Consider the following 51,250-nt stretch of genomic DNA (forward strand, 5'->3'; position numbering starts at 1 on the left):
GCAGGATTCGAGTAGAACTTGCTGCACTTAGTGAACCACGAGAATAGAACTCATTCCTCAGGGTCCACTTTGTGCCAAGAACGGACGTTTTAAACATTTGTAATCACTAATCCGCGTAGAAAAGATCTCACCGCATAATCATGCAAACATGCAGGAACATCTGAGGAGTTTTTTCGAGATACGGACAAGGAAAAGGGGCTATAAATAGGCAGGAGGCAGCAGAAGCGCGTTAAGAGCCTCTCAAGTGGTGCCGGAAAGAGATGTTATGGTAAATATCGCAGACATAGAGCATTTGAAGTGATATTAGCATGCTTATGCTCTTATTGTAGATTGGCTTTTACCAAATAAGCTTTTTACTACAATGTATGAACATAAGCCGATTGAGCTTTTTAGGCAGCAGTCGCTTGCTCACTTCTGCTATCACCAAACATAGTCTGTGCTGCCATGTCAACATCTCCAGATACTGAGTTCTCGTATCTTCTAATAGCTTCATCTGGTGTTTCGGTAAAGGTTTTTTCAGCAAAAATAATATCTTGTAGTTCGCATATCTTTATTTTCAACTTTCTTAGGGTGTCACTATCGTTTTTTCCTGTGATCCTCACACATGCATTAATACGATTAATTATTATTTCTTGAAATATATTTTTCTTTTCCTCAATTATTCTTCTAAAAAGAACTATTGTTTTTTCTTTTCCTATAATATCCTCTTCAAGAGGCGCCTTTGCTTTCTCTATATCTTTCTTTGACGCAAACTCATTAAATGCAAAAGTGGTTATATAACCTATTATTATAGGAAGGGATGAATAGGAAGTTGGTACTTTTGTTGTTAGGTAGGTTGATATGGCTCCTATGACTATTAATACTGTTCTTTTATACCAAGGTACAGAGATTATGAATTCGAAAAAACGTGTTATCGTCACATGCATCTTTTGCAAAAGGCAAAGGATTAAAACTACTATAACAACGATAATAAGTATCGCAGCAAAACTTGAAGCGACCTCAGTTACTGATGAATTACTATTTTTTTCAGCAGTATAGCTACTTACAGTAGATGGCGTATTGATTTCTAATTGTTTGTTTTCAATCTCGGTGCCCACACTAATCCCTTAATCTTTGGCCATTCCTAATTTTTCAAATAATGTCGGTGCTCCAGCTAAAATTGCGGCTAGCATTCTTAACGAATCACCAGATAAGTTGAGCATCTTTTCATCAACAGCAATCTCTTCTACTGTGAAAACAATCAATGGTGTTTGTTCTTCTTCAATTATTGTCGATTTTATTCCTATTGATTTTCTATTAAAATTATTAGCAATGGACAGTAGAGATTGTTTATCTTTGCCTATTTTCATGGCGTTGGTGTTAAAAGAGTTCATCAGTCTCATTACTATTATTCTAGATGCTACTCTCTTCTCAAGTATTAAATTGACTTCATTGAATTTAAATGCAACCAATTCAAATCCTTCTTCTCTCTCTAATTCTTTTATATTATTAAACTCACTTATGCTAGATATAATATCTATAAGGCTTTGATTATTTCTTTTTTGTGTTTCGGTTTTTTTTCTTCTTCCAGAAGACATCTTTTTTCCTTAATGAATTTATGTGTGGTGATAGTATCCAGCTCTAGATAAGAAAAAACACCGCTACCAATGGTGTTTTTTCAAGGTTCTTAGAGCTACCAACTTTTTGAACCGTGGTAACTGGCTTTAACGGAGCGCAGTAACCAAAACTGTCTTTTCAGTGTATCTGTAGTTAGGCCGACACTTCAAGAATTCTTTGTACTCTCGTTCGTTTATTCGCTCCATAAAACCAGTTACCAATGGTTACCACCATTGGCGATTTATCGTGCCTGTCAAGATTGGGATCAAGAGAACAGTTACCTAAATTGCTGTGGTAGTCGGGTGGATCGGGGAGTTCGTGCATACAGCCTAGCTTGGATCGAACCACCTTTAAGGAAACCAGTTGTACGGGAAGGAGTGGGAAAACGCGACCTTACGGCGGTCTGCGACGGGTAAACCTCATGGTGGGAACAGGGCACCGCTTTGCTGAGATGCAGGATAGGGCAGACCCCCGCAAAATGTCGTCATTTGCGGTGCCTGCCCCGAAAACAGAATGTTTTCTCCTGAGCCTGTAGCTGGCTCTAAAAACCGCTATCGCCTCACATAGCTCGTTGCTTAACGCCTCACGCTCACCCACTAAACAGCGCACCTGTTAACCGTTAATCACGTACAGATTTATCAATATACTTCGCACGTTTACTGCCGGAAATCTTCCCTTAATTCCCGCATTTGCCCGAAACCGCCCGCCATTCACCCGCGTGCACAGACATTCAGATGCGCAGAAATTAGCATGGGTGTTTTTTCACAATACGGACGGGGAATAGTGCCGGAAACGGGCCGGACGCGCCAAGATCGCGCTGAGTGGGTGCGGCCAGGTTTTGTTGAGTTTAATGTAATAGTAAATCCAGTCTTTATGAGTGAAACGTCCGCTTCTCGCCCACCACGGACATTCGCTCAGTTAGCTTATCCGATCAGTGCCAATAGCGGACATTGCTGGCTCATGGTATGTTAGTTTAAGGAGGCATGTCATGCCCTGTATTTCGCTGTGGTATGATAGTTGCGCAATTGATACAAGGGAGCGTTACATCGTGAAAATTGTTTTCGAGGTTAATGGAAAGAAAGTCCCACTAAAATCTTTAAAATACATAAGCAAAAAAGATCAACTCGAAGTAATGAAAAACTGGTTCTTTGAAAACTTTGAAGATCCGGCAAATGCTTGTCCGTATGAAAGTAGAGAAGGTGGCTATGCTTACATATATGGCGGGCCGTATGATGCGAGCGAAGAACTACAATCCATCTTCGATCAATATGTTAAATCTGAGTATATCGAGGAATTAGTAGATGACTTACAAACACAATGTTTTGATTGGTCTGGAAACTCAAATAATATAGATGATTGGTACGATGATGATATCTACGACGCTGTAACGTCTTCCGGCAATCCGTATTTAAAATTCATTGACAATATCGATAAAATAAAAAAACTTGCAAAAGATAAAACTGAACAACAGCAAAAAGACCACTTACTTAGTTTGCTCTACACGAATGTTATTACAGCTTTGGAAACGCTTTATGTTGAACTATTCATTAACTCTATAGAGAAAGATGATGTTTACATAGCCAATTGTATAGAAAAAGGTAAGACTGAATTTAAAGTAAGCAAAGATATTGCTGCGTTGCCTTTCAAGGGTGAACCCATCGAGAAAATTAGGGGAGAGCTAATCAGGTCAATCAAGGAACACTTGATCAGTGCAAGCTGGCATAGCACTAAAAAGGTAATCGACCGCTATGAAGCTACATTCGATATAAAAGTACAAAAAGACTGTCCGATAGAAGCTATTGAATTGGCAACCCTCAATCGAAATCACTTAGTACATCGTGGTGGAAAGGATAAAGAAGGGAACCTCGTAGTGATTACAGACCAGGCTCTTGAAACGCTGATTGAAAATGCATCGAACCTGGCAATTATGCTCTACAACAGTTTAAATGTAGCAACGAATAAAACTACCATTTTACAACCAGATGACAAACCGTTCATTCATGAATTTTAATAGCGCAGGTCATACATGGATATTCGCACGCGAAAGACAAAATTTTTAGAGTCGTTAGATTCAACTGAAGTGATACGCAAAGCAGTAAGTCTCGCTATAGATTGCATTATTGATAATAATAATAGTAATGAAGATACCCCCTTAGTTATTACCAGCTATGATGATTTCTGTAGAGTCCAGGTGCTAAATTATGTACAGGAATTTTGCGAAGCTGCATTCCCCGATATGGATGAATATTACTTCAATCCTAACATACTTCGCATCAACGGCAAGACTAGTGAAAAAGCTTGTATTGACTTAATTAAACTCTTAAGAAGTACAAAAGGCATACTATTCTGGTCAGATGCCTCATCGTGGTTCGCTAGCCTCCCCGACGGATTATTCCATGTTGTTAACATTGATCAAAAAATCGTTACTCGCGGCCTTAATAAGAAAAACTCTAAGCCGACAATAATCAATAAAGATTACAGCGTAGATACACTACTATCAGAGCTATTTTTGAATGGCGCACACATGGAGCAAACCAACGTACGCAACGTTTCTGAGGGAGACATGAAGTTCTATGATGAATGCCATGCTGGATTAATCAGACCAATACCCGCTCCAATAGCCGCGTCATACGATGAAGAGATCACAATTAATTCTCCAGATTGGCAAAAGCTCGCGTGTGTAGCTTTACGCCGCTATCAGTCGAAGGAATGTCATGACGGAATGCAATGGGATACAACCGATCATGGTTGGACTGATGTAATCGCGTATCCATTCGTCGAAGAAATACAATCAATGGATAATAGTGGTTATCGACAATGTTTAGTTGGGCTAGTCACAATAAATAATTCAAATGCAAATTCCCCGTACCTATCTACCGTTTGGATACATCCATTTTATCGCAGGGGAAGGTTATTAAGTAAGTTATGGCCAAAATTACAAGAGTTATATGGAAATAACTTCGAAATTGAGCAACCTAATGAAAATATGAAAGCATTTTTGAAAAGTGTGAAACACGCAGATTACTAATTTATGAATCAGCCTGTGGAGTTAGGGTTGGTGTGAACAAGCAGGGTAACAGCCTCAACGTGATGCTATGCTGACCTGCTCCCTGAGAATTCACACAGAAGGCTGTTAGCAATGTCCGCAGATCGCTCAAAGCGGACGTGGATCACTTGCTGGATATGCACATCGTGCTCCAATGCGCATATCCCATTATGATTGACAACATAATACGCCCTTATCAGAGATCGCAGATAGTTAAATTCAAGAAAGCAAGCTAGTCCTTCACCTTCATCGTGAAACCCCGCCAGTCCGGCAATGAAAGCGCGCCCGTTGCCACTACCCCATCGTGATCGAGCATGCAGACACGACCAGGGTTCAGACTGACTACCTCACGGATATATGCCTGCTCCACACCACAGATCATAAACGCCAACAGTACCTTATTCCGCGCATATTGCTGATAGTGAGTCTTTTCACGCTGATACTCCTCACTATTCAGATCCAGTATCAATCCGACTTCATTGGCGTACCGGTGATAGTTACGCGGTGATGAACAACTCTTGCGGTGCGCGCCATGCACACGTTCCAGCAATGACTCAAGCGCGCATCTCAACGGACTGACATACTGGTTCCACCAACGCAGAATCTTCAGCGCCTTTTTCCTCCTGTTACCGCACCACTGATACACTTTTGCCCCAAGGCCATCATTAACACCAATAGTCACACGCCCAATTCTGTAGGTGGTGGTATGGACCATCTGTTTGCACTGTTTACGGGTCAGCCCGGTATGTTCCATCATGGTTTTATATATCGATGACTTCACACGGTAATCGACCTCATACTCCCTGAACAGATGGTTCAGACAGGCCAGATTGCAGGCTTCGATGTCATAGTTGAGCAACCCGGTCCGAAATTTAGCTTTGAACTCATTGGGCAGATTCTGGAACGCCTGATCGTAATACCGCCCTCCAAACGTCAGACGATAATAATGGTCGTAAGTAACATATTGTCCCTCAATCCTGCCATTGTAGAGATGGTTTAGGCTGCGTATACCTGCGCGGTAATAGGCATCAGGCTCCCGGCTACGTAATGCCTTAACAAACTGTATACTCATGCGCCCCCGCGCAACCTTCCCCAGGAACGCCTTTTCCCGTACCTTCAACGCAGTCTGGCGTTTCTCAACATCTATCGCATGCCCGGGAGCTTTCCCGTTCCCCTTAAGCAGGGCTTTGAGACAGACAGACTCACCAGTATCCACGTCAACCAGATTTAACTTACCCAAAGCAGACACTGACCTCCTGGGATTGAACTGCCATGCACTGGCTTTACGCTTTTTAGCATCCACGCACGCTTTCCCTTTACGAAACTCAATATCCGGCAGTGTCTGCAGGAAATCGACCAGAGTGGACATATAACACTGTCCCTGGTAACTAATTTCACACAGTCCCAAGAGGCTGGCGTAACAGCTACGGATATCCCGGACAGTGCATATAGTCCACCCATCATCGTCAGTCTCCAGCCATATGTGGGCCAGGAAATGGCGCAATGTCTGCCGCCGGGTGACCGCCCATTGCGTATCCCCTACTACACAGCCTGTTATTTCAGTAATACGGTCATAAACCCACTTCGGGATCTTCACTGGATAATCCTTTTCTGTATTCACTGTCCCGTCTCAGCATGGTGTTGTTGCATCAGCTATTACATTGAACATTATGCGGACTCTTACGCAGACCATTTCACCAGTTTTTAGGTCGGGCAATTTGAAAGTCAAAACCCCAGTCGCGAGGACGGGCTCCGCCCATGATTTGCTCCACTCCGGTCGCAAATCTTTCCCCTTAGTCAGGCTGACGCCTTCCCTCACTCGCTGCGCTCGTTCGCCGTGTCGTTTTATAACAGTGGAAGGGGATGAGGCCTCCGTAGTGCTTCATGTCCCCGGGCTCTCCGTTGCGCTCAATGGCAATGGTGCTCGCTGACCGCTCCCCCCATTGTGTGTAGAATATTCACTGGCAGAAACGCAAAAACCCCTCGTAGATGCGCTAACTCGTCAGTTGATGGCAAGGATCGGGTGCGCAGAGGCATCCGTAAGACCCTAAAGAAAACATACGGTTAAGTTAAAATCGGAACAGTTGGAATTTTAAAGTGCATCAACACCATCAAAATCACTGGCCAGCGCTGCAGTTTTACAACAACAATATTGCAGTGGTCGCCGGTGTTATTCGTCGTTCCACTGCAATTTAATCAACAGCAGAAGTGCATTGCAGTTGCTGCATTACCGGTAAATCAGTGCACTTTCCCTGGGGGTTGTCCAAACGAAAAAGAAACGACACCTGTTCCGAGTGAGTCCAGGGTAAGCAGGCTTTTTAACAGTGTCCGGCCTTTCAGTGGCTCCATTCTTGACTTAACAAGAGCGCCTTTATCAGTCAGTGTGTAATCTGCTTTGTGCCAGACTGGATTCAGGGCGCATGAAAGCAGCCTTGCGGGGTCTTTATACCTGAGCCCGATCACCGGCGTGTTGACAGTCGACGAATCGATGAATGCCCCACCACTTCGCGACATATGCGCTTTTAGCCCCTTAATCAACGTACTGTCATTGGGCAGGAACAAACACAACTGTGGAACCCAGAAAATACGCGCTTCTAGGCCATCAGGCATATGGCGCATCATACTAAAGGTGCCTGTGGCCGGACCGGCGTACCCCAAGCGGTTAAGTACCCGGCTTATCCTCTGCTTGTAACGACCGATTTGCGCCCTGAGCGCATCGGTGTTCTTCCATGGCGGCGGAGTTTGCGTATCCTTGTTGAAAAACAGGACCACTCCCACGTATTCTGCTGAATTCCCCGGCGGGACAGACAACATCGCCAATTGCGCCAGAATGCGTTCCCGCTGGCAGTGCGGGCATATAAGACTGTTGCATGGAGATCCGTTTCTGCACTGCCTGAGTTTTTGGGCAATGACGTCATAGCAGCGATTGCTGCCTTTCAGTTTTAGTAAATGAATAAGACGCTGCAATTCATGCTCACTTTCCTGCTGCGTAATAATAGTGGGGAATGCTTTACTTAAAATCTCAAGCCTTGACGGTGCGTGGCGAATGTAATCCGGGTCTGATGTTCTGAAGTAATAAGATTCGTTCATTTAATATTCCTGGTTGTATTCATTACCCTGCCACCTGAGTAAAGCAACAGGGTAATGTGTCCGGTTTTTATTCAGGCAAAATTGCTATATCCTGTTGAGTATTAAAAACCATCCTGATGCCGTTCAACTAAGTCATTTGCAGTCCAGCCAGATGAATATTCATCATCAGTCGGCCTTAAATAATCTAAATTTAACGTCGTATGACCCGGTAAACTATTCCCCACCGAAACGCCCTGGTAATGTAATTGTTTAGCAGCGTAACATTGCGCACAGGCTCCACTTCCACATGGGATGTATTTACACCTGTCAAGAATACACGCTATTTTACCGTATATGTTGCACTCATCCTTCCACCAGTGCTCCCCTCTTTTGATGGCATCAGACAAAATCCGTGCAGATACCCGGTTAAGCTTACGTATCCGCAACTGTTGTTCCCTTAATATGGCAGCGGTAGCACGTTTCGATAACCCAACCTGTTTCCCCATGGTTTCAAACCAGGGGACTGCTATTTCTTTCGCAGAACTTGTTTTAGCTATTATCTCTTTCATTTTATTCTCCCGCCTGCATACGACTGTTAACCCAGTTATTGATATCACTCTCCAGCCAACCCACCGCCCGGCCACTGTCGCCCGTTAGCTTCTTTGACAAAGGAAAGACTCCTTTCGAGATGAGTCGGTACAACGTCGCTGACGAGATCCCCGTCAGATGAAGAACCTCTTTTTTACGCAAAATACGGTTGGTGTTCATGCTTGTGCTCCTTTGAGCTGTTTCAGGAGCGGGGTTATTTACAACCACTAAAAAACGCAAGGATTCACTCAACGATGCCTTCGTTGAGCACTTTAAGGGCATCTTTAATGTGGATGTCATTCGAGAACACTTATTTCTGGCACCAAAACGATCACATCAAGGGCTATTGGCCACTGAGGCTCAATGATGATATTTTGAACACAACACTCTCATGGAGGTGAGCTGTGATTGGTAACCAAAGCAAAAAGGCTGACGCTAAATGCCACCGGGAACGGAAAAGCAGTAACGAGGTCTTTGAATTTCTGGAGAAGAAGCTTTATCTGGGACGGGATACCCGGCAAAAACTGGCACTGATTGCCCGGAAACTAACGGGAGCGGGTTTTAGCCCGGATAAATTCGACGCAGAGAAAGCGGCGGATGTGCTGAGTGCCTGCGTGAATCACATGTTTAATGACCTGCTCAATGAGGGAGAGCTAAACGGGATTTCTGGGCTGGAGGAGTACCCCATGATAGTTCCAGCCAGGTCCCCTAAGGCATTGGAAATCTATACTGTTTACCAGCTTGTAAAAGGTCGTTTTGACAAGCTTCATACGGGGGAGTCAGATCGTGAGAAATATGCTTCGGTAGCAAAAAAACTTAATGAGTATGGAATATGGAAACCCCGGTTAAAACGTCTCTCTGACGGTAAAGAATGGGCGCGTGAGGATGTTGCGTGGATGCTTCAGCCTGAAAATATCAATGCACTGATTAAAGTCCAGAATCAAAAGTATGCGCGGTTAAGTGCTGAAGATAAAACTGAAGCCGAGTCTGGAAACGGCTCAACAGCTAAAAACACCTGATGCATTTACTGGCGCTGATTTTCATCTCCTCACCACGACAGTCATAGCGCGTCGTCGTGGATATGTCGCTGTGGCCTGCCAGCTGGCGGACGGTGTTGATATCCACGCCCTGCTCCAGTAAGCGGGTAATGAAGGTCCGCCGCATGTCATGCGGGGTAAACTGCGCAATACCTGCCGTTTGCTGTAACACTGCCAGGATGCCCGTTAACCTGGTGGTTGTCAGCGGCTGGCTGGCGACCTTGCCATTGCGCTGAATTCGGCTGAACAGTGCACTATCAGCTTCGTTTGCGCTGACTTTCAGCCATGCACGAATAGCCTTATCCACTGCATCCGCCACGTGAATTTCGCGGTATTTACGCCCCTTCCCCTGTCTGACCGTCAGGATGCCGTTGTCATAGTCCCGGCGCTCAAGTTTAACCAGTTCCCCGGCCCGCAGGCCCGTTCCACAAAGCGTCAGCACTATGGCGGCATCACGACAACGACGTACCGGTTGCGGATGCTGTTTAGCGGCCTGAATCAGCGCCCGGATTTCCTGCTTGTCTAACGCCCTTCCCTTACGCTGTATATCACCGCTCACGCGCTTCACTGACCGGATACGTGCCAGCGTTTCGGCATCCATGTAATTGAGGTTAAAGGCCGTCTGCGCCATACTCCGTAGTGCTGACAGCGCCATGTTAACCGATGACACGGCGTAACCGTCATCCAGCAATGCCGCACGCACTTTAGCGACGGCGGCGTAGTTAAGTTGCTCCCACGGGTAGTCTGCTGCATCCGTACCGCGTTTAAGTATGCTGGCGCTGCGGTTTAGCAGGCTGGTGATGCCCCGCCGCCCCGAGGGTGCAAGACCGCCAATATACGCATCGAACACGGTGGTTTGCACCACCGGCGCGACCTGACACAACGCAGTCCTGCTCATGCGCCTAACCCGCAATAACGTACATTAAACCAGGTAACTTTCAGCATCACACCAGCCCCCGCTCAGCCATCGACACCGTTTCAGTCCCCGCCACGATAAAGTGGTCAAGTAACCGCACATCCAGCATTTCCAGCAGTTCATGAAGCTTTTTGGTCAACTTAATATCGCAACGGCTGGGTTCAGGCACGCCGCTGGGGTGGTTGTGGACAAGGATGACTGCGGCGGCGTTATGTTTCAGTACGCGTTTGATAACTTCGCGGGGGTGAACGCTGACCGAGTTTAACGTCCCCCTGAACAGGATTTCGCGGTGCAGCAGCTGATTCTGATTATCGAGCAGGATGATGCCAAACTCTTCATGTTCCAGCGGTGCCAGCTCAACCATCACACACCGCCGGACATCATCAGGAGAGCAGAGCTGAACGCCACGCTGGTAGTACCGGCTGATAATGTCACGCGCCTGGTTAAGGATACGGTTTTCACGTTGGGTAAACATGGTCATTTCAGAACTCTCGTTCAATGAAGTAAATGGCGTCGGGAAACAGCTGGCGGCGGGTTACGCCAGTACGCAGGGAGAAAGCTTTACGGGGCATGGTGGTTCGCCCGTTGCTGTCGAAGAAACAGAGCGTTTCTTCATCCATTATGACCAGAAGGGACCAGTGAAACTGGTCGCTGAGCATAATCAGGCGGGAATGGTCAGTGACGTCTAGAAACCGCTGCATTTCCCTGAAAAGCCTCCCGTCTGTTAATGCCCGCTTCCCGGCAAAGGGTCTGGTGATTTGAACCGGGAACTGGCGGCTGTAATACCCTTTCTGCAACACCTGCGCTATCAGCCAGTCCAGGCGGTCTTCTTCAATTCCTTCAGTCAGCCATTCATGCAAGGGCCAGCGCTGCTGATAAGTCTGAATCAGCCGGTTCATTAACGGGCGTCGTTTCACCCTGCCGTCAAACAGCCAACTAAGCATGTTAACCACACAGTAAGCACCGCAAAGACAGTCTAGTTCGCCCTGTTGAGACGCACGTATCCTTCTGTCAGTCGTCACAGATAATTCCTCATAAATTAGTGATGATTAGTGTGGTGGGATTAGCTTTCCCAGAGAACAGTAATGGTGTAAGCGTTCATGGCGTGATACTGAATAAAGTTGGATTGCCAGAGTTCAAACAACTCCCTTCCGGCGTTAACAGGCAGATCACCAACATGAGCAAGAAAGACATATTGCTGGCTCCAGCTAAAATCAATTTCCTTTTCCAGTTCGGGGTAAACCACTCCCATATAACTGAAGTCGGTAATGTAATCAAAATACCATTCATCATCGCGTGAAATAAGCCGTATTTCGACAGGATGGTAACCGCCCTTTTCAGCGCTGTAACTCAGGTCTTTAAATAACAGACTGACGGCTGTAATTTTGGCTTTATGCGGCGGTGGATTTCCCGCTTCATCTAATATGACATTTATTAATTCCTGATCGACGGGCATAGCTAGCCCTTCCTGATGGATAACACTCATCGTTTTTATTCCGGTAAATATGCATTTGAATTGATGATACAAACCAATAATTGACCATTGCCCATGCTGACTGTTTAGACGATAGACGTTCTCCCATCAGGATGGGATAATAAAATGAAATGCTAAGTTGGCAATTAGTTTGTATCAGCCACTGGACAATATGACACTATCCAGCAATGTTATTTTACCAGGGTCATGCTTTAAATGCAAATAGTTTCACTCAAGAACTAATTTGGCCGTTATTTTATAAACTCATCTAAAAACATAATTAAGCTTTTCCTCTTAGTGTTATCTAGCTTATTCCAGACTTGCTCGAGACGTTGTTTTAATTCAACGTCAAGCCCAGTGGCATAGTTAATCGGGATATCAGAAACATTTAAATCCTCCATACAATCAATAAAGAACCAGCTTATTGGAGTTTTTAAAGCAACAGCAATTTTGACTAAATGAGCAATATTGATCTTATTCGTTCCGCGTTCATAGCGGGAAAGTTGTTGTTGAGAGATATCGATAGTCTCTGCAAGTTCGGCAGCAGTTAGCCCTGCTTCTTTACGTCTGGCCTGAATACGCTGTCCAACCAGCTTATCAGTTGAATCTGCCATCAGTTTAACCATCATTTTATCTCCAAAACGTCCATAAGAGGAATTCTGGGGCTTTTTTACTCTTGCATGAACATCACTAATGGACATAAAATCAACCATTACGTCATTTATAGACAAAAACAGCTGCAACAGATCAACTAAGCTGGATTGGAAGCCCACTCAGTTGAGCAGCAGAGCAAAGGTGGGCAAAAAGGAGAACATTGTGACAACCACCATTACTGAGATAACGGATTGCTTTGAGTACTTTTTCAGCTCTCTTTACCGGCGAGAATTTGTCAAAACACTGCGTCTGAACGAATGTAGCGAGCGGGAATTACTACCTCTGGTACGTTGCTATTTGCTGGGTTGGTTTGCAGATAATGTCTCACCGGAAGTAAAAAGCAAGCTGCCAGGAACTGTATCCGGGCACGGTTACATTGATTTTGTCATTGATGATATAGCCGTTGAGTTTGCAGTACGTAAACCAACTGCGGCACGTTCCAATGTCTCCGCGACCGTCAACAGTACTGAAGTTAAGAAATTGATGAAGCACGACGGCAAAGCCTTGCTTGTGCTGTTTGACTTCTCTGACACACCCTATTCAGAAGAACAGATCGAATCTTTCCGCAACTGGCCCTCTCTTGGTCGAGGGAATCACCGTAAATCAGCTTTCAATGTGGTCTATTTCTTTGTGGAAAAACGTAGACCGCTGGCACTGGGGAAAATCACCAAAAACATCCGTATCACTTAACAGGGAATTAATTAATGAACAGAAAACTGTTGGCCTTATTGATGGTAGCCGTAACGCTACCTGTCGCAGCAGCACAGTACGTAAAACCCGGAGCGGTTCTAACCCTGAATCCGGGAAAGGGCAATGCTGAATTCAACATTAATGCCTCAACGGGGGATGGTTCGGGCGTATGCAATATGGAGGGTACAGCACAGCAAATAGCTGCCGGAGAAAGCCAGAAGCGTCGCTGGGTCTGGAATGACAATACCAGCCAGTGTGTTGCAGTAATTAGTGAGCTCAATAACGGCAAGGCCAGCGTTATGACTCGTGATTGCGAAGATTACTGTGGGACTTCCGCGACAGGCACAATGGATGGTCTGTTTAATAAGAAATAAAAGTATCGTTAATTAATGAAGGAACTGTAGATGAAAAGAACAATGCTTCTGGTATTAATAGCTGCTGGTTTGTTGGCTGGCTGTGGTGAGAAAACGCCAAAATGTAGTAGTGATGATGCAAAAAATCTGGTTGTTAATATTGCTCGCAAACAAATAGAGAAACAATTTGAGCAACTCAGAAATTCGCAGATATCAGACATGGTGCCTGGCAATACTGACAGCCTCCTGCTAAAGGTTATTAACGTCAGAACATTAAGCCATAACTCATCAATAGATACTTATCAGTGCGCAGCCAATCTTCAAATGACCCTGACGGATGAGCAATCTAAACTTTCCAATACAACCGAATTACCGATAACCTATAACATTCAAAAGACAGATGATAATAACGGTCAGTTCTATATAAACGTATCTGGCCTATAATCATCTTAGCCAACATCAAGGTTCCTTTTGGGTAAAGTAATTAATATTTAATCCCAAAAGGACACCTCATGAAAAAGGTCATCACATTCATCATTGTGGCTACTGTCGCATTTAGTTGGTTCGTTACACACAATACAACTAGACCAGAAAAAGATCTTCCTGCTAACGCTCCCTTCATTATTAAATCCAACCTGCCGGGAACATGCAGAGTCAGTATAATGGCGTCTACAGCAGATACCAGACAGATTGTACCCATTGTAGTATGTAAGGTGCTTGCTCGTTCTCAGTGAATGCAGTACTTAACAAAATAGCGAAAGCGTTTTTTTATTTGTTTGCTGCCTGGAATTCGTTCACTTGCAAGATGCGGCGATTTAGCATCCAAACTGATTTAAGTTAAGTCACTTTTTGGATATTATGCCTTCAATATCAGTATAATTCATGAGGGATTATGACCAGAGCACTGGCAAGGCTTGGAGACAAGACCACGAGCAGCGGGGAGGTAATTTCAGCTTCCTCGACGATTATTGAAGGCCGGAATATTGCCCTGAATGGCGATATGGCATGATGTCCAAAGGAAACGTGTAATGGGCCATTTCAGATAAATGGTACTGCATACCACTTTGCGGAAAACAAACCCTGTGTTGCCACTGGCGATCAGGTGCTTTGTAACTGCGAAAATAATCAGGTGCTAGGCAGCACGACACTTTGGGTGGAAGATAGTCCCGGCGATCCTTTTGAGGAGCACCGCAAGCGGGCAGCGGAATGGCCTATTACCAAAATGGCTGCCACCTCCGCTATAGCCGCTATCCCTATGTTCGCAAAGTCTGTCCTTCGTGATACTGGCAATACCGATGCCGGGGAGTCAGAAGAGCCACAAAGTAAGATCGGCGAAATGAGCTTCTATCAGTCACAACCAGCTCAGCCACCCCCGGAGCCTGAACAGCACGCTCAGGCTGCGAAGAAGAAAACTTCACCGCCACCAGAACCGCCGAAGAAAAAATCCCTATTTGATAATAGTAACTGGCTTCTTCTTTGGTGAAGCGGAAGCAATGCCCATTCCCCCACCGCCAGTAGTTATGGGCGGTACAGCAGAGGCCGGAATGGCAGCAGCAGCGGGAGGTGCAACGGCTAAATCGAATCAGGATGCAGCAAGAGCTCTTACTCATACGATGAAACACCTTTCTGGCCCAGAAGTCTGGAGCGGGCGGCTGACGATGAATCTGCCGTTTGTAGTGGTCAAGTAATACTGGCCACAATTTTACAGTAAGAATGGTATCTGTTCTCTGATTCTTCCGGCGTTAGTCCCCCGTTGTAATGATGAGGTCTGACGCTATTGTAGTAATTCAGGATATAACAGCCGATTTGTCACTGGGCCTCATCCTTACCTGCGTAACCATTCGTCGGCACCCATTCTGTTCTCAGACTACTGTAGAAGCGTTCCATGAGGCTATTATCCCAGCAGTTTCCCCGCCGGCTGACGCTTTGCTTTATCCTGCAACTCCAGATAACATATTGATATTTAAGGACTATATACTGGATCCCCTGGTCGTTATGGAACATGACATCTCGCGTTTGTCCACGCATCTCATAGGCCATCCGCAGAGCACTGCTTATCAGTGCGGTATCGGCATGCGCTGACAGACTCCAGCCGATAATCCTGCGGGCAAAAAGATCCATAACAACCGCCAGATAGCACCAGCGATTCCCTGCCCAGATATACGTAATATCTCCACACCATACCCGGTCTGGCTCCGGTACAGCGAACTGACGCTCGAGCAGATTCGGCAGGCAGGTATGCTCCTGATAGGCATTTCTGTACTGATGTTTTCCGGGCTGGCAACTGCTCAGATGCAGATATTTCATCAGACGTCCGGCACGGTAACGGGTCATCGGAACGCTATTCTGCGTCAGCATTCAGCATTCAGCCTCCGTACGTTTTTCCACTCACACAGCTTTCTTAAGATGCGCCCTGTCGCCAGGAGTTTCTCTCCGTAGAACGCTTGTCTTCGGTATTTTGGCGCAAAAACCATGTGATATTTACAGTTCCATCGGTGTACGCCAAGCTCTTTTCGTCCCCCATTGGGACCCCTTTTGATTTCTTGTTGAACTTTTGCAGTTGCCAGACAGCAAGATGTTTTATCAAATCAAAAGGGGTTTTTATAACTGGCTTAAAGCTGAAAGCTTTCCGGAACCCCCAGCCTGGCTGGGGGGTGTCTATGTACAATTAAGCCACTCCATAACTGGAGTGGCTTATAACGTCAGAGCGACGTTAGCGGAACTTTTGCTACAATTTTTCTGACGTTATTTTTGTCTGTTTTATGGCATAAAGGTGAGTGGATGTCCCAGGGAAAGAACACCACGAAATCACCGTCCCGCAGACGCATTTCGTTTAGTGATAACGAAGGTCGATGATAGAAATAGTTATCATCGTCGGGCTTTTCAACCTCAGGTTGTGCAGCACCGAGATGACTGAATTCAACCTCTTCATCACCTGAAATCACAAACTGAACGTCAATAAAATTTTTATGCGTTTCTGGCGTACGGTTCTCCGGCAGATCGGTGCAGGCAGTAAAGGTTTTAAACAGCATCCCATTAAATTCCTTTTGCCCGTCTGGATGCGTTGTAAAATCCAGGCCTTCGATCACGCTGAGGACATGAAAAATCACCGGGGGAAGTTCAACCCGTGATTTATCTAACTGACTGATATTTCCTGTAATCATAATAGTCACCGTTTCGCCAGTTCCTGTACTTCAGCCCAGACCCCGTCATCAACAGGAATGCCACTGGCACTGAAATTAGCGCGGTTACGCAGTTCCATTTCACCAGGATAGAAAACATAACGCTGGCCTTCTGCCGGCGTTGAGGTTTTAACGTACTCAGCCACGCTTGACGCCATTGCTTCACTGAATTCTTTTCCACCAAAGTGTTTCGGGTCAAAGACCATGAATACCTGGCTGGCACCGGTACAACTGCCTTCCAGAATCTTATCGATTTCATTGGTCGGTGCACCTGCGGTAAGAAAAGCAGCCATTGCATCAAGAAGAACGGCCATACCGGAACCTTTCCAGTAACCGGTAGGTAAGATACGCATCGATTCTTCAATCGGGCCTGGCTCATCGGTCAGATTACCATCTTTGTCAAAACCACCAGGGAAAGGCAGTTTTTCGCCTTTCAGGCGTGTGACCTGCAGCTTGCCGTAAGCGTATTGTGACATCGCCATATCCAGGACCAGCGCGCCGTCTTGCATCGGTACGGCCATCACGTAAGGATTGTTGCCCAGGCGAGTATTTTTGGCACCCCATGCCGGCATGCAGGACTCAGTATTCGTCCAGCAAATAGCCGCATAACCTTTTTCAGCGGCTTTCCATCCGTAGGTACCGCCACGCATCCAGTGGGTGGTATTGCGCAGTCCCACAATGCCGACGCCATGTTCAGTCGCAAGCGCCATTGCTCTTTCAATGGCGAAAAGAGAATTGGTGATACCAATGCCACGCTGGCCATCATAAACTTCAATACTGCCGATAGACTTCACTTTCTTAGGCTCTGCATGAATATCCACCCAGCCTTTATTCACATAATCAACAAAACGCGCTACACGGTTAAGTCCATGAGAGAAAATCCCATCGCAGCTAGATTCTGTGTGGATCTGGGCGCAAACATCAGCCTGTGATTCAGATAAGCCTGCGTTTAAAAATGCCTGTTTAACAGTTTGCTTCATTTCTTCAAATTGTACCAGAGACATAATATATCCTCAGTGTTAATTAACATTCTGATGTTCAGCAAATACCTCATCTTCACGAGATACATTGTTATTTCCCCACAACTGCTCGTATTTCCAGCCCGTCAGTAATTCAGTTGCATGTCTTGCTTCAGGTGTGACGTGAAGTTTGTTGCCATTATTTTTCAATCGGTTAATTTCGCTGACCAGTACTGCATGGTTTTGTCTGGTAAGCTTAAATTTCATTGAACAAATAATGCCGAAGGCCAGCAGTGTCACCGAACCGATACCAAATACCAGCACGATTCCGGAAATGGTTTCAGGGCTCTGGGTTGCACTCTTCGCGACGAATCCATAGTGTTGGAGAATCATCCCCACCAGGAACAGTGCCAGTGCCTGAACAGCTTTACGCACAAAGGTCATAACACCTGCAAATATCCCTTCACGACGTTTACCGGTAAGCATTTCATCCACATCAGGAATAAAACTGTAGATATTCCAGCAAACATAATAAGTCCCTGAACGACCAATACCCATCAGCATTGCCGCGACCAAAACCAGCCATGATGTATACGGCAGAGAAAAAAGATGAATGCTCAGAAAAAGCCCAACACTCAACAACATAAATATCTGGGCAATTTTATATGATATACCGTTGCCAAGTTTCAAACAAAGGCTGATAAATAAAGCCACACAGAAAAACTGGACTATTGTCATAAACGTTAATGCGTTCGAGGCATTAACTGCGCTCTCTCCAAGAACAAAGACAATATAGTAAACAAGAATGGCACCTAATACATCCAGAGCTACGTATGCCCCCAGATACATCCCGACGTGCTGTCTGAATGTTTTCACCCTGAATGTTGAGGTCAGTGAGAAAAAGAGATTTTTCATGTCCTGAGTAAAATTCTTTTTCGGTGCATTGGGGTCGAAAGCAATCGGTCGTTCCCAGGTAAAAATATAAAGTAAGACAATTACGATCGCAAAGAGCACGCCAAAGACCATCCCCATATAGAGAAATGAAGAAGGATTATTTTCACCCAATACATTGATTATCCGACCTGGCAACCAGGCGGCAAGAATACCAGCACCTGTGGAGAAAAATATTCTGACGCCGGTGAGTTTTGATCGTTCTTTAAAGTCATTAGTCATTTCTGCGGCTAACGTCTCATAAGGTACGATAACCAGTGTATAGGTCAGATAAAATAGAATATAGGTTGACAGATAGTAATAGAATCCCATTCCATCAATCCACATGCTAATGTAGGTTACCATTACCAAGGGGCCGCCAAACAGGAAGAAAAATCCCCGGCGGCCAAATCGTCGCCCAAGTCTGGTACGGTAAAAATTATCAGTCACATAGCCCATAAGTGGATCTGAAATAGCATCGAGCAAACGGGCAAGAGCAATAATCCCCCCCGCCTGAGCAGGACTGAGTCCCGCATAGGTGGTATAGAAGAACATCAACCAGAGACCAAGAACGGCGAAACTTCCTCCGCCAAAGAAATCACCACCACCATAAGCCAGCATATTTTTTAATTTTATGGGCTTATCTTTTTCAAGATTTATCATTTTACATCCTCATGAATGTATAATTGTAGGGACAGCGTTTTTTCTTTTATTCTTTCATTCAGCATTGCTCGTCAAAATTAAGTAAAACCTTACAACAATGCTTTTGATCTTTTTCAAACAATTCAATCCCATCGGCTACGTGTTGATAATTAAATCGATGAGTAATTAACTTCTCAGGGTCAATATATCCTTTGCTAAGCCAGTCAATAACCACCGGGAATTTATTGGCATTGAGGCGACTAGAAAATATTGATATTTCTTTTCCGGTAATCTCCTGCTGAATAATGTGGCAGGGCGCTGATGAGAATCCCATAATAACAATGCGAGCAGCAGGAGAAGCCAGTTCAATAGCTTCCTGTAAAATTGAGGGATGACAGGCAGCGTCCACAATTAGAGTCGGTTTTACCCCTTTGACAGCCAGACTATCTTTGATGCTACGCCCGGTATTGTTAAAAACCTCATCGGCTCCGCTTTTCAGTGCCATCGCCAATCGTTCATCAATCCGGTCGACAACAATCACCTGACTGACCTTATAAACCCCCTTGAGCGCTTGCAAGGTAGTAAGTCCCATCGGACCGGCACCATAGATCAGCGCTACATCATCCGCACGGGGATTTAACTGGCCTGTGGCATTCGCCGCAATAGTGAAGGGTTCAACCATAACCGCATGCTCATCGCTGATTGTATCCGGGATAGCCCATGCATTCTGCGCCGGCACGGTGACGTACTCGCTGAAACCTCCATCACGATGTACACCAAGAACCACCAGAGAAGCGCAGACATTCGGTTTACCAATAAGGCAAGGGTAGCAGTGACCACAACTGATCACCGGATCGACAGAGACCCTCTCTCCTAAACGCGAAGAGTCCACGCCTTCACCAATGGCATCTATCGAGCCAAAAAACTCATGCCCAATAACACGTGGATAACGTGCGAAGGGATTATGTCCACGGTAAATATGACTGTCCGATCCGCAAATTCCTGCGAGTTTAATTTTAACCCGGACTTCTCCTGCCTGAGGGTGAGGAACAGGACGTTCCTGAATCACTAATGTTTCTGGCTGTTCAATAACGACGCTTTTCATGTTCTTTTCCTTTTACCAGTTCCAGAGTGTGCCATCTTCCAGTCGGGCAACGGGTAAGTAAGCCGGATCATACGGATATTTGGCTGCCAGCTTTTCGTTGAACTCGATACCCAAGCCTGGTTTTTCGCCCGGATGCATGTAACCGTTATCAAACGTCCAGTTATGAGGAAAGACGTCCAGCATTTGCTCTGAGTAGCCCATATATTCCTGTACGCCAAAGTTAGGCACCCACAGATCGAAGTGTAAGGCTGCTGCATGGCAAACCGGGGACAGATCTGATGGGCCATGTGAGCCGGTGCGCACCTGATAGAGCGATGCAAAATCCGCAATACGCCGCATACCCGTAATGCCGCCAGCATGGGTGATAGTGGTTCGGATGTAATCGATGAGCTGTTCTTCAATCAGTAGTTTGCAATCCCAGATACTGTTAAAGACTTCACCCACAGCAACTGGGGTGACAGTATGCTGACGGATCAGACGGAAGCACTCCTGGTTTTCAGCGGGAGTAGGATCCTCCATCCAGAACATTCGATAGTCTTCAATACTTTTACCAAAGCGCGCAGCTTCAATCGGGGTCAGACGATGGTGCATATCGTGAAGTAAATTTTCATCAAATCCAAACTTACTGCGCACTGCGTCAAAAAGAGTCGGCATAAAATCAAGGTATTTCTCGGTGGACCACAGTTGCTCCTCCGGCCAAAGTCCTTTAGTTGCCGGTTCATAAGCCAGACCCTTGCCTTTGGTCATGCCATACGTGGTTTTCATACCCGGTACGCCGCACTGGACACGAATAGCTTTAAAACCCATTTCTTTATGACGCGCATAGTCCTCCAGCACATCATCGATGGTATGGCCAGTTGTATGGCAGTAGACCATAACGCCTTCCCGGGACGCCCCACCCAGTAACTGGTAAAGCGGCATGTTGGCCGCTTTGGCTTTAATGTCCCACAGCGCCATGTCCACGGCGGAAATCGCAGACATAGTCACCGGGCCACGACGCCAGTACGCGCCCTTGTAGAAGAACTGCCAGATATCTTCGATACGGTGTGCGTCACGTCCAATCAACTGGGGGCACAAGTGGTCTTTCAGATAAGAAGCGACAGATAATTCGCGCCCGTTAAGAGTGGCATCACCCAGACCAACAACTCCTTCACTGGTAGTGATTTTTAGTGTGACAAAATTGCGACCGGGGCAACTCACAAATACTTCTGCACTGACGATTTTCATTTTTTGATCCTTTATCCAGCCTGATGGACACAAACATATTTCATTACCAGACTACCATACAAGTATTAATCATAAAAAAAGAGTGTCATCTCACAGAAATAATCAGCTCATGGGTATTAAAGCTCATTGTATGGCGCAATGGTGGAGCGGCTCCTGCCCGGGAAGACCTGACAGAAAACGGACGCTATCTCTGCCCGTATGTGCACCCGGAGCCGCAGGAAGCTCGGCGGGTACGCATGCTACGCCGTTACGTCCCGGATGTACTGCCTATATTACACAGGGCGGGCTGGCATTGCTCTGGATGCGACAACGAGTATCACGGTGAACGGTACTGCCGAAGTTGCCAGACCGGTGACCACAGTACAGAAATTATCAGCAGTGAGGGTGAATGATAATGAACGGTTTTTATACCTACAAGATACGGGACACCGCTCCAGCGCGTCAGCTTCACAGGACAGGAGTGCGGCCATGATACAGTTCAGCCCGGTTGAACATGCCATTACCGAAGATGGTGAGTGGGTGACCGTACAGGATGTTCCGCACCACTACCACGGACGGCTGCTGTGTGATTTCTGCCATACAGAAGTGTTTATCTAGAAAGATGCTTTAGGGAACGAGATATTTGTTCATGCCCGTCGTCGCCGGAGTGAGCAGATAAAAAACCAGAACTGCGGGTATGCCTTACGCTCATCCAGACAATCCCCGACAGCTATAATACGTCGCGGTCGCAATAATGCTCCGTCAGGCTACGCGGGTTTCAGGGGGCCACTGAACACCCAAACCGGAAACTGGCGCTGTACCCGGTGTGAACGCTCCTACTACGGCGGCAAGAAATGCCCCCATTGTTGCGATTGGGTATATACAATAGCGCAGTAGCAATATGCCAGAGGCCCGGCGAGTTGGTAGAGTCTGACCACGTCTACATATAGGAAATGGAGCAAGGCGAGTAACATCGCCCGCTCCAGCTTTCATCTAATGGATTCGTTTTCTTAAAAATACCGGTGACTAATACGTCGTCGGCTCAACCGGATGACTGTCTCCCGGAATATGCGGAGATTTAACAAAGACGCCTTTCCACGGCACCTCGCCTCTGTTCACCAGAAAATGTGCTTCACCGGGATCGCAGTGCAAAACATCCCCCGAGCCTAACGTGTAGGGCTCACCGTTCAGATATAACGTCACTTCGCCTGCCAGGGTATAAAAAATCTCGCAGGCTTCGATATGACGATGGTTGGGAAAAGACTGACCGGGCTGAAGCATGACGACGCCCATGTCACATTCCGGACCGCGAATGAGGTATTTCGGGCCACTATCACCAAAACGGTATTCATGATGCGCTTCATTCGATTTAATCATTACGATCTCCTGTTATAAACCCGGCGCTTTCCACAAAGAGGTCGTCAACCCGTGATCGACCAGACCTAACTGCTCCTGATATACCGCCTGCCATTTCTCACGTGATTCCCGATAAAGCTCATGCTTTTCTTTATCCGGCACATGCTCCCGTTCCCAGCGCACCAGTCGTTCACCGGTCTCGGCCATGGATGACCAGATCCCTGCCCCGACGCCGGCCGCGATGGCGCAGCCCAGCGCCGTTGCCTCTTTGACGACCGGCACGTTGACCGTCAGCCCTGAAACATCCGCCAGAATCTGACTCCAGAGTTTTCCCTTCGAGCCGCCACCAGCAAAAACAAGTGAAGTAGGATGGATCCCGGTAAAATCGGCGATTTGATGCAAATTACAGGTCGACACAATGGCCGCATTCTCTTCCAGAGCACGAAACAGCGTGGCTTTATTGCATTTTTCCGGATCGATGGACAGGTTGATGAACGAAGGAGCTGCGTGATACCAGCTCTTGAAGCGCATCCGATCGGAGAAAATCGGCATTATGCCCCATGCGCCAGCCGGTACTCGGGATGCCATATCTTCCAGAAGTGTGTAGGTGTCTACGCCCAGACGCTCAGCGATCAGCTTTTCTTCTGCACAGAAAGCGTCGCGGAACCAGCGCATCGTCAGACCGGTAAAAAAGCTGATGGATTCGGTCTGTACCATCCCCGGAATGACGTGCGGATTCACACGCACGTTCATTTCAGGATCAACAATCGGCGCGGGTAAATTCACCACCTGCTGCCAGAATGTTCCTCCAAGTACAGCAGTTTGCGCCGGGCGTACAACTCCAAGACCGAGACACCCCAACTGAACATCTCCACCGCCCACTACCACTGGCGTGCCTACTTTCAACCCGCACATTGCAGCTGCCTGGGCGGTCACCCTCCCCAGCATCGTCCCGGTCTCTTTAACCGGTGAGAGAATATCCGATCGCAATCCAGCCATCTGCAGCAATGACGGCTTCCAGTCTCGTGTTTTGAGGTCCAACAGTCCCGTTGTTCCGGCATTGGAAGGATCTACCGCCAGCTCACCGCTGAGCATGTAGGCCATCCAGTCACTGATCATCGTCACCGTCGAGGCACGACGATAAATATCCGCACGATGGTGCGCAAGCCAGAGCAGACGTGGGATGGCACTCAGCGCCAGCGTCTGACCAGTGCTACGATAGACCTCACTTTCGAAGGTGTAGTCGTGGATCTCCTTAAGTTCGCTGACTTCCCGTGCCGCTCTGGCATCCACGTTTGCACAAGCCCAGACAGGCGTCCCCTCTGCGTCATAGACTACAATGCCTTCGCGCATCGAACAGGCTGAGACGGCTATAATCGCTTCCGGTGCAATCCCGGCGATATGCAATGCCTGACGGATGCATTCACAGGCCAGTTGCCAGTTTTTTCCCAGATCAAACTCCATCGAACCGGGAACATCCGGTACGGCAAGGTGCCGCCATTCCGCTTGTCCCACCGCGATTTGTTTGCCTTCCAGGTCGAAAATCACGGCGCGAACGCTTCCGGTACCGGCGTCCAGAGCCATCAGGTAATGTGTTGATTCAGAGGGGGTACAGAGTCGAGCCATCGTTTTTGTCCTCGGCTTATTTTATTTGTCAGGTCGTCAATGCTTTCTCCACGGTACAAACGGAAATTCTGTTACTCCTCTGCCACGCGGCTGCACGGCAGATACGCATTACTGCCCGCTGACAATGGCGGCGGCGGTTTCCTGGTCAGTGACCAATGCGTTGATATAACCCCCTTTCATCGCCGCAGCGATCGCTTCCGCTTTATTCACGCCCCCGGCAACGCCGATAACAGTCGGGATCGTCTTCAGGGTATTGAGGGTTAACCCGATAAGTTCATCGTGGATTTTCATATCCGGAATCACCTGCCCTTCGGCATCGAAGAAGTAGCCCAGAATGTCACCCACGGCTCCTTTGCGGCCAATCATCAGTTGCTCACCCTTAGTGATATAGCCTGATCGAATAATGGTGGCCTCATCTTTCTGATTGATTGCGCCAATACCGACGATTGCCGCATCGGCAGCCTGGGCGGCCAGCAGAACATCCTGGACGCTGTTTTCATTTTTTAACGTCCGAGCAATCTCTGCTGAGGAGGCGCGCAGCGGCGCCGGAATAATACTGACCGGACAGGCTGCGTTGAGTTGCCCAATCCCGGTCATGTATGGCCCCACGCCCCCCGAGAGCGTTACCAGGCGAATTTGTTGAGCAGAGATAAATCCGCTCAGCCGTTTTAAGGTATTCATGGTCGCTTCGCCGAAGCCCGCCGCCAAAATCTGCTGCGGCTGGAGTGACTCCATCAGCATATGCGCGGCGCCAATCCCCAGGCGAACGCAGGCATCCGCTCCGGGAAGTCCTGGGATGACCCGTACATTGTTCAGGTCAAAGCGACGACGTAATTCAGTTTCATATTCCAGACAGCCTTCAAAGCGAGAATTAATCTGTACGCGAATAATCCCGGACTGATGCCCCTTCTCCAGCAGCCGCGACACCTTAAGCCGCGTCAGCCCCAGCCTGTTGCTGATGTCGCTTTGCGTCATACCATCGTGGTAGTAGAACCACGCAATACGCGCCACCAGCTCTTCTTCACACATCCCTTGTTCGGAAATCATCGGGTCATTAATAGTCATCATTCTGTCTTCACTTTGAACATATCGAATTTCTGAACACAATTGTTCATTCATTGGTTGCTAATAACTGTGATTAAACACACATTTCAATGGCTTTTATTTGAACAAATTTAATTTTACAGATCATTTTAGCATAAAACGTGATCTATTCGTCGGTTTTATGAGCAGTTAGGTCATAAGGTTATGAACAATTCGAATCGCACAATACATTTGTTCAACCTGATTCTACCCAGGCCGAACGGAGGTGGCACGCAAATGAGTCACGAAAAAATCGCTCCGCTACTCAGCGCACAGTCTGTCTGTAAGCAGTACTCCGGCGTCAAGGTACTGAAAGGTATTAACTTTATTTTGCAAAAAGGCGAAGTCCATGCGCTCCTGGGAGGAAATGGCGCTGGGAAATCTACGCTGATGAAAATCATCGCCGGTATTACCCCGCCGGATAGCGGAAGCATTGAGATTGAAGGTTCCCGATGTACGAAACTGACGCCGATCCTGGCGCATCAGTTGGGAATCTACCTTGTGCCACAGGAGCCGCTACTCTTCCCCAGCCTGACGGTAAAAGAGAATGTCCTGTTTGGCCTGCCCAAACACCAAAGCTCGGCGCAAAAAATGAGCGCGATGCTCGCCGCGCTGGGCTGCCAGTTTGATATCAACAGCCAGGCCGGTTCACTGGATGTCGCCGACCGGCAAATGGTCGAAATCCTGCGCGGGCTGATGCGCGATTCGCGAATTTTGATCCTTGATGAACCCACAGCCTCACTCACTCCTGCAGAAACAGATCGGTTGTTCAGTCGTCTGCGTGAGTTGCTGAGTTCCGGCGTGGGGATCGTTTTCATCTCCCACAAGCTGCCTGAGATACGCCAGATTGCGGATTACATTAGCGTGATGCGGGACGGAACCATTGCGCTCTCTGGTAAAACGGCGGACCTGAGCACAGACGAAATTATCCAGGCCATTACGCCAGCATCACGCACTAACACGCTGAGCGCGACCCAGAAACTGTGGCTGGAATTGCCTGGCAACTGTCCGCAGCACGATACAGGCACACCGGTATTGAGCCTCGAAAATGTAACCGGAGAAGGATTCATGAACGTCAGTTTCGAGGTTCGTGCCGGGGAAATTTTAGGTCTGGCTGGCCTGGTCGGCGCCGGGCGCACCGAACTTGCAGAAACGCTTTACGGGCTACGACCTCTGAGGGCCGGACGCGTCGTACTCGGCGGCAAGGATATATCCACGCTTTCCACACGCGAGCGTCTGCAGCATGGTCTGGTATATCTACCGGAGGATCGGCAATCATCAGGACTGAATCTGGATGCCTCGTTGGCGTGGAATGTTTGTGCATTAACCCATAACCACAGCGGTTTCTGGGCAAATCCGGCAAAAGACAGCGCCACGCTCGAACGTTATCGCCGCGCGCTCAATATCAAGCTGAACGATCCCGAACAACCTGCCCGTACGCTCTCCGGTGGTAATCAGCAAAAAATTTTGATCGCCAAATGCCTCGAAGCCTCGCCGCAAGTGCTGATTGTGGATGAGCCGACGCGCGGAGTGGACGTCTCTGCCCGTAACGACATCTACCAGTTGCTCCGCAGTATTGCGGCTCAGAATGTCGCGGTGCTGTTCATCTCGTCCGATCTGGAGGAGATCGAACAGATGGCCGATCGCGTTTACGTCATGCACCAAGGGGAAACAGGCAACGATGCCCTGCAGGGCGACGAGATTAACGTCGACACCATCATGCACGTTGCGTTTGGCGACCGCCCGTCAGGGACGACGCCATATACCGGGGAGGCGCCATGCTGAAATTTATCCAGAATAATCGTGAGGCAACCGCACTGTTGGCAGTGCTGTTGCTGTTCGTTCTGCCGGGGATGCTTGACAGCCAGTACCTCAGTGTTCAGACGCTGACGATGATCTTCAGCAGCGCCCAAATTCTCATGCTGCTGGCGATGGGGGCGACGCTGGTGATGCTGACCCGCAACATCGACGTATCGGTAGGCTCGATAACTGGGATGTGCGCCGTGCTACTGGGACTGCTGCTGAACGCGGGATATCCCTTGCCTGTGGCCTGCGTAGCGACGCTGCTACTGGGACTGCTGGCGGGGGTTATTAATGGCGTACTGGTCGCCTGGCTGAAAATCCCGGCAATTGTTGCCACGTTAGGAACGCTGGGTCTGTATCGCGGCGTCATGCTGCTCTGGACGGGCGGTAAATGGATTGAAGGACTGCCTGCACAGCTGAAGCAACTCTCCGCCCCGGTTTTCCTCGGGATCTCCGCCATCGGCTGGCTGACCCTACTCCTGATGCTGCTGATGGCCTGGCTACTGGCAAAAACCGCCTTTGGTCGCTGTTTTTATGCCACCGGGGATAATTTGCAGGGCGCACGGCAACTAGGTGTGCGTACCGAAGCCATCCGTATTCTGGCCTTCTCGCTCAACGGCTGCATGGCGGCGCTGGCTGGGATCGTTTTTGCTTCTCAGATTGGCTTCATCCCTAATCAGACTGGAACCGGGCTGGAAATGAAAGCCATTGCTGCCTGCGTACTGGGTGGAATCAGCCTGCTGGGCGGTTCCGGGACGATCATTGGCGCCGTGCTTGGTGCCTATTTCTTGACGCAAATCGACAGCGTACTGGTCCTGCTGCGCATTCCGGCGTGGTGGAATGACTTTATTGCCGGTCTGGTTCTGTTGGCGGTGCTGGTATTTGATGGCCGACTGCGCTGCGCGCTGGAACGTAATATCCGCCGACAAAAATATGCCCGCTTCACTCCGCAGCCTCAGCCGTGTCCGTCGGCAAAAAGCGCAGCGGATACTGTGCGCACTGCCAAAAAACGTGAGGTTGCCTGATGACTCGTTTACATCGCTACGGCTGGGAGCTGGCGCTCGCCGCGCTACTGGTGATTGAAATTCTGGGATTCGGCGCGCTGAACCCGCGCCTGCTGGATCTGAACGTACTGCTGTTCAGCACCAGCGACTTTATCTGCATTGGCATTGTCGCTCTCCCCTTAACCATGGTGATCGTCAGCGGCGGGATCGATATCTCCTTCGGTTCCACGATGGGGCTGTGCGCTATCGCGCTGGGTGTGATGTTCCAGGGGGGCGTACCGTTGCCGCTGGCCATTATCCTGACGCTCGCGCTGGGCGCGCTGTGCGGACTGATCAACGCCGGGCTGATTATCTACACGGGCGTGAATCCTCTGGTCATCACCCTGGGAACGTTGTACCTGTTTGGCGGCAGCGCATTGCTGCTTTCGGGGATGGCAGGAGCGACCGGTTATGAAGGTATCGGCGGCTTCCCGCAGGGCTTTACCGATTTTGCCAATCTCGATGTGCTGGGCCTGCCCGTACCACTGATCTTCTTTCTCGTCAGCGTGCTCTTTTTCTGGCTGCTGATGCACCGAACCCACGCCGGACGAAATGTCTTCCTGATTGGGCAAAGCCCTCGCGTGGCGCTGTATAGCGCTATCCCTGTGAATCGGACGCTGTACGCGCTGTACGCGATGACCGGCTTTGCCTCGGCGGTCGCGGCGATACTGCTGGTTTCTTACTTTGGCTCTGCGCGCTCCGATTTGGGGGCTTCCTTCCTGATGCCAGCCATTACGGCGGTCGTCTTGGGTGGCGCCAACATCTATGGCGGCTCCGGGTCAATTCTCGGCACAGCCATCGCCGCGCTGCTAGTGGGCTATCTGCAGCAGGGGTTGCAGATGGCTGGCGTGCCTAACCAGATATCCAGTGCCCTCTCTGGCGCATTACTTATTGTCGTTGTCGTAGGTCGTTCCGTCAGCCTGCATCGTCAGCAAATAAAAGACTGGATGGCACGTCGTCGCGCCATTCGGCAGGCCTGAAATCCATTGCCCTAAAGGAAAAGTACATGACTATTCAGAGCATTAAAAAAATTGCCGTAATCAGTACCCTTAGCCTGGCGGCGTTCACCCTCAACGCTTATGCCGCAGAGCGAATCGCATTTATCCCGAAACTGGTTGGGGTGGGATTCTTTACCAGTGGTGGTAACGGTGCCCTGGAGGCCGGCAAAGAGCTTGGCGTCGATGTTACCTATGACGGTCCGACGGAGCCCAGCGTGTCTGGTCAGGTTCAGCTCATCAATAACTTTGTTAACCAGGGGTATAACGCCATTGTGGTTTCCGCCGTTTCACCTGATGGGTTATGTCCGGCGTTAAAGCGCGCCATGCAACGCGGTGTGAAAGTCCTGACCTGGGATTCTGACACCAAACCGGAATGTCGCTCGTACTACATCAACCAGGGCACACCAGCCCAGTTAGGCGGCATGCTGGTTGATATGGCCGCAAACCAGGTCAAAAAAGAGAAAGCCAAAGTGGCCTTCTTCTACTCCAGTCCGACCGTGACCGATCAGAACCAATGGGTGAAAGAGGCTAAAGACAAGATCACCAAAGATCATCCGGGCTGGGAAGTAGTCACCACCCAGTTTGGCTATAACGACGCTACCAAATCACTGCAAACCGCAGAAGGCATTATTAAAGCTTATGCCGATCTCGACGCCATCATTGCGCCGGACGCCAACGCCTTTCCTGCTGCCGCTCAGGCCGCTGAAAACCTGAAGAATACCAGCGTGGCGATTGTCGGTTTCAGTACACCAAACGTGATGCGTCCTTATGTTGAACGCGGCACGGTGAAAGAATTTGGCCTCTGGGATGTGGTCCAGCAGGGCAAGATTTCCGTTTACGTGGCTGATGCGTTGCTGAAAAAAGGCGACATGAATATTGGTGACAAACTGGACATTCCAGGTGTAGGGCAAGTTGAAGTTTCGCCGAACAGCGTACAGGGCTACAGCTACGAGGCGAAGGGAAATGGCATTGTGCTTCTGCCTGAACGCGTGGTGTTCACTAAAGACAACATCGACAAATACGATTTCTGAATTTCATTCCGTAACCGTGGAGTAAAAAATGGCTGATTTAGATGACATCAAAGATGGTAAGGATTTCCATACCGACACGCCGCAACGCAATACCCCGTTCACACTAAAGGGATGCGGCGCACTTGACTGGGGGATGCAGTCCCGACTGTCGCGCATTTTTAATCCTGAGACCGGAAGAACGGTCATGCTCGCGTTTGACCATGGCTATTTTCAGGGGCCAACAACAGGACTGGAGCGTATCGATATCAATATCGCTCCCCTGTTCTCGCTCGCTGATGTACTGATGTGCACACGCGGCATCCTGCGCAGTGTGGTACCACCCGCCACCAACAAACCGGTAGTCCTGCGCGCCTCGGGCGCTAACTCTATTCTCACCGAGTTAAGCAATGAAGCGGTCGCGCTCTCCATGGATGATGCCGTTCGTCTCAACAGTTGCGCCGTGGCGGCACAGGTGTATATCGGCAGTGAGAACGAGCACCAGTCGATCAAAAATATCATTCAGTTGATCGATGCCGGTATCAAAGTCGGCATGCCAACAATGGCGGTGACCGGCGTGGGAAAAGACATGGTTCGCGATCAGCGCTACTTCTCACTCGCCACCCGTATCGCCGCCGAGATGGGGGCGCAGATCATCAAGACCTACTATGTCGATAAAGGTTTTGAGCGCATTGCCGCGGGTTGTCCGGTCCCGATTGTTATCGCGGGTGGTAAAAAATTACCTGAACGTGAAGCGCTTGAGATGTGCTGGCAGGCCATCGATCAGGGCGCATCCGGTGTCGATATGGGGCGTAACATCTTCCAGTCCGATCATCCTGTCGCCATGATGAAGGCCGTCCACGCGGTGGTGCATCGTAATGAAACCGCTGAACGCGCGTACGAACTCTATCTGAGCGAAAAAAACTAAAAAGGGTATGGGCCTGCCCTGGTGGGCCCATGCGTTTTAAGGAGAAAAGTATGCATGTCACTCTGGTGGAAATTAACGTCCACGAAGATAAAGTCGACGAGTTTATCGAGGTATTTCGCCTTAATCATTTTGGGTCGGTGCGTGAAGAGGGGAATCTCCGCTTCGATGTGTTGCAGGATCCGGAAGTTGAGAGCCGCTTTTATATTTATGAAGCCTATAAGGATGAAGCCGCCGTTGCGTTCCATAAAACTACGCCCCACTACCTTGCCTGTGTGGAAAAACTGGAATCACTGATGAGCTGCCCACGAAAAAAACGCGTCTTCAATGGATTGATGCCATAAGGATCTAAAAATGAACCGTCCCTTTTCCGGTTTGAATCGCACAGAGTGCGTATCGTTAATGAAGCACTACCCGTTAAGCATCGGCATTCTTGCCGGTCAGTGGCTCAGACTCGGGGAGTATCAGCAAAATCTTCGCGCGCTTGAACAACCCGTTATTCACCTGGATCTGATGGACGGACATTTTTGCCCTCAGTTCACCGTTGGCCCCTGGGCTATCGCACAGTTGCCACAGCAGATGATTAAGGATGTCCACCTAATGGTGGATAATCCCTGGCCCGTTGTGCAGGCAAGCGTAAAGGCAGGAGCACACTGTGTCACGTTGCAGGTGGAAAACACGCCGCATCTACACCATATGCTTCATTGGCTTGGTGAGCAAAATGCTGAAGTTTCCGGTGGCACTATGCCGCTTTTGCGAGGGATTAGCCTGTGCCCTGCCACACCACTGGAATATATTCTACCGGTCATTGAAGACGTTGAAATAATACAAATTCTGGCGGTAAATCCTGGCTACGGTAGCAAACTCAGCAAGTCAGCTTTACTGAGACGCATCGCGCAGGTTGTCGCATTACTCAATGCAGCCGGCAAGCGAGACGCCATTCTGCTGGCAGTTGATGGTTCGCTAAACCTGGAAGAACTTCCAGAGATCATCGCCAGCGGTGTGGATCGTGTAGTATCCGGCAGCGCACTCTTCAGGAACGATGCTCTGGCGGATAACATCTCTCGCTGGCTCACTACAATTCATTCAGCGCAATAAGTACTGCTATGTTTTCTTTTATCACCAGGATACTAACGATTTACCACATGCCATTAGGTTCTACGCTCCCTTGGTAGAAAACCTGGATATAGACAGGCATAAAGAGGGAGCATCCTACAACAAAGTGGTGCGATAACAGTTACCGCGTTTTATTCATCCCCATTATTTCAACCATAAATACTGGTCTCTCCAGCCCGTAACTTTCACAAACGTTGAGCGTTTTTATTCCACCCGGCTCACATTATTTTTTATTTGTGCAGATTTGCGCGCTTTCACGTGAGCGCTCTCACAATTATTCGACCAGTGAGCGCCTATAAAACGCTCAACGAGTGATTGTTTTACGTTCTACGGAGATAGCTATGTCATTTTCTGTGCAGGAAACCCTGTTCTCGCTTTTGCAGCATAATGCGATTTCAGGACACGAAAACGCAGTCGCTGACGTCATGCTGCGCGAATTCAGGCGTCATGCAAAAGAGGTCTGGCAAGACAGGCTTGGGAATATCGTCGCACGCTACGGTAGTGATAAACCCGATGCGCTGCGACTGATGATTTTTGCGCATATGGATGAGGTCGGTTTTATGGTGCGCAAAATAGAGCCGTCTGGATTTTTACGCTTTGAACGCGTAGGCGGTCCTGCGCAAGTCACTATGGCTGGCTCCGTCGTCACCCTCGCCGGGGACAAAGGCCCGGTGATGGGATGTATCGGTATTAAGTCATACCACTTTGCCAAAGGCGACGAGCGTACGCAGTCACCTTCCGTAGACAAACTGTGGATTGATATTGGTGCCAAAGACAAAGATGACGCCATACGGATGGGCATTCAGGTCGGTACGCCTGTCACTCTGTATAACCCGCCCCAACTCCTGGCAAACGATCTGGTGTGCAGTAAAGCACTAGACGATCGTCTGGGCTGTACTGCCCTGCTCGGTGTAGCGGATGCTATCAGTGCTGCAGAACTTGATATCGCCGTTTATCTGGTGGCTTCCGTACAGGAAGAATTTAATATCCGCGGCATTGTTCCCGTATTACGCCGTGTAAAACCTGACCTGGCGATTGGTATTGATATCACGCCATCGTGTGACACCCCTGATTTACACGATTATTCCGAGGTCAGGATTAATCAGGGCGTTGGGATCACCTGCCTGAACTACCATGGCCGGGGAACGCTGGCAGGATTAATCACGCCTCCACGCCTGATACGGATGTTGGAACAGACGGCTCTTGAACACAACATTCCGGTGCAGCGAGAAGTGGCTCCCGGCGTGATAACAGAAACCGGTTATATCCAGGTTGAGCAGGATGGTATTCCCTGCGCCAGTCTCTCTATTCCTTGTCGCTATACCCATTCTCCGGCGGAAGTTGCCAGCCTGCGTGATTTGGCTGACTGCATCCGCCTATTGACCGCTCTGGCAGGCATGCCAGCAGCACATTTCCCCGTTGAGCCTGATTCAGGCGCTACACAAGAGGCACATCCATTATGAAAAAGATCCTTGTGGCATGCGGTACCGGCATGTCGACTTCAACCATGATTGCACACAAGCTGCAAGAGTACCTGACTGAACAGGGTATTGCAGCCACCACCGCCCAGTGCTGTCTGAATGAGATCCCACTTAACTGTAACGGCATGGACCTTATTGTAACCTCCATGCGAACCAACAGTGACTACGGCATCCCTACGCTTAATGGTGCCGCCCTGCTCACAGGGATCAACGACGACGCATTAAAACAACAAATCAAGGCTCTGTTAACCCAATAAAAGGAGGCATTATGTTTGATTACATCCTGTCTCTCGGCGGTACCGTTTTCGTCCCTATCATCATGATCGTGATTGGCCTTATCTTCCGCATCCCCTGGCTGCAGGCGATTAAGGCAGGGGTAACGGTCGGGATCGGTTTTGTCGGTATGGGATTGGTGATCGTCATGGCGATCGACAGCCTCAGCCCTCCTATCAAAGTGATGATTGAACGCTTCGGCCTGACTCTGCATGTCTTTGACGTTGGCGCAGGCCCCGCCTCCGGCGTTGGTTATGCGACAGCCATTGGCGCCATGATTATCCCGGTTATTTTTCTTCTCAATGTCGCCATGCTGGTCACCCGTCTGACCAAAACGATGAACGTCGATATTTACAATTACTGGCACTACGCCATTACGGGTACGGTGGTCCAGCTTATGACCGGCAGCCTGATTTATGGTGTGTTGGGGGCAATCTGCCATGCGGCGCTATCGTTAAAAATGGCCGACTGGACGGCGAAACGGGTACAGAACATCGTCGGGCTGGAAGGTATTTCGATACCGCAAGGCTACGGTTCCAGTTCAGTACCGCTTTTCGTTCTACTTGATGCTATCTATGAAAAAATCCCTTTCATGAAGGGACGCAATATCGATGCTCAGGAGATCCAGAAACGCTATGGCATGGTCGGCGATCCGGTGATCATCGGCGTAGTGCTCGGTCTGATTTTTGGCCTCGCAGCTGGCGAAGGCTTTAAAGGTTGCGCCAGTCTGATGATAACCGTTGCGGCAATCATGGTGCTGTTCCCGCGCATGATCCGCCTGATTGTTGAGGGGTTAATGCCCATCTCCGACGGCGCAAGAAGGTTCTTCCAAAAGTATTTCAAAGGACGTGAAGTGTATATCGGTCTGGATACCGCTGTGACGCTGGGGCATCCAACTACCATTGCTGTCGGTCTGCTACTGATACCCATTATGTTGATTCTGGCCAGCATTTTACCGGGCAACAAAGTGTTACCCCTCGCAGACCTGCCGGTAGCGCCGTTCTTTATATGTATGGCTACGGTTATCCACCGCGGAGACCTGATCAGGACGTTGATAAGCGGGGTCATCGTGATGATTACCGTCCTTCTGATCGCTACCCAGTTCGCGCCTTACTTCACTGAAATGGCGCTAAAAGGCGGTTTCAGCTTTGCCGGTGAAAGTGCGCAAATCTCGGCGTTGTCCGTGGGCAATATGTTCGGTTGGTCGATTTCTGAACTGATGTCGCTTGGCATTATTGGCGTTGTCGTGGCGGTCGGTATTGTCGCCAGCGTCGTGCTGTTCTTACGTAAACGTGAACTATCGGAATAAGGAGTACTTTCAATGAGTTGGCTGAAAGAGGTTATTGGGACGGAAAAAGCGGTCATCGCCATGTGCCATCTACGTGCATTGCCCGGCGACCCGAGTTTTGATGCGCAACTGGGGATGAACTGGGTTATCGACAAAGCCAGGGACGATCTGATGGCGCTCCAAAATGGTGGAGTAGATGCAGTCATGTTCTCCAACGAGTTTAGCCTTCCCTATCTCACGAAGGTGCGTCCGGAAACGACTGCGGCAATGGCGCGAGTCATCGGGCAATTGATGAACGATATCCGCATCCCGTTTGGCGTGAATGTACTGTGGGATCCGGTCGCCTCATTCGACCTGGCGATGGCTACCGGCGCTAAGTTTATCCGCGAGATATTTACCGGAGCCTATGCCAGCGACTTTGGCGTCTGGGACACTAACGTCGGTGAGACCATCCGTCATCAACACCGGATTGGTGCAGGCGAAGTGAAAACCTTGTTCAATATCGTCCCTGAGGCCGCCGTGTATCTGGGCAATCGCGATATCTGTTCTATTGCTAAATCGACGGTATTTAACAACCATCCTGATGCGCTCTGTGTTTCTGGCCTGACCGCCGGGACGCGTACCGACAGTGCGCTATTAAAACGGGTTAAAGAAACGGTGCCTGACACCGTCGTGTTGGCCAACACGGGCGTCTGCCTGGAAAACGTGGAGGAACAACTCAGTATCGCCGATGGCTGTGTGACCGCAACCACCTTTAAAAAGGACGGCGTTTTTGCCAATTTCGTTGACCAGGCGCGAGTCAGTCAGTTTATGGAGAAAGTGCATCATATACGCCGATAAGATGGGGATAAGCAGAGCGCTTATCCCCGGCAGAGAGCAATAACCCTTCTGCGATCCCTGCCGCCTTCGTCAAAAGTATCGACGGGGATCGCTACCAGATTAACCAGAATCGGCATGGAGTCAACGACGGATGATTAACGATATTAAATGGGTACAGGCACAACGTGAAGCCACAGACTGGCGTCAGGCCGTGGAAATCGCCACCCGCCCGCTGGTAACCTATGGTGCCGCGCAACCCGCCTACGTTGATGGGATCATCGAAAATACCCTTAACTGGGGGCCTTATTATTTGATAGCCCCGGGTGTCGCGTTGCCTCACGCCCGACCAGAGCAAGGCGCAAACTATAATCAGGTCAGCATTACCACGTTACGCACCCCGGTCGCCTTTGGTAACGAGGAGTGCGACCCCGTCTGGCTACTTCTCTGCGTCAGCGCCACGGATGCCAACGCACATATTTTGACCATTCAGCGCATCAGCCAGTTTATTGATTCGCCACAACGGTTAGCGGCAGTGCGAAATGCCAGCACCGACGATGCACTTTTTGCGCAGGTATCAGGTTAACGGAGGCGCTCATGATCCTGCACCCTTCTCTCGCCAGCGCAAATCCTCTGCATTATGGTCATGAGTTGACGGCATTAGACAACCTGGATTTTGGGTCCCTGCATCTGGATATTGAGGACAGCAGCTTCATTAACAACATTACGTTTGGGATGAAAACGGTGCAGGCTGTTGCCAGACAGACGCCTCATCCACTTTCCTTTCATTTCATGGTTGCCCGGCCACAGCTCTGGTTTAACGCGCTGGCTGAAATTAGACCCGCGTGGATCTTCGTTCATGCAGAAACGCTTGACTATCCCTCGGAAACATTAGCAGAGATCCACCATACCGGCGCACGAGCCGGGCTGGCATTTAATCCGGCAACCCCGATCGACGCCTGGCGATATCTGACGTCTGAGCTGGACGGGGTGATGGTGATGACCAGTGAGCCCGATGGGCAAGGACAGCGGTTTATTCCCTCCATGTGCGAGAAAATCCAAAAAGTACGCACGGTTTTTCCTCAGACCGAGTGCTGGGCCGACGGTGGAATTACGCTGGCGGCAGCACAGCAACTGGCTGCAGCTGGAGCGCAGCATATGGTGATTGGACGCACCCTGTTCTCTTCATCTGACTATCGCGCGACCTTAGCCCAATTCGCCACCCTGTAAGAGGAGATTGTTTCTGATGAGCCAACAGAGACCTGACCGTATCAAACAGATGCTGCACTACCTGTGGCAACATCGCCATCTCTCCACACAGCAGGCCATGGAGCTTTTTGGCTATGCGGAAGCGACTGTTCGTCGTGATTTCCAGTATATCGCCAACCAGTATCCAGGCATGATCCGCGGTCACGGTTGTCTCGACTTCGACGACAGTACAGACGACAAAGAGTACGTCTTCGACGTGAAACGCACATTGCAATCTGTGGCGAAGAGAGAAATAGCCGCCCTTGCCCGAACAATGATCAAAGATGGCGACTGCTTTTTTCTCGACTCCGGGTCAACCTGCCTCGAACTGGCGAAATGCCTGGCCGATGCGCGGGTAAAGGTCATCTGCAACGACATTAAAATCGCCAATGAGCTGGGCTGTTTTCCCCATGTGGAAAGTTACATCATCGGAGGACTGATTCGCCCGGGTTATTTTTCGGTAGGAGAGAGTCTGGCGCTGGAGATGATCAATGCGTTTTCCGTAGAACGCGCGTATATCTCCTGCGATGCGCTATCGTTGGAAACGGGGATCACCAATGCCACCATGTTTGAGGTCGGGGTGAAAACACGGATTATTCAACGCTCGCGTGAAGTTATTCTCATGGCCGATCACTCAAAATTTGATGCCGTTGAGCCGCATGCTGTAGCAACACTATCATGTATTAAAACGATCATTAGTGACAGCGGGTTATCAGAGACTATTGCACTGCGTTATCAGCGAGCCGGATGTCAGTTGTTTTTACCTCATTCAATAAAGTGATAAGCAAGTTCGTTCGAGAGGGATTTCAAGTAAAAAAAATCAATGGTACCCGATAGAAAATATTGGCGATGCGCTCGAACGAATAAAGAAGCCCTATGCGCAATCCACGCGCTACGATGTTGCAACAACACTCCATCTACTTTTTATTCTCATTCACTAAATGTGGCTGTTCTAGATTCATTATTCAAACTGCGGACAAGATCACATTTAATCACTTCATTACGGTTCAGCATGCTGAACAAAGCATATTTTCCACTATGTAATGTCGATACCATTTATTCCATGAGCAAGGAGGAGCCATTATGGTTCGCAAAGGGTGTAATTCATTAGTCCGTGCCGAAAAAATATTAACCCACATTGCATGGGTTGGCATGGCAAGTTATATGGAGTTATTAAATAAATTCCAATACCCAAAAAGCAGCCTGCTTAATTTATTGAATGTAATGGTGGAATGCGGTTTCTTAATTAAAAACAAAAACGGCTACTATTCACTGGGAATAAAAAACTACGAATTGGGTTGTCAGGCGTTACACCGTCAAAATATATTTGAGGTGACTAAGCGGCCAATGCAGGAGTTGTCGCTGAAAAGTGGACTGGTTTGTCATCTAGGGGCGATGGAGAGCATTTCGGCTATCTATCTCGACAAGATCGAAAGTCCGGACTCGGTACCGACGAGCAAAAGCTGGATTGGCAAAAAACTTGAATTGCATATTACTGCATTAGGTAAGGCGTTATTAGCCTGGAAGACACGAGAAGAACTGGATTATTTTTTAGAGGCACTCACGTTAACCCCGCATACGTGCAATACATTTACCGATAAAAAGTTGTTTCTGGAAGAATTACAAAAAACACGGCTTCGGGGGTGGGCCATAGACAACGAAGAATCAACCTATGGTGCGGTATGTTTAAGTATGCCGGTATTCAATATGTATAACAGGGTTAACTATGCAATCTCACTTTCTGGCGATCCAGTAGTTTATTCAGGAAATAAGATAGACAGCTATCTGGAATTGCTCCGGAAATGCGCCGGGCAAATATCATATGGGCTGGGATACAGAAACGAAAATGAGCATTTACGAAAAGGAAACTGAGGTAATGAAAAAATTCCGCGGCATTATTCCACCGGTATCCAGCACGTTTCATCGTGACGGAACCCTTGATAAAAAGGCAATGCGCGAAGTTGCCGACTTCCTGATTAATAAAGGGGTCGACGGACTGTTTTACCTGGGTACCGGTGGTGAATTTAGCCAGATGAATACAGCCCAGCGCATGGCGCTCGCCGAAGAAGCCGTGGCAGTTGTGGGTGGGCGAGTGCCGGTATTGATTGGCGTCGGTTCGCCCTCCACTGACGAAGCGGTCAAACTTGCGCAGCATGCACAAGCCTGCGGTGCTGATGGTATCGTCGCTATCAACCCCTACTACTGGAAAGTCGCACCACGCAATCTTGACGACTATTACCAGCAGATCGCCCGTAGTGTCACCCTGCCGGTGATCCTGTACAACTTTCCGGATCTGACGGGTCAGGACTTAACCCCGGAGACCGTGACGCGGCTGGCTCTGCAAAACGAGAATATCGTTGGCATCAAAGACACCATCGACAGCGTTGGTCACTTGCGTACGATGATCAACACAGTTAAGTCGGTACGCCCGTCGTTTTCGGTATTCTGCGGTTATGATGACCATTTGCTGAATACAATGCTGCTGGGCGGCGACGGTGCGATAACCGCCAGCGCTAACTTTGCTCCGGAACTCTCCGTCGGCATCTACCGCGCCTGGCGTGAAGGCGATCTGACGACCGCCGCGACGCTGAATAAAAAACTACTACAACTGCCCGCTATTTACGCCCTGGAAACACCGTTTGTCTCACTGATCAAATACAGCATGCAGTGTGTCGGGCTGCCTGTAGAGACGTATTGCTTACCACCGATTCTTGAAGCATCAGAAGAAGCAAAAGATAAAGTCCACGCGCTACTTACCGCGCAGGGCATTTTACCAGTCTGAGGAGAAACTCATGTCTGTTCGCAATATTTTTGCTGACGAGAGCCACGATATCTACACCGTCAGAACGCACGCCGATGGCCCGGATGGCGAACTGCCATTAACCGCAGAGATGCTTATCAACCGCCCGAGCGGGGATCTGTTCGGTATGACCATGAATGCCGGAATGGGCTGGTCTCCGGACGAGCTGGATCGGGACGGTATTTTACTGCTCAGTACACTCGGTGGCTTACGCGGTGCAGACGGTAAACCCGTTGCGCTAGCGCTGCACCAAGGGCATTACGAACTGGATATCCAGATGAAAGCGGCGGCCGAGGTTATTAAAGCAAACCATGCCCTGCCCTATGCCGTGTATGTCTCCGATCCTTGTGACGGGCGTACTCAGGGTACAACGGGGATGTTTGATTCACTACCATACCGAAATGACGCCTCGATGGTGATGCGCCGCCTTATTCGCTCTCTGCCCGACGCGAAAGCAGTTATTGGTGTGGCGAGTTGCGACAAGGGGCTTCCGGCCACCATGATGGCACTCGCCGCGCAGCACAACATCGCAACCGTGCTGGTCCCCGGTGGCGCGACGCTGCCCGCAAAGGATGGAGAAGACAACGGCAAGGTGCAAACCATTGGCGCACGCTTCGCCAATGGCGAATTATCTCTACAGGACGCACGCCGTGCGGGCTGTAAAGCCTGTGCCTCTTCCGGCGGCGGCTGTCAATTTTTGGGCACTGCCGGGACATCTCAGGTGGTGGCCGAAGGATTGGGGCTGGCAATCCCGCATTCAGCCCTGGCCCCTTCCGGCGAGCCTGTGTGGCAGGAGATCGCCAGAGCTTCCGCGCGAGCTGCGCTGAACCTGTGTCAAAAAGGCATCACCACCCGGGAAATTCTCACCGATAAAGCGATAGAGAATGCGATGACGGTCCATGCCGCGTTCGGTGGTTCAACAAACCTGCTGTTACACATCCCGGCAATTGCTCACCAGGCAGGTTGCCATATCCCGACCGTTGATGACTGGATCCGCATCAACAAGCGCGTACCCCGACTGGTGAGCGTACTGCCTAATGGCCCGGTTTATCATCCAACGGTCAATGCCTTTATGGCAGGAGGTGTGCCGGAAGTAATGTTACATCTGCGCTGCCTCGGATTGTTGCATGAAGACGTTATGACGGTTACCGGCAGCACACTGAAAGAAAACCTCGACTGGTGGGAGCACTCCGAACGGCGTCAGCAGTTCAAACAACTCCTGCTCGATCAGGAACAAATCAACGCTGACGAAGTGATCATGTCTCCGCAGCAAGCAAAAGCGCGCGGATTAACCTCAACTATCACCTTCCCGGTGGGCAATATTGCGCCAGAAGGTTCGGTGATCAAATCCACCGCCATTGACCCCTCGATGATTGATGATCAAGGTATCTATTACCATAAAGGCGTGGCGAAGGTTTATCTGTCCGAGAAAAGTGCGATTTACGATATCAAGCATGACAAGATCAAGGCGGGCGATATTCTGGTCATTATCGGCGTAGGACCTTCCGGTACCGGGATGGAAGAAACCTACCAGGTTACCAGTGCCCTGAAGCATCTGTCATACGGTAAGCATGTTTCGTTAATCACCGATGCACGTTTCTCGGGCGTTTCTACTGGCGCGTGCATCGGCCATGTGGGGCCAGAAGCGCTGGCCGGAGGCCCCATCGGTAAATTACGCACCGGGGATATCATTGAAATTAAAATTGATTGTCGCGAGCTTCACGGCGAAGTCAATTTCCTCGGAACCCGTAGCGATGAACAATTACCTTCACAGGAGGAGGCAACTGCAATATTAAATGCCAGACCCAGCCATCAGGATTTACTTCCCGATCCTGAATTGCCAGATGATACCCGGCTATGGGCAATGCTTCAGGCCGTGAGTGGCGGGACATGGACCGGTTGTATTTATGATGTAAACAAAATTGGCGCGGCTTTGCGCGATTTTATGAATAAAAACTGAAAGCATAAATAAAAACATCCAGACACCTGAATTATCCGGCTATGCATCATTCGTTATTTGCTCAGTCGGATAATGATGGGTCGCTACCCTGTTATGAGAGGACGTTATGCCACTAATTATCGTTGTGGCAGGGATTGCTTTACTCCTGCTTTTAACCATAAAAATTAAGCTTAATACGTTTGTTTCGTTAATTATTGTCTCGATTGCTGTCGCCATCGCCAGTGGTATGGATTTGAGTAAAGTTGTCACCTCAGTCGAATCCGGACTTGGCGGTACGCTGGGCCATATTGGTTTGATATTTGGCTTCGGTGTTATGCTCGGTCGCTTGCTGGCCGATGCGGGTGGTGCGCAGCGAATAGCGCTGACCATGCTGAATTACTTCGGGAAAAATAAACTTGACTGGGCAGTGGTCTGTTCGGCGTTTATTGTCGGTATCGCACTTTTTTTCGAAGTCGGTTTAATTCTTCTGGTACCTATTTTATTCGCTATTGCCCGTGAAGCAAAAATATCGCCGATGTTTATGTGTGTGCCGATGCTTTCCGGTTTGCTGGTCGCACACGGTTTTTTGCCGCCGCACCCCGGCCCGACAGTTATCGCCAGAGAATATGGTGCTGATGTAGGATTGGTACTGATATACGGTATCATAGTCGGCATTCCAACCTTTATTCTTTGCGGCCCGGTATTGAATAAATTCTGCCAGCGTATTATTCCGGACGCCTTTAAAAAAGAGGGGAATATAGCCTCTCTCGGCGCGACCCGCCGATTCAGCGAAAGCGAAATGCCTGGCTTTGGAATCAGTTTTCTCACGGCAATGCTGCCGGTGATCCTGATGGCGGTTGTCACCATCATCCAGATGACTCATGCCAAAAGTGCCGCAGATTCAGGCTTATTCTACAACGTGATACTGTTCTTAGGTAATTCGACGATCGCCATGCTGATTTCACTGCTGTTCGCGATCTATACCATGGGCCTGGGGCGCGGGAAAACAATCCCTGACCTGATGGATTCTTGCGGAAAAGCTATCGCGGGTATTGCCGGTCTGCTGCTGATTATCGGTGGTGGTGGTGCATTCAAGCAAGTTCTCATCGACTCTGGCGTTGGTCAGTATATTTCTACCCTGGTTTCGGGTATGGATATTAACCCGATCCTGATGGCCTGGGGCGTGGCCGCATTCCTGCGTATTTGTCTGGGTTCAGCCACCGTCGCGGCGATCTCTACCGCCGGTCTGGTCATCCCATTGTTGGCAGTACATCCCAATACCAACCTGGCCTTGATTACGCTGGCTACCGGCGCCGGATCCTGTATTTGTTCTCACGTTAACGATGCCAGTTTCTGGATGATTAAAGACTTTTTTGGCCTGACCACCAAAGAAACGCTGTTATCCTGGACGCTGATGTCCACACTCTTATCCATCAGTGGGCTGATTTTTATTCTGCTCGCCAGCTTAGTTTTATAATCGGGTTCTTACCAGTGAGCCAACCTGTCGTTCACTGTCCCCCATAATTTAGTGAGTGACGGCAACCGTCTACACGGTGACGAATCGCTGGCGATCTAAAAGGGGCGATATTGAACCGTTGATTATGCTGGAAGGGTGTACTCTCAGTAATACTGTAAAGCCGGAGCATGTCTCCGGCTTTACAGTATGGGGGAACAGAGGGCGATCGCTCAAATGGTATGCTGGTTTATTTCATGTAAAAGAATAAAATATCTGTATAAAATCATGCCACTGGCAATCTGCATCAACTCTCCGGGTAAACAGGGTTAAGATAAGCATTTCCCCGGTTTAATACAGGTATACAAAAGTGGATAGAGATCAAACAAACAGCAGCCTGTTCAATGATGATCCCGTACTTCATGCAACATGGCTGTACTATCAGGAAGGCAAAAGCCAGACTGAAGTTGCATCTATCATGGGGGTGTCCCGCGTCACGGTTGTCAAATACCTGCAAACAGCCAGGGAAAATGGACTGGTTCATATCAACCTGGATGTGAATGTCTTTGGATCTATCGACGCAGCTTTGCAAATTCGCGATAAATTCAATCTCCAGAGAGTGATCATCGTGCCTGATGGCGAACATGCCGGAAAACGTGATGATACAAAGCTGATGCGTACTCGTCTTTCACGTGCCGGTGGCATGTATCTGAATCAGGTAATTGAGAATGGTGATGTGCTGGGGGTTGCCTGGGGAAGAACAATCCATCAGATGAGCAAAACCATGACGCCGAAGTCATGTAAAAATGTCACTGTTATTCAGATGCTCGGTTCCATGCCCTCTCAACCAGACCTGACGATTATTGAATCCTCATCGCAAATCGCTTACAAGCTTTCAGGCCGTGTCGCTTCGCTTCATGTTCCTGCCGTGGTATCAAGTGCCAGACTGGCCATGGAATTACAGGCAGAGCCTATTATTCGATCGAATTTTGACGTTCTGACTCGCTGTACGAAAGCCTTTTTTGTCGTGGGTAACGCGCTTGATGAAAATCCCCTGATTCGGGTGGGCGTGCTGAATAAGAAGGAAATGCAGACGTATCGGGATTTAGGCGCAGTAGGTGTCATTTGTGGCCGCTTCTATGACAAGGAAGGGATGCCCGTCGTGGCTGATGTTGACCAGCGTATTCTGGGAATCAGTCTGGCTCAGTTAAGGCAGATTGAACGGAAGATCTTTCTTGCTGGTGGGGAAAGAGGCTATGACGCAACGTTGGGTGCCCTGCTGGGAGGATATGTCACGGACCTGATTGTTGATGAAGGAACGGCAGAGTTTTTGCTGGCGTGTGAATTACCACACTAAAAGAATGAACAACTGCCCCATGTGGATATGGGGCAGGATTTTATTGATTAGCGGCGATAATAAGAACAATACCCACAATGTATGAAATAAACATGGTCAGCAGCAGTTTATTGGTTCCGGCTGGCGCACTGGCAAATTCTCTCCAGATGAAGACCCCCCAGATCACGGCAATCATCGTGGCACCCTGTCCCAGACCGTAAGAAATGGCATAACCCGCCTGACCAGACGCAATCAGACTGAATGCAAGACCGACACACCAAATCATACCGCCCAGCCAGCCGCAAACATGATCCCGTAAACTCCCGGAAAAATACATTTTCCCGTTGACCGGTTCTCCTGAAATAGGCTTTTTCATGACCAGCGTGTTAAGGACAAAGTTCGACAAAAACAGCCCCACGGCAAACAGGACAAGTGCTGAGTACGGCGTCATCAGACCGCTGGCAGGCTGACTGAAATTGTCAGACATGGAGTCAGCCAGGAAGCGGAAAAACCATCCCATGATGATACCCGCCAGAATGGCAGTGATGAGACCTTTATTACGACGGGATTTATCCGCCTCCTGCGTGACACGACCATAGGCTATCGCGGTAAAAATAATGGCGATCACAACGCAGGCGACACCGAGGAACAGAATGAGCGGATCGCCCTGCGGATTGCCGATATAGGTGGTGATTACACCCAGAGCCAGTGCCAGCCCCACACCCACAGGAAAAGCTACCGCCATACCGGCAAGATTAATAGAAGCTACCAGAAGGATATTGGAAATATTGAAAATAATCCCTGCCAGTATTGCCGACATCAGACTACTACTGCTCGCCTGCTGAATATCAGGTATAAAGCTACGACCGGCTTCGCCCATAGAACCCAGCGTGAAGGCAAATAACAAAGAACACAGCAATAATCCAATTGAATAATCCCAATAGAATAGAGGAAACTCCCATTTTTTATTGCTGACAAGTTTGGTTGTATTCGCCCATGAACCCCAGCAAATCATGGTAATAAAACACATTATTATGGCGACAGCATACGATTCCACGATAAACATAAATAACTCCTTGTGGTAGTTATAATCAATCGTTGTGGACAGAGGGGATAGCAGCCATTCCGCGAATGGCTGCTATATGTTATTAATTAAAATAAAGCTGTAATTACGCTTTCAAACCATACGTTTTGAATTTTTCAAGAACGATGGTCATTTCGGCTTCAGACAGAACGGGAACATCGTGATGTAATCCGCCACATTTGATGTATAAATCAGCCAGCGTCTCGGTTTCACCCGCCAACCACAACGTCTTTTCCAGCGTGACGTCCATGGCCAGCATACCGTGGTGCTGCATCAGCAAGGACTTACTTTCTCTGATCCCTTTAGATACACCGTCGGCCAGTTCAGGGCTGCCAAAGGTATAATAGGGAATACAGGGAATATGATCCGTCCCCGATACCGCCACCATATAATGAATGGCCGGAATTGAATGATTATGTATTGCCACCGCCGTGGAATTCACCGCATGCGTATGTATGACAGCATTCAATTCTGGTCTGGCTTTATAACACGCCAGATGAAATAACCATTCACTTGATGGTATTTTACCCGCGTCAGGTACTCCCTTATCGTCTACAAAGACAATCATGTCCGGCGTCATCTTTGAATAAGCGATCCCACTCGGCGTAATCAACATGCCACCGGTATATCTGGCACTCACATTACCTGATGTTCCTTGATTAAGACCTGACGCATTCATTTCCCGACAAGTGGAAATGATATTTTCTGCTAATTTGATCCTTTCCATTCTTGCTCCTTAACAGCACTGGCCGTCGCTAGAGTGAGTTACTCTTAAGGTCAGCAAACATCCCCGACAGCGCTGACTCACTGGCGGCACAGACTCCCCGTTCAGTAATGAGGCCGGTGATATATTTGGCAGGCGTGACGTCGAAAGCATAGTTTCCGCAACGTGTTCCTTCAGGGGCAATATTCACCCAGCTCAACTCTCCATGAGGGTTTATCCCGTAGACATGGGACTGTTCCTTTCCGTCACGTTGTTCAATCGGAATGGTTTTTCCGTCTTCAATAGTCCAGTCAATGGTGGGTGAAGGTAAAGCGACGTAAAAGGGCACATGGTTATCATGGGCGGCCAGCGCTTTAAGATAGGTGCCTATTTTATTACAGACATCTCCTTTGGCCGTTGTTCGATCGGTCCCGACAATACAAAGATCAACGTCGCCGTGCTGCATCAGGTGACCTCCCGCATTGTCGGCAATCAGGGTGTGAGGAATGCCATGTGATCCCAGTTCAAATGCCGTGAGCCCTCCCTGATTGCGTGGCCGCGTTTCATCCACCCAGACATGAACGGAAATTCCGTTTTCATGCGCTTTATAGATGGGGGAAAGTGCCGTGCCCCAATCTACGGTCGCCAGCCATCCTGCGTTGCAGTGCGTCAGGATATTTACCACACTGCCTGCCGGTTTTTTCTGGGCTATTTCGCGAATGAGTTCTGCGCCATGTAATCCAATTCGTTCACACAACGCGACATCTTCCTCGGCAATTTCTGCCGCCAGCGCCCAGGCCACATCCTTGCGCTCTGATATACAGAGATCCTTCAGTGTGGCTATCATCCTGTCGAGAGCCCATTTGAGGTTAATTGCCGTTGGTCGGGTTTTGATAAGAAGGTCATAGTAACGCTGCAGACCCATGTCACTGGCATCGTGATTCATTCCCAGCGCGATACCATAGGCTGCAACGACACCAATAAGCGGAGCGCCACGAACCCACATCTCCTGAATAGCCGTAGCGGCCATTTCCGCAGAGGTAAGCGCCACCACCTCGAACTTAAAAGGCAACTTAGTCTGATCGATGATTTCTACCGCTTTTCCATCCCCGGAAACCCAGACCGTACGGTAGTGTTTACCTTTAATATTCATAATGACCTCTTACTTAACCTTCGCAGACTGGATGACGGAGTCCATATTTTTAAACTGGCGGGCATTGACGATAAGATCGCGCGCCATGGTCAAAGCGCGTCGTTCACATTCTGCGCGAAGCTCTGTATTTTCAATCTGTTTCAGCTCGGCAACGCCAGCAAAACCAATGATCCGGCGATTCATTTCCATGCCGGCATTCACCAGGGAATCTTCAAGTAGGGTGGCAAAAAACTGATCCTGTGCGTCCTCAAGAGCGGCCCTGTTCTGTTGATACATTTCTGTCGGCCACGCGTCGCCCTGTGTTTTGTTGTCCCAAAGCTGACGGAACTCCCGGGTGAAAACGGACCAGGTTTGGACAATCTGCTGAAGCAGCCATTCCTGATAGTCAGCGCGACGTTGCTCATTCGCATCCCACCCAGGGCGTGAGAAGAACGCCAGCAGAATGTTGCCGATATAATTGCCGATATCAAACGCCATTGGACCCATGAAACCGAATTCTGGATCTATCACTTTGGTATCCGTGTCGGTCACCATGATTGACCCTGAATGAAGGTCACCATGTAACAATGCCTGCGCTTCTGTCATAAATTTGTACTTATAACGCATGGCAACCTGGATCATCTCTACATCAGCCCAGGCCTTATGGACGGCATCGTCCAGTTCAGGAGAAGTCCAGTTATTCCGTTCAGCGTTGTAATAGGGCTCTGTGAAGATCAGATCTTCCGTAATTTTGCACAGCTCATGATTCAACGCGAACTCGGCAGTAAGCGCTTTTTTCTGTTCTGCTGACATGCCAATGTCAGACGTATTAAAGAGAGTCTGAGCTAAAAAACTGCCGATATCTTCTGCTAGCTTAGGGAATTTTTTACCGTTAATCAGTTCCTTACGCAGAATTACGTGAGGCGTCAGATACTCCATGGCAAACAGTGCCATTTCCGGGTCGTAAAAATAGACCTGCGGAATCAGTGAGTGACCCGCGTATTTTGCTTCTTGACATAAAACGTTGTACTCAAAGCCTGCTCGGCTCAGAGATAAAGGCCATCCTTCGCCTCCTGCACGAAGCCAAGGCAAAGCTTGTTTTACAATGATGGTTTTATGCGTCCCTTCAACGATAAACACCATGTTCAGGTTTCCGTCCCCCACTTCTGAAACTTTCCACTCTTCAGGTAACCCTCCCGGTTCGCATGAAGGGGTCAGTCTGGATGAGAGATAACCCGGCAGCGTGTCACATGTCAGCGGCTTGTAACCTGATGGAATTGAATCCGTCATAACAGTTCTCCTTGTCTACACAGAATGATAATCAACTTGTCACATGACAACTATACATTATCAAATGTAAATTTATTTGTGACGTATGTAGATTTTTTGAACTGGAGAAAATTAAAAATGATGTTGTATGGAGTCATGATCCTTACAGGAACCAGTAGAGGCAAGCATCCATCATTACGATATAATTCATGTTGTTATATCACAGCAATAGTACTGCGCGGGGAATTATTACGGGCAATCTTAGGCGAAAGGAAGTATTGAAGTGACAGAATAAAACCATACTTGTTTTTATACATATGTATTTTTCTGTTGTCTTTTGTTTTGGCGACACATGGTATTTGTCATGCCGATGCTAATAGACAGATAGATTCTAGGGCCAACAGCCCCATCATCATGATGGAGCAACAGAGGTGAGTCTAACGTTCCCGCACTTCTTATCGATCGGCACTAACGATCAATATCGAGAAACTGATCTATCAAAACGATTATCTTTCTTGCAACCTGCCTGGTTATCCTTGCCTTACATTGCACGCAGAAAAGCCCTTTATTACGGTTAGTTATCTAGCTGAGGCTTGCTACGCCCATTTTCCATGTACCCCAAATCAAGAGGTCTGAATCACCACAGGTTTAACATACACCTCGGAGTCATTTGAAATGGCTTAAAGAGAGGTGCACATGAGCAGTAAGCGTTATCCTGAAGAGTTTAAAATTGAAGCAGTTAAACAGGTTGTTGATCGTGGCTATTCTGTTTCCAGTGTTGCAACACGTCTCGATATCACTACCCACAGTCTTTATGCCTGGATAAAGAAGTAGGGGCCGGACTCATCCACCAACAAAGAGCAGTCAGATGCTCAGGCCGAGATCCGCCGACTCCAGAAGTAGCTGAAGCGGGTTACTGACGAACGGGACATATTTAAAAAAGCCGCGTACTTCGCAAAGCTGTCCGACTGAGGTACGCCTTTATCCGTGACAACTCCTGTTGCTGGCCTATTCGTCTGCTCTGTAGGGTGCTGGATGTTCATTCCAGTGGTTTTTACGCCTGGCTTCAGCAGCCGCATTCTCAGCGCCACCAGGCAGATCTGAGACTGACGGGACAGATCAAACAGTTCTGGCTGGAGTCCGGTTGTGTTTATGGCTATCGCAAGATCCATCTGGACCTGCGGGACAGCGAGCAACAGTGCGGAGTGAACAGAGTCTGGCGACTGATGAAGCGTGCCGGGATAAAGGCTCAGGTCGGGTATCGACCCCCATGAGCGCGTGAAGGTGAAGCCAGTATCGTGACACCCAACAGACTCCAGCGACAGTTCAACCCGGAAGCATCGGATGAACGTTGGGTAATGGACATAACTTACATCCGAACCCACGAGGGCTGGCTGTATCTGGCCGTAGTTGTTGACCTGTTCTCGCGCAAAGTTATCGGCTGGTCAATGCGACCCCGGATGACAAAAGATATTGTTCTTAACGCACTGCTGATGGCTGTATGGCGACGTAATCCCCAAAAACAGGTGCTGGTTCACTCAGACCAGGGCAGTCAATACACAAGTCATGAGTGGCAGTCGTTCCTGAAGTCACACGGGCTGGAAGGTAGCATGAGCCGTCGCGGTAACTGTCATGATAACGCGGTTGCAGAGAGCTTTTTCCAGCTACTGAAACGCGAACGGATAAAGAAATAGATCTACGGAACGCGTGAAGAAGCCCGTAGCGATATTTTTGATTACATCGAAATGTTTTATAACAGTAAGCGTCGGCATAGTTCAAGCGATCAGATGTTACCGACAGAATACGAAAACCAGTATTATCAACAGCTCGGAAGTGTCTAGATTATCCGTGGCGATTCAACTTAATGATAACTACAAACTCACTAACTCACTAACTCACTAACTCACTAACTCACTAACTCACTAACTCACTAACTCACTAACTCATTAACTCATTAACTCATTAACTCATTAACTCATTAACTCATTAACTCATTAACTCATTAACTCATTAACTCATTAACT

The 51,250-nt window shown here is 48.8% G+C and carries 51 protein-coding genes and 3 pseudogenes; 29 read left to right on the forward strand and 25 right to left on the reverse strand.

Translation table 11 applies throughout. The annotated features are described in order from the left end of the window. Positions 1-389 precede the first annotated feature (389 nt). Positions 390-1,097, reverse strand: coding sequence for a hypothetical protein (locus N0B36_RS23065; protein WP_259689273.1), 708 nt, complete (start codon positions 1,095-1,097; stop codon positions 390-392). Between the two features lie 9 nt (positions 1,098-1,106). Continuing rightward, a complete protein-coding gene (locus N0B36_RS23070) occupies positions 1,107-1,577 on the reverse strand; it encodes a hypothetical protein (protein WP_000094483.1) in 471 nt (156 codons plus the stop codon). Between the two features lie 1,067 nt (positions 1,578-2,644). On the opposite strand from N0B36_RS23070, the gene N0B36_RS23075 reads away from it, so the two are divergent. Beyond that, on the forward strand, positions 2,645-3,607 hold the full coding sequence (locus tag N0B36_RS23075) for a hypothetical protein (RefSeq protein ID WP_038924685.1): 963 nt from the start codon (positions 2,645-2,647) through the stop codon (positions 3,605-3,607). 15 nt (positions 3,608-3,622) lie between these two features. Continuing rightward, the gene (locus N0B36_RS23080) at positions 3,623-4,624 is read left to right on the forward strand and encodes a hypothetical protein (protein ID WP_259689274.1); all 1,002 of its coding nucleotides are present in this window, start codon (positions 3,623-3,625) and stop codon (positions 4,622-4,624) included. A 250-nt stretch (positions 4,625-4,874) separates the two neighbouring features. Here N0B36_RS23080 and N0B36_RS23085 read toward each other — a convergent pair whose 3' ends face one another. The 4 genes from N0B36_RS23085 to N0B36_RS23100 all read right to left on the reverse strand — a co-directional run bounded on the left by N0B36_RS23085 (position 4,875) and on the right by N0B36_RS23100 (position 8,479). Beyond that, complete coding sequence (locus N0B36_RS23085; RefSeq protein ID WP_229233775.1) at positions 4,875-6,011, reverse strand: hypothetical protein; 1,137 nt, start codon at positions 6,009-6,011, stop codon at positions 4,875-4,877. An 869-nt stretch (positions 6,012-6,880) separates the two neighbouring features. After that, the gene (locus N0B36_RS23090; RefSeq protein WP_259689275.1) at positions 6,881-7,732 is read right to left on the reverse strand and encodes a hypothetical protein; all 852 of its coding nucleotides are present in this window, start codon (positions 7,730-7,732) and stop codon (positions 6,881-6,883) included. Between the two features lie 101 nt (positions 7,733-7,833). Beyond that, positions 7,834-8,280, reverse strand: coding sequence for a hypothetical protein (locus N0B36_RS23095; RefSeq protein ID WP_259689276.1), 447 nt, complete (start codon positions 8,278-8,280; stop codon positions 7,834-7,836). Position 8,281: 1 nt separating this feature from the next. After that, positions 8,282-8,479, reverse strand: a complete 198-nt coding sequence (locus N0B36_RS23100) for an AlpA family transcriptional regulator (protein ID WP_001357429.1) — start codon at positions 8,477-8,479, stop codon at positions 8,282-8,284. Between the two features lie 224 nt (positions 8,480-8,703). Between N0B36_RS23100 and N0B36_RS23105 the strand changes: the two genes are divergently transcribed. Next, entirely contained in the window at positions 8,704-9,318 is a 615-nt protein-coding gene (locus N0B36_RS23105; RefSeq protein ID WP_103928275.1) for a hypothetical protein, read from the forward strand. Here the strand turns inward: N0B36_RS23105 and N0B36_RS23110 are convergent. The 5 genes from N0B36_RS23110 to N0B36_RS23130 all read right to left on the reverse strand — a co-directional run bounded on the left by N0B36_RS23110 (position 9,305) and on the right by N0B36_RS23130 (position 12,427). Further along, positions 9,305-10,234 (reverse strand): site-specific integrase, encoded by a 930-nt coding sequence (locus N0B36_RS23110; protein WP_259689279.1) that lies wholly within the window; start codon positions 10,232-10,234, stop codon positions 9,305-9,307. The genes N0B36_RS23105 and N0B36_RS23110 overlap by 14 nt on opposite strands. 46 nt (positions 10,235-10,280) lie before the next feature. Then, positions 10,281-10,733: a RadC family protein gene (radC, locus tag N0B36_RS23115; protein WP_259689280.1), complete on the reverse strand. Its 453-nt coding sequence runs from the start codon at positions 10,731-10,733 to the stop codon at positions 10,281-10,283. A 1-nt stretch (position 10,734) separates the two neighbouring features. Beyond that, positions 10,735-11,196 (reverse strand): hypothetical protein, encoded by a 462-nt coding sequence (locus tag N0B36_RS23120; protein WP_103847950.1) that lies wholly within the window; start codon positions 11,194-11,196, stop codon positions 10,735-10,737. Positions 11,197-11,315: 119 nt separating this feature from the next. Beyond that, positions 11,316-11,708, reverse strand: a complete 393-nt coding sequence (locus tag N0B36_RS23125; RefSeq protein ID WP_259689320.1) for a DUF2787 domain-containing protein — start codon at positions 11,706-11,708, stop codon at positions 11,316-11,318. A 269-nt stretch (positions 11,709-11,977) separates the two neighbouring features. Next, on the reverse strand, positions 11,978-12,427 hold the full coding sequence (locus tag N0B36_RS23130) for a helix-turn-helix transcriptional regulator (RefSeq protein WP_311044828.1): 450 nt from the start codon (positions 12,425-12,427) through the stop codon (positions 11,978-11,980). A gap of 115 nt (positions 12,428-12,542) precedes the next feature. Between N0B36_RS23130 and N0B36_RS23135 the strand changes: the two genes are divergently transcribed. From N0B36_RS23135 to N0B36_RS23150, 4 genes are all read left to right on the forward strand, one after another. Continuing rightward, positions 12,543-13,070 carry a hypothetical protein gene (locus N0B36_RS23135; RefSeq protein ID WP_259689281.1) on the forward strand — a complete coding sequence of 176 codons (528 nt, stop codon included), beginning with the start codon at positions 12,543-12,545 and terminating at the stop codon, positions 13,068-13,070. A 14-nt stretch (positions 13,071-13,084) separates the two neighbouring features. Then, positions 13,085-13,444: an acyl-CoA dehydrogenase gene (locus tag N0B36_RS23140; protein WP_259689282.1), complete on the forward strand. Its 360-nt coding sequence runs from the start codon at positions 13,085-13,087 to the stop codon at positions 13,442-13,444. Positions 13,445-13,474: 30 nt separating this feature from the next. Further along, positions 13,475-13,867: a hypothetical protein gene (locus tag N0B36_RS23145; RefSeq protein WP_259689283.1), complete on the forward strand. Its 393-nt coding sequence runs from the start codon at positions 13,475-13,477 to the stop codon at positions 13,865-13,867. Positions 13,868-14,874: 1,007 nt separating this feature from the next. Beyond that, entirely contained in the window at positions 14,875-15,111 is a 237-nt protein-coding gene (locus N0B36_RS23150; protein WP_259689284.1) for a hypothetical protein, read from the forward strand. Here the strand turns inward: N0B36_RS23150 and N0B36_RS23155 are convergent. The 7 genes and pseudogenes from N0B36_RS23155 to manD all read right to left on the reverse strand — a co-directional run. Then, positions 15,104-15,781, reverse strand: a pseudogene (locus N0B36_RS23155) (IS3 family transposase); the annotation flags it as partial. The gene N0B36_RS23150 and the pseudogene N0B36_RS23155 overlap by 8 nt on opposite strands. Further along, positions 15,778-15,947: pseudogene (locus tag N0B36_RS23160) on the reverse strand (transposase); the annotation flags it as partial. The pseudogenes N0B36_RS23160 and N0B36_RS23155, both read right to left, overlap by 4 nt. A 178-nt stretch (positions 15,948-16,125) precedes the next feature. Further along, complete coding sequence (locus N0B36_RS23165) at positions 16,126-16,587, reverse strand: YhcH/YjgK/YiaL family protein (protein ID WP_259689285.1); 462 nt, start codon at positions 16,585-16,587, stop codon at positions 16,126-16,128. 5 nt (positions 16,588-16,592) lie between these two features. Further along, positions 16,593-17,609 (reverse strand): 3-dehydro-L-gulonate 2-dehydrogenase, encoded by a 1,017-nt coding sequence (gene yiaK / locus N0B36_RS23170; protein WP_259689286.1) that lies wholly within the window; start codon positions 17,607-17,609, stop codon positions 16,593-16,595. Positions 17,610-17,624: 15 nt separating this feature from the next. After that, the gene (locus N0B36_RS23175; protein WP_259689287.1) at positions 17,625-19,157 is read right to left on the reverse strand and encodes an MFS transporter; all 1,533 of its coding nucleotides are present in this window, start codon (positions 19,155-19,157) and stop codon (positions 17,625-17,627) included. Positions 19,158-19,215: 58 nt separating this feature from the next. Continuing rightward, the gene (locus tag N0B36_RS23180; protein WP_259689288.1) at positions 19,216-20,241 is read right to left on the reverse strand and encodes a Zn-dependent oxidoreductase; all 1,026 of its coding nucleotides are present in this window, start codon (positions 20,239-20,241) and stop codon (positions 19,216-19,218) included. Between the two features lie 12 nt (positions 20,242-20,253). Then, complete coding sequence (gene manD, locus N0B36_RS23185) at positions 20,254-21,468, reverse strand: D-mannonate dehydratase ManD (RefSeq protein ID WP_259689289.1); 1,215 nt, start codon at positions 21,466-21,468, stop codon at positions 20,254-20,256. 23 nt (positions 21,469-21,491) lie between these two features. Here manD and N0B36_RS23190 point away from each other — a divergent pair, with 23 nt between their 5' ends. After that, positions 21,492-21,860 carry a zinc-ribbon domain-containing protein gene (locus N0B36_RS23190; protein WP_259689290.1) on the forward strand — a complete coding sequence of 123 codons (369 nt, stop codon included), beginning with the start codon at positions 21,492-21,494 and terminating at the stop codon, positions 21,858-21,860. 76 nt (positions 21,861-21,936) lie between these two features. Continuing rightward, the gene (locus N0B36_RS23195; protein ID WP_256445309.1) at positions 21,937-22,065 is read left to right on the forward strand and encodes a hypothetical protein; all 129 of its coding nucleotides are present in this window, start codon (positions 21,937-21,939) and stop codon (positions 22,063-22,065) included. Positions 22,066-22,473: 408 nt separating this feature from the next. Here N0B36_RS23195 and N0B36_RS23200 read toward each other — a convergent pair whose 3' ends face one another. The 3 genes from N0B36_RS23200 to lsrR form a co-directional block, all read right to left on the reverse strand. Then, the gene (locus N0B36_RS23200; RefSeq protein WP_047498015.1) at positions 22,474-22,824 is read right to left on the reverse strand and encodes a dimethylsulfonioproprionate lyase family protein; all 351 of its coding nucleotides are present in this window, start codon (positions 22,822-22,824) and stop codon (positions 22,474-22,476) included. A gap of 12 nt (positions 22,825-22,836) precedes the next feature. After that, positions 22,837-24,429 (reverse strand): autoinducer-2 kinase, encoded by a 1,593-nt coding sequence (lsrK, locus tag N0B36_RS23205; RefSeq protein ID WP_259689291.1) that lies wholly within the window; start codon positions 24,427-24,429, stop codon positions 22,837-22,839. A 108-nt stretch (positions 24,430-24,537) separates the two neighbouring features. After that, entirely contained in the window at positions 24,538-25,494 is a 957-nt protein-coding gene (lsrR, locus tag N0B36_RS23210) for a transcriptional regulator LsrR (protein ID WP_047499102.1), read from the reverse strand. 255 nt (positions 25,495-25,749) lie between these two features. Between lsrR and lsrA the strand changes: the two genes are divergently transcribed. The 19 genes from lsrA to N0B36_RS23305 all read left to right on the forward strand — a co-directional run bounded on the left by lsrA (position 25,750) and on the right by N0B36_RS23305 (position 45,059). Continuing rightward, a complete protein-coding gene (gene lsrA, locus N0B36_RS23215) occupies positions 25,750-27,297 on the forward strand; it encodes an autoinducer 2 ABC transporter ATP-binding protein LsrA (RefSeq protein WP_049282214.1) in 1,548 nt (515 codons plus the stop codon). Next, complete coding sequence (gene lsrC / locus N0B36_RS23220) at positions 27,291-28,340, forward strand: autoinducer 2 ABC transporter permease LsrC (RefSeq protein WP_047498007.1); 1,050 nt, start codon at positions 27,291-27,293, stop codon at positions 28,338-28,340. The genes lsrA and lsrC overlap by 7 nt, the downstream gene beginning before the upstream one ends. Beyond that, a complete protein-coding gene (gene lsrD / locus N0B36_RS23225; protein ID WP_047498004.1) occupies positions 28,340-29,338 on the forward strand; it encodes an autoinducer 2 ABC transporter permease LsrD in 999 nt (332 codons plus the stop codon). The genes lsrC and lsrD overlap by 1 nt, the downstream gene beginning before the upstream one ends. Positions 29,339-29,364: 26 nt before the next feature. Continuing rightward, complete coding sequence (gene lsrB, locus N0B36_RS23230) at positions 29,365-30,387, forward strand: autoinducer 2 ABC transporter substrate-binding protein LsrB (RefSeq protein WP_103766379.1); 1,023 nt, start codon at positions 29,365-29,367, stop codon at positions 30,385-30,387. A gap of 28 nt (positions 30,388-30,415) precedes the next feature. Further along, entirely contained in the window at positions 30,416-31,291 is an 876-nt protein-coding gene (gene lsrF / locus N0B36_RS23235; protein ID WP_047497997.1) for a 3-hydroxy-5-phosphonooxypentane-2,4-dione thiolase, read from the forward strand. Between the two features lie 50 nt (positions 31,292-31,341). Beyond that, a complete protein-coding gene (gene lsrG, locus N0B36_RS23240) occupies positions 31,342-31,632 on the forward strand; it encodes a (4S)-4-hydroxy-5-phosphonooxypentane-2,3-dione isomerase (RefSeq protein ID WP_047497995.1) in 291 nt (96 codons plus the stop codon). Between the two features lie 10 nt (positions 31,633-31,642). Next, the gene (locus N0B36_RS23245) at positions 31,643-32,386 is read left to right on the forward strand and encodes an epimerase (RefSeq protein WP_047497992.1); all 744 of its coding nucleotides are present in this window, start codon (positions 31,643-31,645) and stop codon (positions 32,384-32,386) included. Between the two features lie 359 nt (positions 32,387-32,745). After that, positions 32,746-33,867 (forward strand): M42 family metallopeptidase, encoded by a 1,122-nt coding sequence (locus N0B36_RS23250; protein ID WP_049282219.1) that lies wholly within the window; start codon positions 32,746-32,748, stop codon positions 33,865-33,867. Beyond that, on the forward strand, positions 33,864-34,142 hold the full coding sequence (sgcB, locus tag N0B36_RS23255; protein WP_047497989.1) for a PTS sugar transporter subunit IIB SgcB: 279 nt from the start codon (positions 33,864-33,866) through the stop codon (positions 34,140-34,142). Before N0B36_RS23250 ends, sgcB begins: the two co-directional genes overlap by 4 nt. 11 nt (positions 34,143-34,153) lie before the next feature. Continuing rightward, positions 34,154-35,467, forward strand: coding sequence for a PTS sugar transporter subunit IIC SgcC (sgcC, locus tag N0B36_RS23260; RefSeq protein WP_047497986.1), 1,314 nt, complete (start codon positions 34,154-34,156; stop codon positions 35,465-35,467). Positions 35,468-35,479: 12 nt separating this feature from the next. Then, on the forward strand, positions 35,480-36,286 hold the full coding sequence (sgcQ, locus tag N0B36_RS23265) for a BtpA family protein SgcQ (RefSeq protein ID WP_049282222.1): 807 nt from the start codon (positions 35,480-35,482) through the stop codon (positions 36,284-36,286). Positions 36,287-36,416: 130 nt separating this feature from the next. Continuing rightward, positions 36,417-36,848 (forward strand): SgcA family PTS sugar transporter subunit IIA, encoded by a 432-nt coding sequence (gene sgcA, locus N0B36_RS23270; protein WP_200107671.1) that lies wholly within the window; start codon positions 36,417-36,419, stop codon positions 36,846-36,848. Positions 36,849-36,859: 11 nt separating this feature from the next. After that, complete coding sequence (locus tag N0B36_RS23275) at positions 36,860-37,492, forward strand: ribulose-phosphate 3 epimerase family protein (RefSeq protein ID WP_047497977.1); 633 nt, start codon at positions 36,860-36,862, stop codon at positions 37,490-37,492. Between the two features lie 16 nt (positions 37,493-37,508). Then, entirely contained in the window at positions 37,509-38,291 is a 783-nt protein-coding gene (locus N0B36_RS23280; RefSeq protein ID WP_047497975.1) for a DeoR/GlpR family DNA-binding transcription regulator, read from the forward strand. Positions 38,292-38,593: 302 nt separating this feature from the next. After that, a complete protein-coding gene (locus N0B36_RS23285; protein ID WP_047497972.1) occupies positions 38,594-39,382 on the forward strand; it encodes an IclR family transcriptional regulator in 789 nt (262 codons plus the stop codon). Between the two features lie 4 nt (positions 39,383-39,386). Further along, positions 39,387-40,292, forward strand: a complete 906-nt coding sequence (locus N0B36_RS23290) for a dihydrodipicolinate synthase family protein (RefSeq protein WP_047499100.1) — start codon at positions 39,387-39,389, stop codon at positions 40,290-40,292. Between the two features lie 10 nt (positions 40,293-40,302). Further along, positions 40,303-42,270: a xylonate dehydratase YjhG gene (gene yjhG / locus N0B36_RS23295; RefSeq protein ID WP_047497969.1), complete on the forward strand. Its 1,968-nt coding sequence runs from the start codon at positions 40,303-40,305 to the stop codon at positions 42,268-42,270. Between the two features lie 106 nt (positions 42,271-42,376). Next, positions 42,377-43,726 (forward strand): GntP family permease, encoded by a 1,350-nt coding sequence (locus N0B36_RS23300; protein ID WP_001128363.1) that lies wholly within the window; start codon positions 42,377-42,379, stop codon positions 43,724-43,726. 346 nt (positions 43,727-44,072) lie between these two features. Next, positions 44,073-45,059, forward strand: coding sequence for a sugar-binding transcriptional regulator (locus tag N0B36_RS23305; protein WP_047497966.1), 987 nt, complete (start codon positions 44,073-44,075; stop codon positions 45,057-45,059). Between the two features lie 40 nt (positions 45,060-45,099). On the opposite strand, the gene N0B36_RS23310 is transcribed toward N0B36_RS23305, so the two are convergent. The 4 genes from N0B36_RS23310 to mtnK form a co-directional block, all read right to left on the reverse strand. After that, positions 45,100-46,104, reverse strand: a complete 1,005-nt coding sequence (locus N0B36_RS23310; protein WP_000471144.1) for a GRP family sugar transporter — start codon at positions 46,102-46,104, stop codon at positions 45,100-45,102. A gap of 103 nt (positions 46,105-46,207) precedes the next feature. Next, complete coding sequence (locus tag N0B36_RS23315; RefSeq protein WP_153690299.1) at positions 46,208-46,849, reverse strand: L-fuculose-phosphate aldolase; 642 nt, start codon at positions 46,847-46,849, stop codon at positions 46,208-46,210. Positions 46,850-46,877: 28 nt separating this feature from the next. Further along, positions 46,878-47,978 (reverse strand): S-methyl-5-thioribose-1-phosphate isomerase, encoded by a 1,101-nt coding sequence (gene mtnA, locus N0B36_RS23320; RefSeq protein ID WP_259689318.1) that lies wholly within the window; start codon positions 47,976-47,978, stop codon positions 46,878-46,880. Positions 47,979-47,987: 9 nt separating this feature from the next. After that, positions 47,988-49,247 (reverse strand): S-methyl-5-thioribose kinase, encoded by a 1,260-nt coding sequence (mtnK, locus tag N0B36_RS23325; RefSeq protein ID WP_049282230.1) that lies wholly within the window; start codon positions 49,245-49,247, stop codon positions 47,988-47,990. A gap of 675 nt (positions 49,248-49,922) precedes the next feature. Here mtnK and N0B36_RS23330 point away from each other — a divergent pair. Beyond that, positions 49,923-51,067 (forward strand): annotated as a pseudogene (locus tag N0B36_RS23330) (IS3 family transposase). Positions 51,068-51,250: the final 183 nt, after the last annotated feature.

It is taken from the genome of Citrobacter sp. XY323 (assembly GCF_025106035.1).
Taxonomy (GTDB): Bacteria; Pseudomonadota; Gammaproteobacteria; order Enterobacterales; family Enterobacteriaceae; genus Citrobacter; species Citrobacter braakii.

Excerpts from the sequence above, each read along its gene's own strand:
- N0B36_RS23290 (WP_047499100.1), top strand. The coding sequence starts at position 39,387 with ATGAAAAAATTCCGCGGCATTATTCCACCGGTATCCAGCACGTTTCAT.
- N0B36_RS23200 (WP_047498015.1), bottom strand. The coding sequence starts at position 22,824 with ATGATTAAATCGAATGAAGCGCATCATGAATACCGTTTTGGTGATAGT.
- N0B36_RS23085 (WP_229233775.1), bottom strand. The coding sequence starts at position 6,011 with ATGTCCACTCTGGTCGATTTCCTGCAGACACTGCCGGATATTGAGTTT.
- mtnA (WP_259689318.1), bottom strand. The coding sequence starts at position 47,978 with ATGAATATTAAAGGTAAACACTACCGTACGGTCTGGGTTTCCGGGGAT.
- N0B36_RS23280 (WP_047497975.1), top strand. The coding sequence starts at position 37,509 with ATGAGCCAACAGAGACCTGACCGTATCAAACAGATGCTGCACTACCTG.
- lsrK (WP_259689291.1), bottom strand. The coding sequence starts at position 24,429 with ATGGCTCGACTCTGTACCCCCTCTGAATCAACACATTACCTGATGGCT.
- N0B36_RS23110 (WP_259689279.1), bottom strand. The coding sequence starts at position 10,234 with ATGAGCAGGACTGCGTTGTGTCAGGTCGCGCCGGTGGTGCAAACCACC.
- lsrA (WP_049282214.1), top strand. The coding sequence starts at position 25,750 with ATGAGTCACGAAAAAATCGCTCCGCTACTCAGCGCACAGTCTGTCTGT.
- lsrF (WP_047497997.1), top strand. The coding sequence starts at position 30,416 with ATGGCTGATTTAGATGACATCAAAGATGGTAAGGATTTCCATACCGAC.
- lsrC (WP_047498007.1), top strand. The coding sequence starts at position 27,291 with ATGCTGAAATTTATCCAGAATAATCGTGAGGCAACCGCACTGTTGGCA.
- sgcC (WP_047497986.1), top strand. The coding sequence starts at position 34,154 with ATGTTTGATTACATCCTGTCTCTCGGCGGTACCGTTTTCGTCCCTATC.
- N0B36_RS23120 (WP_103847950.1), bottom strand. The coding sequence starts at position 11,196 with ATGCTTAGTTGGCTGTTTGACGGCAGGGTGAAACGACGCCCGTTAATG.
- yjhG (WP_047497969.1), top strand. The coding sequence starts at position 40,303 with ATGTCTGTTCGCAATATTTTTGCTGACGAGAGCCACGATATCTACACC.
- N0B36_RS23310 (WP_000471144.1), bottom strand. The coding sequence starts at position 46,104 with ATGTTTATCGTGGAATCGTATGCTGTCGCCATAATAATGTGTTTTATT.
- N0B36_RS23175 (WP_259689287.1), bottom strand. The coding sequence starts at position 19,157 with ATGATAAATCTTGAAAAAGATAAGCCCATAAAATTAAAAAATATGCTG.
- manD (WP_259689289.1), bottom strand. The coding sequence starts at position 21,468 with ATGAAAATCGTCAGTGCAGAAGTATTTGTGAGTTGCCCCGGTCGCAAT.
- N0B36_RS23300 (WP_001128363.1), top strand. The coding sequence starts at position 42,377 with ATGCCACTAATTATCGTTGTGGCAGGGATTGCTTTACTCCTGCTTTTA.
- sgcB (WP_047497989.1), top strand. The coding sequence starts at position 33,864 with ATGAAAAAGATCCTTGTGGCATGCGGTACCGGCATGTCGACTTCAACC.
- sgcA (WP_200107671.1), top strand. The coding sequence starts at position 36,417 with ATGATTAACGATATTAAATGGGTACAGGCACAACGTGAAGCCACAGAC.
- N0B36_RS23130 (WP_311044828.1), bottom strand. The coding sequence starts at position 12,427 with ATGTCCATTAGTGATGTTCATGCAAGAGTAAAAAAGCCCCAGAATTCC.
- lsrG (WP_047497995.1), top strand. The coding sequence starts at position 31,342 with ATGCATGTCACTCTGGTGGAAATTAACGTCCACGAAGATAAAGTCGAC.
- lsrR (WP_047499102.1), bottom strand. The coding sequence starts at position 25,494 with ATGACTATTAATGACCCGATGATTTCCGAACAAGGGATGTGTGAAGAA.
- N0B36_RS23180 (WP_259689288.1), bottom strand. The coding sequence starts at position 20,241 with ATGAAAAGCGTCGTTATTGAACAGCCAGAAACATTAGTGATTCAGGAA.
- N0B36_RS23190 (WP_259689290.1), top strand. The coding sequence starts at position 21,492 with ATGGACACAAACATATTTCATTACCAGACTACCATACAAGTATTAATC.
- lsrD (WP_047498004.1), top strand. The coding sequence starts at position 28,340 with ATGACTCGTTTACATCGCTACGGCTGGGAGCTGGCGCTCGCCGCGCTA.
- mtnK (WP_049282230.1), bottom strand. The coding sequence starts at position 49,247 with ATGACGGATTCAATTCCATCAGGTTACAAGCCGCTGACATGTGACACG.
- N0B36_RS23275 (WP_047497977.1), top strand. The coding sequence starts at position 36,860 with ATGATCCTGCACCCTTCTCTCGCCAGCGCAAATCCTCTGCATTATGGT.
- N0B36_RS23145 (WP_259689283.1), top strand. The coding sequence starts at position 13,475 with ATGAAAAGAACAATGCTTCTGGTATTAATAGCTGCTGGTTTGTTGGCT.
- yiaK (WP_259689286.1), bottom strand. The coding sequence starts at position 17,609 with ATGTCTCTGGTACAATTTGAAGAAATGAAGCAAACTGTTAAACAGGCA.
- sgcQ (WP_049282222.1), top strand. The coding sequence starts at position 35,480 with ATGAGTTGGCTGAAAGAGGTTATTGGGACGGAAAAAGCGGTCATCGCC.
- N0B36_RS23080 (WP_259689274.1), top strand. The coding sequence starts at position 3,623 with ATGGATATTCGCACGCGAAAGACAAAATTTTTAGAGTCGTTAGATTCA.
- N0B36_RS23140 (WP_259689282.1), top strand. The coding sequence starts at position 13,085 with ATGAACAGAAAACTGTTGGCCTTATTGATGGTAGCCGTAACGCTACCT.
- N0B36_RS23090 (WP_259689275.1), bottom strand. The coding sequence starts at position 7,732 with ATGAACGAATCTTATTACTTCAGAACATCAGACCCGGATTACATTCGC.
- N0B36_RS23285 (WP_047497972.1), top strand. The coding sequence starts at position 38,594 with ATGGTTCGCAAAGGGTGTAATTCATTAGTCCGTGCCGAAAAAATATTA.
- radC (WP_259689280.1), bottom strand. The coding sequence starts at position 10,733 with ATGACCATGTTTACCCAACGTGAAAACCGTATCCTTAACCAGGCGCGT.
- N0B36_RS23165 (WP_259689285.1), bottom strand. The coding sequence starts at position 16,587 with ATGATTACAGGAAATATCAGTCAGTTAGATAAATCACGGGTTGAACTT.
- N0B36_RS23100 (WP_001357429.1), bottom strand. The coding sequence starts at position 8,479 with ATGAACACCAACCGTATTTTGCGTAAAAAAGAGGTTCTTCATCTGACG.
- N0B36_RS23070 (WP_000094483.1), bottom strand. The coding sequence starts at position 1,577 with ATGTCTTCTGGAAGAAGAAAAAAAACCGAAACACAAAAAAGAAATAAT.
- N0B36_RS23250 (WP_049282219.1), top strand. The coding sequence starts at position 32,746 with ATGTCATTTTCTGTGCAGGAAACCCTGTTCTCGCTTTTGCAGCATAAT.
- N0B36_RS23245 (WP_047497992.1), top strand. The coding sequence starts at position 31,643 with ATGAACCGTCCCTTTTCCGGTTTGAATCGCACAGAGTGCGTATCGTTA.
- N0B36_RS23315 (WP_153690299.1), bottom strand. The coding sequence starts at position 46,849 with ATGGAAAGGATCAAATTAGCAGAAAATATCATTTCCACTTGTCGGGAA.
- N0B36_RS23095 (WP_259689276.1), bottom strand. The coding sequence starts at position 8,280 with ATGAAAGAGATAATAGCTAAAACAAGTTCTGCGAAAGAAATAGCAGTC.
- N0B36_RS23125 (WP_259689320.1), bottom strand. The coding sequence starts at position 11,708 with ATGCCCGTCGATCAGGAATTAATAAATGTCATATTAGATGAAGCGGGA.
- N0B36_RS23195 (WP_256445309.1), top strand. The coding sequence starts at position 21,937 with ATGATACAGTTCAGCCCGGTTGAACATGCCATTACCGAAGATGGTGAG.
- lsrB (WP_103766379.1), top strand. The coding sequence starts at position 29,365 with ATGACTATTCAGAGCATTAAAAAAATTGCCGTAATCAGTACCCTTAGC.